57 protein-coding genes (1 of these 57 cut by a window edge) are annotated in these 56,284 nt (G+C 63.1%); 29 read left to right on the top strand and 28 right to left on the bottom strand.

Translation table 11 applies throughout. From position 1 onward, the window contains the following. From HNP00_RS09460 to HNP00_RS09435, 6 genes are all read left to right on the top strand, one after another. Window positions 1-282, top strand: partial view of an RcpC/CpaB family pilus assembly protein gene (locus tag HNP00_RS09460; protein ID WP_184738327.1) — the 3' end only. It extends 492 nt beyond the left edge of the window; 282 of the gene's 774 nt are visible here — the last part of the coding sequence; the start codon falls outside the window, past its left edge; its stop codon occupies window positions 280-282. Continuing rightward, window positions 279-1,472, top strand: coding sequence for an AAA family ATPase (locus tag HNP00_RS09455; RefSeq protein WP_184738325.1), 1,194 nt, complete (start codon window positions 279-281; stop codon window positions 1,470-1,472). Before HNP00_RS09460 ends, HNP00_RS09455 begins: the two co-directional genes overlap by 4 nt. After that, window positions 1,472-3,010: a CpaF family protein gene (locus HNP00_RS09450; protein ID WP_184738323.1), complete on the top strand. Its 1,539-nt coding sequence runs from the start codon at window positions 1,472-1,474 to the stop codon at window positions 3,008-3,010. Before HNP00_RS09455 ends, HNP00_RS09450 begins: the two co-directional genes overlap by 1 nt. 2 nt (window positions 3,011-3,012) lie before the next feature. Further along, complete coding sequence (locus tag HNP00_RS09445; RefSeq protein WP_184738321.1) at window positions 3,013-3,942, top strand: type II secretion system F family protein; 930 nt, start codon at window positions 3,013-3,015, stop codon at window positions 3,940-3,942. An 8-nt stretch (window positions 3,943-3,950) separates the two neighbouring features. Next, the gene (locus HNP00_RS09440; protein WP_184738319.1) at window positions 3,951-4,835 is read left to right on the top strand and encodes a type II secretion system F family protein; all 885 of its coding nucleotides are present in this window, start codon (window positions 3,951-3,953) and stop codon (window positions 4,833-4,835) included. A 126-nt stretch (window positions 4,836-4,961) separates the two neighbouring features. Beyond that, window positions 4,962-5,417, top strand: coding sequence for an Hpt domain-containing protein (locus tag HNP00_RS09435; RefSeq protein ID WP_184738317.1), 456 nt, complete (start codon window positions 4,962-4,964; stop codon window positions 5,415-5,417). A 10-nt stretch (window positions 5,418-5,427) separates the two neighbouring features. On the opposite strand, the gene HNP00_RS09430 is transcribed toward HNP00_RS09435, so the two are convergent. Both HNP00_RS09430 and HNP00_RS23630 read right to left on the bottom strand, forming a co-directional pair. Continuing rightward, window positions 5,428-6,231 carry a response regulator transcription factor gene (locus HNP00_RS09430; protein ID WP_184738315.1) on the bottom strand — a complete coding sequence of 268 codons (804 nt, stop codon included), beginning with the start codon at window positions 6,229-6,231 and terminating at the stop codon, window positions 5,428-5,430. A gap of 400 nt (window positions 6,232-6,631) precedes the next feature. Next, window positions 6,632-7,000, bottom strand: a complete 369-nt coding sequence (locus HNP00_RS23630; RefSeq protein ID WP_311770542.1) for a hypothetical protein — start codon at window positions 6,998-7,000, stop codon at window positions 6,632-6,634. Here HNP00_RS23630 and HNP00_RS09425 point away from each other — a divergent pair. Both HNP00_RS09425 and HNP00_RS09420 read left to right on the top strand, forming a co-directional pair. Continuing rightward, complete coding sequence (locus tag HNP00_RS09425) at window positions 6,987-8,186, top strand: HAMP domain-containing sensor histidine kinase (protein WP_311770541.1); 1,200 nt, start codon at window positions 6,987-6,989, stop codon at window positions 8,184-8,186. The genes HNP00_RS23630 and HNP00_RS09425 overlap by 14 nt on opposite strands. Window positions 8,187-8,408: 222 nt before the next feature. Further along, window positions 8,409-8,795, top strand: coding sequence for a hypothetical protein (locus tag HNP00_RS09420; RefSeq protein ID WP_184738842.1), 387 nt, complete (start codon window positions 8,409-8,411; stop codon window positions 8,793-8,795). Window positions 8,796-9,263: 468 nt separating this feature from the next. On the opposite strand, the gene HNP00_RS09415 is transcribed toward HNP00_RS09420, so the two are convergent. Next, entirely contained in the window at window positions 9,264-10,217 is a 954-nt protein-coding gene (locus HNP00_RS09415) for a LysM domain-containing protein (protein WP_184738313.1), read from the bottom strand. A 513-nt stretch (window positions 10,218-10,730) separates the two neighbouring features. Here HNP00_RS09415 and HNP00_RS09410 point away from each other — a divergent pair. Together HNP00_RS09410 and HNP00_RS09405 are read left to right on the top strand one after the other, a co-directional pair. Further along, window positions 10,731-11,387 carry an NAD(P)H-binding protein gene (locus HNP00_RS09410; protein ID WP_184738311.1) on the top strand — a complete coding sequence of 219 codons (657 nt, stop codon included), beginning with the start codon at window positions 10,731-10,733 and terminating at the stop codon, window positions 11,385-11,387. Between the two features lie 176 nt (window positions 11,388-11,563). Next, a complete protein-coding gene (locus HNP00_RS09405; protein WP_184738309.1) occupies window positions 11,564-13,135 on the top strand; it encodes a Na+/H+ antiporter in 1,572 nt (523 codons plus the stop codon). Between the two features lie 42 nt (window positions 13,136-13,177). Here the strand turns inward: HNP00_RS09405 and HNP00_RS09400 are convergent, their stop codons facing one another. Beyond that, window positions 13,178-14,371 carry an ROK family transcriptional regulator gene (locus tag HNP00_RS09400; RefSeq protein ID WP_184738307.1) on the bottom strand — a complete coding sequence of 398 codons (1,194 nt, stop codon included), beginning with the start codon at window positions 14,369-14,371 and terminating at the stop codon, window positions 13,178-13,180. 109 nt (window positions 14,372-14,480) lie between these two features. Here HNP00_RS09400 and HNP00_RS09395 point away from each other — a divergent pair, with 109 nt between their 5' ends. Together HNP00_RS09395 and HNP00_RS09390 are read left to right on the top strand one after the other, a co-directional pair. Next, complete coding sequence (locus tag HNP00_RS09395; protein WP_184738305.1) at window positions 14,481-16,184, top strand: glycoside hydrolase family 13 protein; 1,704 nt, start codon at window positions 14,481-14,483, stop codon at window positions 16,182-16,184. Between the two features lie 35 nt (window positions 16,185-16,219). Further along, entirely contained in the window at window positions 16,220-17,185 is a 966-nt protein-coding gene (locus HNP00_RS09390) for an aldo/keto reductase family oxidoreductase (RefSeq protein WP_260404880.1), read from the top strand. Between the two features lie 86 nt (window positions 17,186-17,271). On the opposite strand, the gene HNP00_RS09385 is transcribed toward HNP00_RS09390, so the two are convergent. Genes HNP00_RS09385 through HNP00_RS09370 form a run of 4 tightly spaced genes read right to left on the bottom strand, consistent with a single transcriptional unit; the run spans window position 17,272 to window position 21,127 of the window. After that, window positions 17,272-18,192, bottom strand: a complete 921-nt coding sequence (locus HNP00_RS09385) for a TauD/TfdA family dioxygenase (protein WP_184738303.1) — start codon at window positions 18,190-18,192, stop codon at window positions 17,272-17,274. Window positions 18,193-18,237: 45 nt separating this feature from the next. Beyond that, window positions 18,238-19,146, bottom strand: coding sequence for an ABC transporter permease (locus HNP00_RS09380; protein ID WP_184738301.1), 909 nt, complete (start codon window positions 19,144-19,146; stop codon window positions 18,238-18,240). Further along, window positions 19,146-20,078, bottom strand: coding sequence for an ABC transporter ATP-binding protein (locus HNP00_RS09375; RefSeq protein ID WP_184738298.1), 933 nt, complete (start codon window positions 20,076-20,078; stop codon window positions 19,146-19,148). The genes HNP00_RS09380 and HNP00_RS09375 overlap by 1 nt, the downstream gene beginning before the upstream one ends. 2 nt (window positions 20,079-20,080) lie before the next feature. After that, window positions 20,081-21,127 (bottom strand): ABC transporter substrate-binding protein, encoded by a 1,047-nt coding sequence (locus HNP00_RS09370; protein ID WP_184738296.1) that lies wholly within the window; start codon window positions 21,125-21,127, stop codon window positions 20,081-20,083. A gap of 423 nt (window positions 21,128-21,550) precedes the next feature. Here HNP00_RS09370 and HNP00_RS09365 point away from each other — a divergent pair, with 423 nt between their 5' ends. The 7 genes from HNP00_RS09365 (at window position 21,551) to HNP00_RS09335 (ending at window position 27,759) form a co-directional block, all read left to right on the top strand. Beyond that, complete coding sequence (locus HNP00_RS09365) at window positions 21,551-22,414, top strand: CoA ester lyase (protein WP_184738294.1); 864 nt, start codon at window positions 21,551-21,553, stop codon at window positions 22,412-22,414. Window positions 22,415-22,608: 194 nt separating this feature from the next. Further along, on the top strand, window positions 22,609-22,857 hold the full coding sequence (locus HNP00_RS09360) for a DUF3188 domain-containing protein (protein ID WP_184738292.1): 249 nt from the start codon (window positions 22,609-22,611) through the stop codon (window positions 22,855-22,857). A gap of 17 nt (window positions 22,858-22,874) precedes the next feature. Then, a complete protein-coding gene (locus HNP00_RS09355; RefSeq protein ID WP_184738290.1) occupies window positions 22,875-24,374 on the top strand; it encodes an FAD-dependent monooxygenase in 1,500 nt (499 codons plus the stop codon). Window positions 24,375-24,429: 55 nt separating this feature from the next. After that, window positions 24,430-24,891, top strand: a complete 462-nt coding sequence (locus tag HNP00_RS09350) for a MaoC family dehydratase N-terminal domain-containing protein (RefSeq protein WP_184738287.1) — start codon at window positions 24,430-24,432, stop codon at window positions 24,889-24,891. Window positions 24,892-24,893: 2 nt separating this feature from the next. Continuing rightward, window positions 24,894-25,331, top strand: a complete 438-nt coding sequence (locus tag HNP00_RS09345) for a MaoC family dehydratase (RefSeq protein WP_184738285.1) — start codon at window positions 24,894-24,896, stop codon at window positions 25,329-25,331. Further along, window positions 25,328-26,638 carry an MFS transporter gene (locus tag HNP00_RS09340; RefSeq protein ID WP_260404879.1) on the top strand — a complete coding sequence of 437 codons (1,311 nt, stop codon included), beginning with the start codon at window positions 25,328-25,330 and terminating at the stop codon, window positions 26,636-26,638. Before HNP00_RS09345 ends, HNP00_RS09340 begins: the two co-directional genes overlap by 4 nt. A gap of 53 nt (window positions 26,639-26,691) precedes the next feature. Continuing rightward, on the top strand, window positions 26,692-27,759 hold the full coding sequence (locus tag HNP00_RS09335; protein ID WP_184738283.1) for a UDP-N-acetylmuramate dehydrogenase: 1,068 nt from the start codon (window positions 26,692-26,694) through the stop codon (window positions 27,757-27,759). Between the two features lie 39 nt (window positions 27,760-27,798). Here the strand turns inward: HNP00_RS09335 and HNP00_RS09330 are convergent, their stop codons facing one another. From HNP00_RS09330 to HNP00_RS09320, 3 genes are all read right to left on the bottom strand, one after another. Continuing rightward, the gene (locus tag HNP00_RS09330) at window positions 27,799-28,107 is read right to left on the bottom strand and encodes a hypothetical protein (RefSeq protein WP_221451366.1); all 309 of its coding nucleotides are present in this window, start codon (window positions 28,105-28,107) and stop codon (window positions 27,799-27,801) included. A 119-nt stretch (window positions 28,108-28,226) separates the two neighbouring features. Beyond that, window positions 28,227-28,613 carry an amidase domain-containing protein gene (locus HNP00_RS23780; protein ID WP_395893810.1) on the bottom strand — a complete coding sequence of 129 codons (387 nt, stop codon included), beginning with the start codon at window positions 28,611-28,613 and terminating at the stop codon, window positions 28,227-28,229. Between the two features lie 981 nt (window positions 28,614-29,594). Then, window positions 29,595-30,065: a hypothetical protein gene (locus HNP00_RS09320; RefSeq protein ID WP_184738277.1), complete on the bottom strand. Its 471-nt coding sequence runs from the start codon at window positions 30,063-30,065 to the stop codon at window positions 29,595-29,597. A gap of 108 nt (window positions 30,066-30,173) precedes the next feature. Between HNP00_RS09320 and HNP00_RS09315 the strand changes: the two genes are divergently transcribed. Continuing rightward, entirely contained in the window at window positions 30,174-31,292 is a 1,119-nt protein-coding gene (locus tag HNP00_RS09315; protein WP_184738275.1) for a winged helix DNA-binding domain-containing protein, read from the top strand. A gap of 41 nt (window positions 31,293-31,333) precedes the next feature. On the opposite strand, the gene HNP00_RS09310 is transcribed toward HNP00_RS09315, so the two are convergent. From HNP00_RS09310 to HNP00_RS09260, 11 genes are all read right to left on the bottom strand, one after another. Continuing rightward, window positions 31,334-31,729, bottom strand: coding sequence for a hypothetical protein (locus HNP00_RS09310; protein ID WP_184738273.1), 396 nt, complete (start codon window positions 31,727-31,729; stop codon window positions 31,334-31,336). Then, the gene (locus HNP00_RS09305) at window positions 31,726-32,358 is read right to left on the bottom strand and encodes a hypothetical protein (RefSeq protein ID WP_184738271.1); all 633 of its coding nucleotides are present in this window, start codon (window positions 32,356-32,358) and stop codon (window positions 31,726-31,728) included. The genes HNP00_RS09310 and HNP00_RS09305 overlap by 4 nt, the downstream gene beginning before the upstream one ends. 46 nt (window positions 32,359-32,404) lie before the next feature. Continuing rightward, window positions 32,405-33,412, bottom strand: coding sequence for a WXG100 family type VII secretion target (locus tag HNP00_RS09300; protein ID WP_184738269.1), 1,008 nt, complete (start codon window positions 33,410-33,412; stop codon window positions 32,405-32,407). A gap of 189 nt (window positions 33,413-33,601) precedes the next feature. After that, the gene (asd, locus tag HNP00_RS09295; protein WP_184738267.1) at window positions 33,602-34,744 is read right to left on the bottom strand and encodes an aspartate-semialdehyde dehydrogenase; all 1,143 of its coding nucleotides are present in this window, start codon (window positions 34,742-34,744) and stop codon (window positions 33,602-33,604) included. A 99-nt stretch (window positions 34,745-34,843) separates the two neighbouring features. Then, a complete protein-coding gene (locus HNP00_RS09290) occupies window positions 34,844-35,065 on the bottom strand; it encodes an NF038396 family protein (RefSeq protein ID WP_184738265.1) in 222 nt (73 codons plus the stop codon). A gap of 2 nt (window positions 35,066-35,067) precedes the next feature. Further along, window positions 35,068-35,655, bottom strand: coding sequence for a dihydrofolate reductase (locus HNP00_RS09285; protein WP_184738263.1), 588 nt, complete (start codon window positions 35,653-35,655; stop codon window positions 35,068-35,070). Next, a complete protein-coding gene (locus HNP00_RS09280; protein WP_184738260.1) occupies window positions 35,652-36,455 on the bottom strand; it encodes a thymidylate synthase in 804 nt (267 codons plus the stop codon). The genes HNP00_RS09285 and HNP00_RS09280 overlap by 4 nt, the downstream gene beginning before the upstream one ends. A 20-nt stretch (window positions 36,456-36,475) precedes the next feature. Beyond that, window positions 36,476-37,444: an NUDIX hydrolase gene (locus HNP00_RS09275; protein WP_184738257.1), complete on the bottom strand. Its 969-nt coding sequence runs from the start codon at window positions 37,442-37,444 to the stop codon at window positions 36,476-36,478. 11 nt (window positions 37,445-37,455) lie between these two features. After that, a complete protein-coding gene (locus tag HNP00_RS09270; RefSeq protein ID WP_184738255.1) occupies window positions 37,456-39,705 on the bottom strand; it encodes an RNA degradosome polyphosphate kinase in 2,250 nt (749 codons plus the stop codon). Between the two features lie 104 nt (window positions 39,706-39,809). After that, the gene (gene mshD, locus HNP00_RS09265; protein WP_184738253.1) at window positions 39,810-40,781 is read right to left on the bottom strand and encodes a mycothiol synthase; all 972 of its coding nucleotides are present in this window, start codon (window positions 40,779-40,781) and stop codon (window positions 39,810-39,812) included. 248 nt (window positions 40,782-41,029) lie between these two features. Continuing rightward, on the bottom strand, window positions 41,030-41,728 hold the full coding sequence (locus HNP00_RS09260; protein ID WP_184738250.1) for a response regulator transcription factor: 699 nt from the start codon (window positions 41,726-41,728) through the stop codon (window positions 41,030-41,032). Between the two features lie 318 nt (window positions 41,729-42,046). Between HNP00_RS09260 and HNP00_RS09255 the strand changes: the two genes are divergently transcribed. The 7 genes from HNP00_RS09255 (at window position 42,047) to HNP00_RS09225 (ending at window position 48,186) form a co-directional block, all read left to right on the top strand. Beyond that, window positions 42,047-42,781: a permease gene (locus HNP00_RS09255; protein WP_184738248.1), complete on the top strand. Its 735-nt coding sequence runs from the start codon at window positions 42,047-42,049 to the stop codon at window positions 42,779-42,781. A 184-nt stretch (window positions 42,782-42,965) separates the two neighbouring features. Next, on the top strand, window positions 42,966-43,565 hold the full coding sequence (locus HNP00_RS09250; RefSeq protein ID WP_184738246.1) for an FABP family protein: 600 nt from the start codon (window positions 42,966-42,968) through the stop codon (window positions 43,563-43,565). 87 nt (window positions 43,566-43,652) lie between these two features. After that, a complete protein-coding gene (locus HNP00_RS09245; RefSeq protein WP_184738244.1) occupies window positions 43,653-44,375 on the top strand; it encodes a flavodoxin family protein in 723 nt (240 codons plus the stop codon). Window positions 44,376-44,397: 22 nt separating this feature from the next. Then, a complete protein-coding gene (locus tag HNP00_RS09240) occupies window positions 44,398-45,483 on the top strand; it encodes a folate-binding protein YgfZ (RefSeq protein ID WP_184738242.1) in 1,086 nt (361 codons plus the stop codon). Then, window positions 45,480-45,893, top strand: coding sequence for an ankyrin repeat domain-containing protein (locus HNP00_RS09235; RefSeq protein ID WP_184738241.1), 414 nt, complete (start codon window positions 45,480-45,482; stop codon window positions 45,891-45,893). Before HNP00_RS09240 ends, HNP00_RS09235 begins: the two co-directional genes overlap by 4 nt. A 136-nt stretch (window positions 45,894-46,029) precedes the next feature. Continuing rightward, window positions 46,030-46,590, top strand: a complete 561-nt coding sequence (locus tag HNP00_RS09230; RefSeq protein WP_184738238.1) for a PadR family transcriptional regulator — start codon at window positions 46,030-46,032, stop codon at window positions 46,588-46,590. Between the two features lie 54 nt (window positions 46,591-46,644). Then, complete coding sequence (locus HNP00_RS09225) at window positions 46,645-48,186, top strand: DHA2 family efflux MFS transporter permease subunit (RefSeq protein WP_184738236.1); 1,542 nt, start codon at window positions 46,645-46,647, stop codon at window positions 48,184-48,186. Window positions 48,187-48,262: 76 nt separating this feature from the next. On the opposite strand, the gene HNP00_RS09220 is transcribed toward HNP00_RS09225, so the two are convergent. The 6 genes from HNP00_RS09220 to HNP00_RS09195 form a co-directional block, all read right to left on the bottom strand. Then, entirely contained in the window at window positions 48,263-48,994 is a 732-nt protein-coding gene (locus HNP00_RS09220; RefSeq protein ID WP_184738234.1) for a GNAT family N-acetyltransferase, read from the bottom strand. A gap of 94 nt (window positions 48,995-49,088) precedes the next feature. After that, on the bottom strand, window positions 49,089-50,114 hold the full coding sequence (locus HNP00_RS09215; protein WP_184738232.1) for an ATP-dependent 6-phosphofructokinase: 1,026 nt from the start codon (window positions 50,112-50,114) through the stop codon (window positions 49,089-49,091). A gap of 262 nt (window positions 50,115-50,376) precedes the next feature. After that, window positions 50,377-51,315, bottom strand: a complete 939-nt coding sequence (locus HNP00_RS09210) for a hypothetical protein (RefSeq protein ID WP_184738230.1) — start codon at window positions 51,313-51,315, stop codon at window positions 50,377-50,379. A gap of 310 nt (window positions 51,316-51,625) precedes the next feature. Beyond that, complete coding sequence (locus HNP00_RS09205; protein ID WP_184738228.1) at window positions 51,626-51,880, bottom strand: PspC domain-containing protein; 255 nt, start codon at window positions 51,878-51,880, stop codon at window positions 51,626-51,628. Window positions 51,881-51,926: 46 nt separating this feature from the next. After that, window positions 51,927-52,232: a hypothetical protein gene (locus HNP00_RS09200; RefSeq protein WP_260404878.1), complete on the bottom strand. Its 306-nt coding sequence runs from the start codon at window positions 52,230-52,232 to the stop codon at window positions 51,927-51,929. A 1-nt stretch (window position 52,233) separates the two neighbouring features. Next, window positions 52,234-53,775, bottom strand: a complete 1,542-nt coding sequence (locus tag HNP00_RS09195) for a PspC domain-containing protein (protein ID WP_184738226.1) — start codon at window positions 53,773-53,775, stop codon at window positions 52,234-52,236. 125 nt (window positions 53,776-53,900) lie between these two features. On the opposite strand from HNP00_RS09195, the gene HNP00_RS09190 reads away from it, so the two are divergent. Beyond that, entirely contained in the window at window positions 53,901-55,325 is a 1,425-nt protein-coding gene (locus tag HNP00_RS09190; protein WP_184738224.1) for an ATP-binding protein, read from the top strand. Then, window positions 55,322-55,993: a response regulator transcription factor gene (locus HNP00_RS09185; RefSeq protein WP_184738222.1), complete on the top strand. Its 672-nt coding sequence runs from the start codon at window positions 55,322-55,324 to the stop codon at window positions 55,991-55,993. The genes HNP00_RS09190 and HNP00_RS09185 overlap by 4 nt, the downstream gene beginning before the upstream one ends. Window positions 55,994-56,284: the final 291 nt, after the last annotated feature.

Raw genomic sequence — 56,284 nt, 5'->3', positions numbered from 1 at the left:
GAATTGACCATTCACAAGGTCCTATTGACTGCGGTCCAGCGCGCTCCGCAAGCCGGGGCGAGCCAGCAGCCGACGCCGAGTCCCAGTTCCGGTGCCGCCGCCAATCCGGCAGACACCAGCCTTCCCACCGGCTCCCTCCTGTTGACGGTCGCCGTAAATGACGTCGACGCCGCCAAGATTGTCTTCGCGGCTGAGTTCGAGAAGATCTGGCTCAGCAAAGAGCCGATGGATGCCAAGGACAGCGGGCCCACGATCATCCAGCCGGGAGGGGTGTACCGATGAGCCGCTTTGTCCTGATCACTCCCAGCACGGAATTTGACCAGCGCTTGCGTCAGGCCGTTGCCGGTGGCCTGCCCGGAAGCGTTCAGACCTTCTTCACGAATGTGTTGCCGGCCGATCCCGCTGAATTGTTCGGCGCCCTCAACCAGGAACAGCTCGAGGTGCTGATCCTGGGACCGGACATAGCCGAGGAGGATGCGCTGCGCCTCGCCACGGTCTTCGACGTGCAGTTGCCGGAGCTGAGCGTGATCCTGGTCAGCGAATCAAACCACGAATTCGTCCTCCAGGCGATGCGGTCCGGCATTCGCGACATCATGAGTCCGTCCGCGGACTTGGCCCAGATAAGGGTCACGCTTGAACGGGCGTGCCAGTCGTTCGCCACCCGCCAGCGCACCATGGAACCCAAGCAGCAGGGCTCCCCGAAGGGCCTGGTGATCGGGGTCTTCTCTCCCAAGGGAGGCGTGGGGAAGACGACCATCGCCACGAACATCGCAGTGGGGCTGGGCAAGATCGCGCCGATGAGCGTGGTGATCGTGGATCTCGACTTGCAATTTGGTGACGTCGCTTCGGGGCTCTACCTCAATCCGGAACACACTGTCACCGACGCTGTCACCCCATCGGCCAGCCAGGATTCCCTCGTTCTCAAGGCCTTCCTCACCGTTCACCCGGCGAGCATCTATGCCTTGTGCGCGCCGAAAAACCCTGTCGAAGCCGACGAGATCCTGCCGGAACAGGTGGGGCGGCTGCTGGAACAACTCGCCGAACAGTTCCAGTACGTGGTGGTGGACACAGCCCCTGGACTACCCGAAATCGGCCTCGCTGCGCTTGAACAATGCACGGATGCAGTGTGGGTGACCGGCATGGACGTTCCAAGCGTCCGGGGACTCCGCTCCGGCCTGGACATTCTCCGGAGGCTGAACCTCCTTCCGGAAACCCGCCACGTGGTGCTCAACCTGGCGGATTCCAAGTCCGGCTTGTCAGTCCAGGACGTCGAATCGACCGTCGGCGCCCCCGTTGATGTCAGCATCCCTCGGTCAAAGGCCGTAGCGTTCTCCACCAACCGTGGCATTCCCGTGCTCCAGGAATCGGTGAAGGATCCGGCCGTCAAAGGACTCAAACAACTTGTCGAACGCTTCAATCCCGTGTGGCGCGCCACGGCACAGCGGAAACTGCACAGAAGGGTAGTGGTCTAATGAAGCTGTCTGAACGCTTACATGCTGCGGAGGACAACGTCGAAGCATCCCCCGGTGCAGGTGTAAATGGCCCTACGCCGGCAGCCCCAGATCCGGGCATTTACTCCCCACTGAAACCGGCGTTTGCGGACTCCACTCAGCAGCTCAGGCCAAATTCCGCCACGAAGCCCGGCGGTGCCGCGAAGCCGCACATCTCAGCCAAACTGTCCGACCAGCCGGACTCGTCCAAACCGAGAGTCCAACAACCCGTCGACGCGTTCGCTGCCCTCAAGCGGCGCGCCGCAACCGCTTTGTTCGAGCGGCTGGGAGCCAGGTTCAACGACTCGAGCGTGAGCGAACAGGAGTTGCGTACAACTGCGCGGGAGGAACTCATTCGGATCATTGACGCGGAGCAGGTCCCGCTGTCCGCGGACGAACGCAGCCGGCTCGTGGCGGACGTGGCGGACGATGTCCTCGGCTATGGGCCGCTGCAACGCTTGCTGGATGACCCCGAGGTGACGGAAATCATGGTCAACAGGATGGACCAGATCTATGTCGAACGAAAAGGCAAGCTGACCCTCACAGATTCCGGATTCAGTTCGGAGGAACATCTCAGAAGGGTCATTGAACGGATCGTTTCGAGGGTGGGACGCCGTATCGACGAATCATCCCCGCTCGTTGACGCGCGGCTTGAGGACGGCTCCCGCGTCAACGCCGTGATTCCTCCGCTTGCCGTCGGCGGTTCGTCGCTGACAATTCGGAAATTCGGCAAAGTACCGTTGACCATCAGGAATCTCATCGATTTCGGCACACTTACGGCGGAGATGGCCGAACTCCTCAACGCGTGCGTCAAGGCGAAACTGAACATCATTGTGTCCGGAGGCACCGGAACCGGTAAGACGACCCTCTTGAACGTCTTGTCCTCCTTCATCCCGGAGGATAACCGCATCGTCACTATCGAGGACGCTGTGGAACTGCAGATCCAGCAGCAACATGTGGTCAGGCTTGAGAGCAGGCCACCGAACACCGAGGGCAAGGGTGAAGTAACCATCCGGGAGTTGCTCCGAAACTCCCTTCGTATGCGTCCGGACAGGATCGTCGTCGGCGAGGTCCGCGGCGGGGAATCGCTCGACATGCTGCAGGCCATGAACACCGGCCACGACGGCTCCCTCTCGACCGTTCACTCGAATTCCCCCCGGGACGCGGTGGCGCGCCTTGAGACCCTGGTTCTCATGGCTGGCATGGACCTGCCATTGCGCGCGATCCGCGAGCAGATAGCGTCCGCGGTGAATCTCATCATCCAGATCTCCCGCCTGCGCGACGGTACGCGTCGCATCACCCACGTGACGGAAGTCCAAGGCATGGAAGGCGACATCGTCACCTTGCAGGATGCCTTTGTCTTCGACTATTCAGCTGGCGTAGACGCCCACGGGGTGTTCCTCGGCAAGCCCGTGCCGACCGGAATCCGCCCACGGTTCATCGACCGCTTCGAAGACCTGGGCATTCGGGTTTCACCCGGAGTTTTCGCCGCTCCGCTGACTTCGGCACCAAGGACGTGAGCATGCTCCTCACCGGAATGGCCTTGATGCTTTCAGCCATCCTGATCTTCGGGGTAGCCGTGATCCTGCCCAAAACCCCCGAGGTTCCGATGGATCGGAGACGGCCCTACCAAGTGGGCCCGGGCTCGCAGCTCACCCGTTTCGCAGGCTCGGCGGCCGATGTGCTCCATCGCGTCCTGGCGCGTCGCAACATTCGGATGTTCAACCGGGAAGAACTCGAAAACGCCGGCCTGCGAATGAGTCAAGCGGATTTCGTCATCCTCATGATTGCCGGTGCGCTCGTGGGTGCGCTGATCGGTCTTGTTGTTGGCGGGCCTTGGGTGGCTGTTTTGTTCTTTCTCCCTGCACCCTTGGTTGGACGGCTGGTCATCAGGTTCTTGGCGGGCAAAAGGCGAGCAAAATTCGATGACCAGCTCGGCGATACCCTCCAGCTGCTTGCCGGCGGATTGAGGGCCGGCCACAGTATCCTCCGTGCGATCGACGCCGCGGCCAATGAGTCAACCAGTCCTACGGCCGAGGAAATGCGCCGGATCATCACGGAGACCAGCCTCGGCAGAGATCTCGAAGCCTCGCTCAACGACACTGCAACGCGGATGCGGAGCGAGGACTTTGTATGGATAGCCCAAGCAATCCAAATCAACCGCGAGGTGGGAGGAAACCTGGCGGAGGTCCTGGACCAGGTCAACGAAACCATCCGAGAGCGCAGCGAGATCAAAGGGCACATCAAGTCCTTGGCCGCGGAGGGAAAGTTCTCGGGATACATCCTCATGGCGCTTCCCTTCGGCATCGTCACCATGCTCATGGTGGTCAACCCGGGCTACATGGAGCCGATGTTCACGCATCCGCTTGGATGGGGAATGATCGCGGCGTCGGCCATCCTCATGACTATCGGCGGGCTCTGGATGCGCAAGATTATCGACTTGAAGTTTTGAGGTGAACCGTGGATCCCCTTGTCTTGCTGTCGCTCCTCCTGGTGCCGCTACCGCTTTCCTACCTCGGATGGTCGTTCCTCTCCGTGGATCGCACAGCACAACGTGTGGTCCGGGAACTCCTGGCACGGGGCCTCGACGTCGCCGAAGTCGAGGAACAGGGCCGAACCGGCGTGCTGGAGCGCCTTGGCTACCGGCTCACCCCCGGAAGCTATGTCCAGAAGCTGGACAGGCTTCTTTCCTTGGCCGGCCGGCCGCCTTCGCTGCCTTTGGGACGCGTCCTCGCAGCAAAACCAGCGCTGGGTTTGTTTGGTGCCCTCTTTGGCTTGTTCATCAGCATCAACAGTTCGAGCGGGATCATCAAGCTCGTGGGGATATTTGTCGTGTTGCTTGGCTACTTTATCCCGGATCTGATGCTTTACAGCAAAGGACAGGAGCGTCAAAAGGCCATGCAATTGGAACTCGCAAATACCATGGACCAAATGCTGATTTCGGTCGAAGCCGGCCTCGGGTTTGAAGGAGCGATGGCCCGGGCCGGGGAAAATGGGAAGGGACCGTTGGCCGAGGAGCTGGTGCGCACGCTCCAGGACATGCAGGTTGGGCGGAGCCGCCGCGAGTCCTATCTGGCACTGGCCGAACGTACTAACGTTCCTGAACTCCGAAGCTTTGTGCAGGCCGTCATTCAGGCGGACACTTACGGTATTGCCATCAGCCGGGTCTTGAGGGTCCAAGCCAAAGTCATGAGGGTGAAGCGCCGCCAGCGTGCTGAAGAGAAGGCGATGAAGCTTCCAGTGATGGTCCTGTTCCCCCTTCTGCTCTTCATCTTCCCCGTGCTGTTCATCGCCATCCTGGGACCGGCTGTCATCAACGCCATAACTGCATTCAGTGGCGGCTGAGCCCCATAATTCGTTTGCGGTATTAAGAACTCCAGCCAAAAATCGCTAAATCAAGAAAGGCCTAAGATTTCCTTAAGATAAGCATAAGTTCGGATTTTTCCGGAAATCAGAAAGTAGCATTGGGTTATGTTCAGTTCAGGTTCCAGTGAGGTCAACGAGGAATCCGACCCCAGCCATGTGGGTTCGGCCGACGATTTCATCGGGCTGCCGACGGACCCGCTTGCTGAGCATCCGATACTGGACCTCGCAGAATTCCAGCTCCTGGAAGATCAGATGGACAATCCGCTGATTGCGCGGACCTTTGCGGGCGACTTCGCAAAACTGTGGGGGAGCCGGTACGAAATCCTCGCGGCCGCCGTCGAACGCGGTGACGCAGCCGCGGCACTGGACGCAATCCTCAGCCTGAGGACTTCTTCCACCATGGTGGGCGGAGTTCGCCTTTCGCTGCTTGCGTCACGCTTGGAGGAACACATACGAAATGGCGATTTGCGTGACGCCCATCCGCTGCTCAAAGCCATAGATGAATGCGGGCACGCTACGGTCCGCGAGCTAAAGGACAGCTACGTGCTCCGGAACGATTGACGTCAACAATCTAGTCCGGTCTTTTTGGGGCGAGCCGATAACCGACGCCCCGGACCGTCTGCAGAAAGCGCGGGGATTGTGGATCTTCACGGAGCTTTCGGCGAAGGTTGCCGATGTGGGTCTCAACAGCCCGTTCGTCGGCTTCGCTGATATACGCATTGTTGTCGTAGTAATCGCCACGTGCTGCTCGAACGAGGTCAGACCGCGTCCGCACCTCGCCTTTGGCGCGAAGCAAATCGAAGAGCAGATCGAATTCGCTTCGCGTCAAGGTCAAGGTGGAACCTTGAAGCGCAACCGTGCGTGATTTGTAGTTCAAGGCCAAGCCATTGTGCCTGATGACCGCTTGGTCGGGCCTGTCCGGGCGGGCCGAGTCGTCTTCGATCGAAGCACCGCTGGGAGGAGGACCGGTGCGATCCTCCTCCGGCAAAATAAGCTTGTCCGCCGTGCGTGGCCTGCGCATCATGGCAGTGACCCTGGCCCTCAATTCGCGGGGCAAGAACGGTTTCTTGATGTAGTCGTCCGCCCCCGTCAGGAAAGCCGTCAACGTGTCCGGTTCGTCGCGTCGGGCCGTCAGCATCACTACATATGCGTCGCTGAATTCCCGAATTCGCCGCAGGACCTCGTGGCCATCCATATCCGGAAGGCCAACATCCAGAGTCACCACCGCCGCGTGTTGATGCCGTACGACTTCCACGCCTTCGCGTCCGGTGGCGGCAGAATGCACCACAAATCCGGCTTCTTTGAGGATGGCGTCAACCAAATTTCGCACATCTTCGTCATCCTCAATGACTACGGCTACCCCAGGCTCGCTCATGACACCCTCGAGTCGGTGAACACCGCCGCACAGCCCAGCGCAATGCGGGAAGTTTCACCCAAATACCCACGATACAAGCATCGAAGGCATCTGGCATCTAATATGTGGATTATGTGCGGCTCCGAACTTTCAAGTCGATCGTGCGGGGCCGTGGTATTTGGCGATCTTTGGGGGCATCGTTGACTCCGTACGGTTGTTACAGGAATCGTTCGGAGCAGTAATTGGTTCGCGAATCTCCAACGAAGGGTCTCGACTTGAGTGAGCAGCCTTTTTTTCGCACGGCCGCCCGTTTCTTCAGAAAACTCCAACCCAGGGCTCGGTTGGCCGTCTGTGAATTGCCACTGACGCTCATCATCGCGGGCCTGGTGATCGCGGCACCTACTCTTTGGCCAGGCTTAATTCAGAATTGGTTGTTCGTGACCGGCGTCCTCCTCCACGGGATCCTGTTCCTGAGTTGCCTGTTGATCCCCTGGGAGCGCTTGGCGCCGAGCGCAGGCGTGGCAATCCCCATTTTGGATCTAGTTGCCCTTTGCTTCACGCGAAACGGCGCCTTCACTGCGGTACCAGGCCTCATCACGTTGGCTATCTTTCCTGTGATCTGGTTATCGGCCTCGGGCGTCCTTTCCAGGACAAGCCTGATCCTCAGCTTTGTTGGCCCATTCTTCATTGCGCTTCCGCCAGTTATTTCGCACTTGCCCCGTCCCACTGGGTCGGACATTTCCTCGGTGGTGCTTTTGCCCCTCATGATGTTCGCGATGGCAGTCTCCATTCGCTTGGCGGGGTCCAATGCCCGTCTCCAGCAGCGGCGGGTGAAACATCGGGATCAGGCCCTGCGGCAGTTGCTTGCCGCCAGCCGGGAGCGGGAGACACTGCTCAAGACAATCCTTGACACGATCGACGTCGGAATTGTCGCCGTCGATTCGAAGGGTGAGACCCTTCTGATCAACAACCAACAAAGGGCATTCCTTCGGATGGCAATGCCAGAGGAAGGCCCGTCGGGGCGCGGAGAACAGGACCTATTGGTTTTCGGCCAGGACCGGCGGACCCCGCTTCCACCTGAAAAGGGCCCCATTCGAAGGGCGGTTCACGGTGAAACATTTTCCGACTATCTCGTCTGGTTCGGCGCCGGCAGCGAACAGCGGGCCATCTCTACCGCCGCACGTGGCATGAAGAATGACCTAGACGACGAGTTCGGCGGGGCGGTCATCGTTTTCAGGGACGTGACCGACGTCGTCGGTGCCCTTGCGGCCAAGGACGAACTGGTGGCCAACGTTTCGCACGAATTCGGTTCGCCGCTCACATCGATTCTGGGCAATCTGGACCTCGTGCTCCGCGGCGATCAGAAGCTCCAGCCGGAAACAAAGAGGGGATTAGAAGTCGCGGCACGCAATGCCGAGCGGCTCCGTGCCTTGGTTGATGACCTGCTTTTGTCAGCCGTTGCGGTGGAGAGCGTGCATTTGCGGCGCACGGATCTGGCGGGGCTGATAGAAAATAGCCTGGTTTCTGCCCAAGCGCAGGCCGATGCCGCCAGCGTTGGCCTCGTCGCCGACGTGCCAGCGCCCCTTTGGGCAGACGCTGATCCATTGAGGCTGGGACAGGCCCTGGATAATTTGGTGTCCAACGCCATCAAATATTCACCCGACGGCGGGCAAGTAAGCGTCAGGGCGGCCCGGAACAATGGCTGGGTCCAGCTTGAGGTGCAGGACACGGGCATGGGAATGACCGTGGACGAGACCACCAGGATTTTTACCCGGTTCTTCCGGACAAATGCCGCCCGTCAGGCAGGGATTCCAGGCGTCGGCCTTGGGCTGTCCATCACCAAGTCCATTGTGGAACGCCACGGGGGCAGCATCACCTGCGAGAGCAGGCCCGGAAGGGGGAGCACGTTTGCTTTGGCGCTGCCCATTGAGCAGCCGCAACGGGAGAATTCCCCTACGTCGAGAACTGGCCCATGAGGTCTGGCACCGAGTAACGCGTGATCCTACGAGTAATCCGGGTAACCAGAATAGAGTACCCACTACTCGTGACTGACCCCAGGGCTAGCCGATTGAATGGGACGCAGTTGGTCTCAAGCGCAGTTCCTGGTCTCTGGGGGTTATCCGTATGTGTGTTTCCTGCAATTTTGTTGTGCCCATTCTGCGTCTCATGCTGAATGAGGTTGTCCGTTGAGCGCGGGAATGGAGTCCGCGGCCATGTTCGCGGGGTCCTTGCCCGGGCTGGTCCTCTTGTCCCTCGGCCAGACAATGGTGGTGGTGTGCCTGTGTTTTGACATGGTCCGCGCCATGTCGGTGCCCCGGTCGCACCGCCGTTATATGGCCAGCACCGTTTTCAGGACCCTGGCTGTGCCGTCAATCCTCGTCATGGGGGTCAGCGTCTTGGTTGACGCTATTTTCTGGTCCTGGACGGACTTGGTCATGGGCGTCTTCGTGATGGTGATGATCATTTTCCGGTGGCACAACGACAAGGACGAGGACAACTGGTGGAAAGGCAAGGGCAAGAAGCTGGCTCGCTGGGCGCGGAAACAACTGGCGCCCCGGCCTGTCTTGGCCCCGGCGATGGGCTGAGCCCCCTCGAACGTAAGAATGCCGGTCATATCCGGAGAAGCAGATCAGAGGCCTTGAACCCCTGGTCTGCTTCCGTGTGGGTACCGATTCTAAATATCGTGCAGCACTCCCGGCTTCCGTTGGTCCGATCAGATGCTCCGGATACGGGCGCCGGATTCTGCTCAATCATTCGATGTGGCAATTTCCCGAGCGTTGAATTCACGGGGCAAGCCACCCTCGGCCGAGGGAATGATCCAGCAGAATCCAACGCCGGCTTGGGTCCGGCCTGAACAGGCGCCTGATCCGAACCAAGCGCCCGTCCTGACCTCCTTCGGGAGGAACTCGGCCCAACACGCCGGCGACGCGCCGCTGACCAGGGCGATCCGGACTCAAAGAGGGTCAGGACGGGGCCCGCCGACAGCCCCACCGCGGGGCCCGCCGACAGCCCCACCGCGGGGCCTGCCGACAGCCCCACCGTGGGGCCTGCCACTAGTTGAGTGCGATCACCAGCATCTGGTTGGTGCCCGGGATGCACGTCTGCAGTACCGCCCGCGGAAAGCCGCCGAATACGGCAGCGACGTTGTTGGTGGTCCCACCTTGGGGCACCTGTCCGCGTCCCGTCACCGTGTACGTGCCGTAACCGGGGATGCTCACCGTCTCGCCGACGCCAATACCCGAGAAGCGTGCCCACCCTCCGCAGAAATCATGCTCGGTGATAAACAACGAGTATGCGTCGGTCGGAGTGAAGTGGATGGGGCCAATGCAACTGTCCACTGCGGCTTGCCCGCCTGAACCTGCGACGTAGATGGTCCGGACCGCAGGTGCGGGCGCAGGGGCTGGAGCGGGCACGGCTGCGGGGGCCGGAGCAGGAGCGGGTGCGGTGACGGCAACCGGCGGTCCTGTGAGCTTCAACACCTCGCCCGGCACGATGATGGAATAGGCGCTGAGTCCATCGGCCGCCAGCATCGCGTTGACGTCGACTCCGAACCTGGCGGCTATCGAGCCTACAGTGTCGCCGCTGGCGACTGTGTACGAGTTTGTGTCAGGCGCAGGCGCAGGCGCAGGAGCAGGCGCAGGCGCAGGCGCAGGAGGGGCTGCCACTGCGGCCGGCACCGGAGCTGCCGGCGCCGCGGCCGTCGCCCGTGCCAGAGGTGGCGTGGTGGCCGGGGCAGGACTCGCGGCCGGCGTCGGATTGGCTGCGGCCGGTGAAGGGGCTGCAATCACTGCTCCCGAGCCGATGCTCGGGGCGACTATGGCGCTCGTGCCTGCTGGTGTCAGTACCTGTGCGTAGTTTTGCGTCATCACGGCCGCCAGGACGACCGCCGCCACAATTGCCCAGGTAGCTATTGATGCCTTGTACCTGGTGATGGTTTTCACCACCCGGGATATCAAGGCGAAGATCCTGTCCCCGCCGATCCTGTGTCCGTACTCCTGTTGATACATCTCGAATCCCCGTAAATTATCGTTTCTGGGGGCCAGCCGGTTGGTTGGCCTGGGAAGTGATACGCGGGCGCAGGGGATGGCGCTTGTTGAGACCCTTTTGCTTAAATGCGCAGCACGGAGGAAGCCTCAATCCGCCCATTCGGATAAATCCATCAATGAGATTTATGAAAGAGGTATTCCTTTTCCTGCTGCAGGTGATTTGAGTGTAGAAATGGTAATTTCACTCCGCACGAGTGGGTGCCACTTGCTTTTGTTTCCCGCACCCAGCGGAACGCTCGTATCGGGGTCTCCACCTAGTGAGTGCCAGTGCATGGTGGCTGAGCTCCCACTCGCTTGGCAGGCCTGAGTGGTCGCGGAACGGAGGGGTGCCTAGATCCCGAGTAGGCGTAATTATTCCTAGGGAATTTCTTCGGAAATCCAACGCGTCATGCAAATTAGGGATCCGATAATCGTGCCGGGGGAGTTTATCCATCATCGTGGGGGAGGGCTTGACCGCTGCGACAGAATAGGTCCATGAGTCGAATCGCAATCATCGGTGGCCACGGCAAGGTGGCCTTGCAGCTGTCCCGCATCCTGAGCAACGAGGGTCACGCGGTCACGTCGTTCATCCGCAATCCGGAACACGCGCAGGAAGTCACGGCGACTGGTGCCGCTCCGGTAATCCTCGACGTCGAGAATTCGACGACGGCGGAGATCGCCTCTGCGCTTGACGGCCACGACGCGGTGGTGTGGTCCGCCGGGGCTGGCGGAGGCAATCCGCAACGCACCTATGCGGTGGACAGGGATGCCGCCATCCGCTCGATGGATGCCGCGACACAGACGGGCGTGGCGCGGTATGTCATGGTGTCTTACTTCGGGGCCGGACCCAGCCACGGCGTTCCCGAGGACAATAGCTTCTACGCCTACGCGGAAGCCAAGGCGGCAGCGGACGAATACCTCCGTGCAAGCGATCTCGACTGGACGATTCTCGGCCCTGGCGGGCTAACCAACATTCCAGGGTCGGCGCTCATTGAGGTTGATCCCGTGGACCCGGGTGCCGGGACAATGACTTCCCGGGCCAACGTTGCCTTGGTGGCTGCCGCGGTCCTGGAACTGCCCGAAACGGTTCGACGCACCATCGAGTTCCGGGATGGCGCCGTGCCTGTAGTGGACGCCCTCACGGCGCCCTGACCGCGCCCGGCGTAACGGCGCCCTGACCGCGCCCGGCGTAACGGCGCCTGACCGCGCCCGCCATGACCACACCCGGCCCCGCCCGGCCGGCGGCCAGGCCGGGATATGTTGGTAGGGCTAGTCCCTCGGCAGGTGCCCGGGACGCTGCCGCTACGACGTCTGGGGAAATCGGGAACATGGACCAGTTGGCACTCATTGTTGGATTGCTGCTTGCAACCGTCGTAGCCGTGGGCCTGGGGGACCGCCTGCGGCTACCGTACCCGGTGCTGATGCTGTTGCTGGCGGCGGCGATGACCTTCATTCCGGGCTTCCCGGATTTTGAGCTTTCACCCGAGTTGATCCTGCCGATCTTCCTCCCGCCTTTGCTGTTCGCGACTGCCCAGAAGAGTTCCTGGGCAGTGTTCCGGGTCCGCTGGCGGACCTTGCTGCTCATGGCCGTGGCGCTGGTGGTGGTGTCGACAGCGGTGGTTGCCGGAGCCGCGTGGCTCATGATTCCGGGTATCGGCATTCCTGCGGCGATCGCGTTGGGGGCCATGGTGGCTCCGCCGGACCCGGTGGCCGTTGAATCCGTCGCCGGCCGCGTCCACATGCCGCGCAGGCTCATTACCGTCCTGCAGAGCGAGGGCTTGTTCAACGACGCAGCCGCTATCGTGATCTTCCAGACGGCAGTGGCGGCGACCGTTTCCGGCACAAAGATGGGGGCCGACGTCGTCCTCCTGTTCGTCATCGGCGCGGCGCTGGCCGTCATTGTCGGCATCGCCATGGGCTGGTTGACCAGGCTGATCACCAAGCTCGTGACCTCCATGGTGGCGCGGAGCGCCGTGACGCTGGTGATTCCGTTTGCCGCCTACATCCTGGCCGAAGAGCTGCACGCCTCAGGGGTGATCGCCGTCGTCGTCACCGCGCTTGAGACGCAGCGGCACGCGCGGTCCCAAGACGCCGCCGAGAGGGTCACGCGCACCGCCTTCTGGGATGTGGTGGAACTCCTGGCCACGGGCCTGGCGTTCGGGCTGGTGGGGCTGGAGATCCGCCATGTGATCCGGGACGAAGGCTCGGCCATTTTCGGCATGATCGGCCCGGCGGCAGTGGTGTGCGTGCTGGTGTTTGTTGTCCGCTTCTTGTGGCTCGGGCTCTTGGCGATCTCGGCCCGCAAACGGAAGAACCTGCTGCAGCCGACGTCACCCAAGGAAGTTTTGATCCTCACGTGGTGCGGCATGCGCGGACTGGCCACCCTCGCCCTCGCGCTCGCGCTGCCGCTCACCATTGCGGACGGCAGTGACTTCCCGGCCCGGCACGAGATCCTGGTGATCGCGTGCGCGGTGCTGCTGGCAACCTTGGTGCTGCCGGGGCTGACGCTTCCGTGGCTCATGCGTGTGCTCAAGGCGTCCGAGGACGGTTCGCACGAGAAGGATGCCGCGCGCCTCTTGGCCAAGCGCGCCCAGACTGCGGCGATCTCTGCGCTCAAAGAACACGACCTGATGAAGGAGCTACCGGCAGACAAGGTGGCCCTCGTCAAGGAAAAGATGACCCGCCTGCATGCCGAGCTACTGGACGGGACACTGAAAAATGAGTCCGACGCCGAAAAGCGCCAACGCGGCAGGGAACTGGCCATCGCGGTGCAGACCATCGCCTTGGACGCCGCACGCCAGGAAGTGGTCGCTGCGCGGAGCGAGCCTGGCACAGATCCGGAAGTAGCCGACCGCGTGCTGCGCCAGCTGGATCTCCGCACCATGGCGATGCCGGACTAGCGGCCCGCGCCGACGGGAAACGGCCGGCACCGCAAGACGCGACTAGGCGCGCCGCAACACCAGATCCAAGGAGTTTTTCTCTACGTGGTCCAGTGCGTGGCGCACGGCGCCGATGCCCACAATCGCGTCGCCCAAGGGTGAGGCCGCGAGCCGCGGGGGAGTGGCCGTGTACGTGGCCAGCTTCCGGGCAGTCGGCTCGAGAAGGACCGACGCCGAATCTGCCACGGCGCCGCCGATCACCACGAGCTCCGGGTTGAGCATGATGGCCAGCGTGGAGACCACTCGGGCCAGCCGGTCCGAGAGCCGGTCCAGGATGTCCAGCGCCACCTTGTCGCCTTGGGCGGCGGCGGCGAAGACGTGTTGTGCAGTGACTTCGCGGGCGGCCGCGGTGCGCAGCGTGGTTTTGGACTTTCCCGCCAAGGCTTCCGCCGCCCACAACCTGGCCAGGGCGGCGAGGCCTTCGGGAGAGCCTACTCCCTCCACCATGTCCAGGTAGGCCATCTCGCCAGCGCCGCCGCGGCTGCCATGAAGCAGGCGGCCGGATTCCACCAGGCCCGCGCCGAAACGCTCGCCGGCCAAGAGTACGGCGAGGTCCTGGACGCCGCTGCCGGCGCCGCGCCAACATTCGCCTAGTGCGGCAAGGTTGGCGTCATTCTCCAGCAGTACCGCCCATCCGTGCAGATCGTGCAGGGCCTTCTTCAGGCCGACGTCGAACAGGCTCCAGAACGGCTGGCTGACAAGGATGTTTCCGTCCCGGTCCACCGGTGCGGCAAGCCCGGCCGTCACCGCGAGGACTTTCTCCGGCGCCACTCCGGCAGCCTCGAGGGCGATTAGCGCGGTTTGGCTGATGACACGGATCCGTTCCCCGGCTTCAATCTCCCTGGCGCGAAATGGCTTGCTGGCCCGTCCCGTGGTCTTGCCGCGTAGATCAGCCACCACCACGGTGGTTTTGAGGACGCCGACGTCGATTCCCAGGACGCACCCGGCGCTTTCGTCGAGCTCGAAGCGCCGTGCGGGCCGGCCTTTCTGGTAGGTATCGGAATCTTTTTCCAGCTCGCGGATCCAGCCCCGGGCCATGAGGTCTTCGCACACGGAAATGGTGGTGGCGCGGGTCAGTCCGGTGGCGTCTATCAGCTCAGAAACCGTCACGGCGTTGGAGGAACGGATGGCTCCGAGCACGGTGGCCGCGTTGAACCGCCGGAGCATCTGCGGAGTGGCAGTCGCGATTTCAGGCATGGCTGTTGACCTCCTGTAGGTATGCGTCACATAATACTTGAGGTACTAAATTTAGATTCTAAATAAAAGTCCCATCCATCGAAGCGTCGACACAGAACAGGAATCTCTTTTGTCCTCCACCGCCACCTTGGCAACTCTCCCCGACTCAGGGCGCTCCGAGCGCATGGCCGATCCCAACTGGTGGCGCCAGGCTGCTGTCTACCAGATCTACCCCCGTAGCTTTTCCGATGCGAACGGCGATGGCCTGGGCGATATCAAGGGCATTACCGCCAAGGTTCGGTATCTGAAAGCGCTGGGGATCGACGCCGTCTGGTTGAGCCCGTTCTATCCTTCGGCTCTTGCTGACGGCGGCTACGACGTCGATGACTACCGCAACGTGGACCCGAAGCTGGGCACCCTAGCGGATTTCGATGAGATGGCAGCTGCCCTGCACGCTGCAGGCATCAAATTGATCGCGGACATCGTTCCGAACCACTCCTCGGACCGGCACGAATGGTTCAAGGAAGCGCTGGCTTCCCCGAAGGGCTCGGCAGCCCGTGAACGCTACATCTTCCGCGATGGCTTGGGCGAGAAGGGCGAACTGCCTCCGGCCGACTGGGACTCGGTCTTCGGCGGCCCGGCGTGGGAGCGCATCACCGAGCCGGACGGCACTCCCGGACAGTGGTACATGCACATCTTCACCAAGGAGCAGCCGGACTTCAACTGGGACAACCGGGAGGTTCGTGAAGATTTCCTGAAGACCCTGCGCTTTTGGTCCGACCGTGGCGTGGACGGCTTCCGCATCGACGTCGCCCATGCACTGACGAAGGACCTGCCGGAGGTTCTGCCCTCCAAGACCGAGCTGCCGAAGGAAGGCGAAAACGCCTTGGGCGCCCATCCGTTCTGGGACCGGGACGAGGTGCACGAGATCTACGCCGAGTGGCGCAAGGTCTTCAACGAGTACAACCCGCCCCGGACAGCCGTCGCCGAAGCGTGGGTGCACGCGGACCGCCGCGCCCGCTACGCGAGCCCTGAAGGACTGGGCCAGGCCTTCAACTTCGACCTTCTCCAGGCCGACTTCGATGCCGAACAGTTCCGTACGATCATCACCAAGAACCTCGCCGAGGCCGCAGCATCGGGTGCCTCGTCCACGTGGGTCTTCTCCAACCACGACGTCGTCCGGCACGCCACCCGTTACGGCCTGCCCGCGGGTGGTGGCCGTGACGGCTTGGGCCAGGACGGCAAACAATGGCTGCTCGACGGCGGTTCGGCCGCCGACGTCGACGCCGAGCTCGGTTTGCGCCGTGCCCGCGCCGCGTCGCTGCTGATGTTCGCCCTGCCGGGTTCCGCGTACCTGTACCAGGGCGAAGAACTTGGACTGCAGGAAGTCGGCGACATCGTTGACGGCGAGCGCCAGGACCCGGCGTTCTTCCGCAACCCGGGTGTCGACGTCGGCCGTGACGGCTGCCGTGTCCCGCTGCCGTGGACCAGTGAAGGTTCGTCGTTCGGTTTCGGCGATGGACATGCCCACTTGCCGCAGCCTGAATGGTTCGCCGGCTACGCCGTGGCGGAACAGCAAAACGTTCCGGGTTCCACGCTAGAGCTGTACCGCAAGGCCCTTGAACTGCGTTCGGAACTTCGGGCGGCCGAAGACCTTGAGTGGATCCCCTCCAGCAACGAGTCGGTGCTGCACTTCGTGCGGCCCAACGGCTGGCAATCGGTGACGAACTTCGGCGCCGAGCCCGTGGCACTTCCGGAAGGCACCGTCGTCGTGAGCAGCGCACCGCTCGACGGCGGCAAGCTCCCGGCAAACACGACCGTCTGGATCGTGTAACTCTGGCCCTCGTTGCACGTGAAAGAGTTGGAAAAATGACTGCAAAGAGCAAAGTCGCGTCCGGCCGGCTCATCTATGGCTGCATGGGCCTTGGAGGTCCATGGGAAGGCAGCGATTACGGGAGTGGCGAGATTGAGCAAGCCGCGGCCGCGATCGAAGCCGCCATGGGCATCGGCATTACCTTGTTCGACCACGCCGACATCTACCGCGGCGGCAAGTCGGAAGCCGTGTTCGGCGAAGTGCTGTCCCGGACGCCAGGGCTGCGGGAGAAGATCCAACTCCAGACCAAGTGCGGAATCACGCTCGGTCAACCTGGAATCGAAGGACATTACGATCTCAGCAAGGACGCCATCCTGGAACGCGTCAACGGAAGCCTGCAGCGGCTCAGGACCGATTACGTCGACGTGCTGTTGCTCCACCGCCCGGACCCGCTGATGGAACCCGCAGAGGTGGCGTCCGCCGTCGGGCAGCTCGTGGCGGAAGGCAAAGTGGGGCAACTGGGCGTGTCCAACATGTCCGGTGCGCAGATTGCCTTCCTGCAGGACGAATTGGAGGTGCCGATCGTGGCCAACCAGCTGGAGATGAGCCTGCACCGGCGGGCTTGGCTCGAGAGCGCTGTCCTGGTCAACCACGACGACGCCCTCGGCTATAGCTTCCCGCACGGCACCCTGGAGCACTGCGTCAGGCAAGGGATCGAGCTGCAGGCCTACGGTTCCCTCGCCCAGGGTCGGTACACGGGCTCGACGCCGGATTCCCCGACTGTCGCCGACACCGCAACTGCCGCTCTGGTCGCCCAGCTCGCGGAAGCAAAGGGTGTCACCCCCGAAGCTGTGCTATTGGGGTGGCTCATGAAGCATCCGGCGCGTATTTCCCCTGTGCTGGGCAGTTCCAACCCTGCGCGGATCGCTGCCTGCGCGGATGCTGCAGCCGTTGCCGAAGCCATGACGCGGACCGAGTGGTACGGCCTGTGGGTGGCTGCGCGGGGCAGCAAGCTCCCCTAAAGCGCGTTAAACCCAACTGACTCGCAGTAGGTGTCGTTTTGAGCCCTGTAAACGACAACAACTGCGAGTCAGTTGGGCTAAGGCGGCTACAGCGGCGCGACAACCGAATAGGCGGACGAGTCACCCTGGATCGACTGGCTCGGCTTGCCGTCCACGCCCAGCGGAATGTCGCCGGCGATGGTCACGCGGTTCAGCTTGCGCGGCTGGCCGTCGTAGTTGTCAGGGGCGTAATGCTGGGTGATGCGGTTGTCGAACAGCACCAACTGGTTCGGTTCCCAATTCACCCGCACCACGTTTTCCGGACGGGTGACGTAGGCCTGCAGCAAGCGGATGATGTCCTTCGACTCCGTGTTGGACAGCCCCACGATCCGCAGTCGCTGCGCGAAGCCCCCAATGAACAATCCGCGCTCGCCGGTCAAGGGATGGACACGCACCACCGGGTGGGCGGTTTCGAACTTGATGCGCGTGAATTCCTTGCGGCGCTCATCGGCATTCTCATGTTCCAGGTTCTTCGGCACCGAGTAGTCGTAGTCGTTGGTGTGGATGGCCCACAGGGTGTCCGCGAAGTTCCGCAGCTCCTCGGGCAGGTCCCGGTACGCGCCGGCTGAGGAAGCAATCAGGGTTTCCCCGCCGTATCCCGGCAGATCGATGCTGCGCAACGTGGACGCCTGCGGCGGGTTGACCACGAACGTGACGTCGGTGTGCCAATTGTTTGCCGAGCCGTTCTCACTGTCCACGGGCAGCACGTTGGCTTCGCCTTCCACAGAAGCCACGGTCGGGTGCGCCTTGGTGAGCGGGCCGAAATGGCTGGCGAACTTCACCTGGGCCTCGTCGCTGAGAATATTGGCCTCGCGGAACACGAGCGCCTTGTGCTCGTTGAGGGCAGCCCGGATTTGAGCCACAGTTTCGGCGGAGAGATCGCCGCTCAGGTCAAAGCCTCGGATTTCGGCGCCGATACGCGAGCCGAGCTTGGCGAATTCGAGCTTGGTTTCGGTAATGACAGACATTATGTTCCTTTACTTGTTTGATGGGTTATGAGGTTGGATTGACGGTCAGGAACCGGACCCGACGGCGGTCCGCCAACGCGAGAAGTGCCGTTCCAAGGCGACGAGGAGGAAATTCACAGCCAAGCCCAGGAGGGACACCGTGAGGATGCCGGCGTACATGTCCGGAATGAGGAAACTGCTCTGCGCGTTCACGATGAGGTAGCCGAGCCCGGCCTTCGCCCCCACCATTTCCGCGGCGATCAACACCAAAATGGAGGCAGTGCCGGCCATGCGGATTCCCGTGAAAATGGTGGGCACCGCGGAAGGCAAGATCACTTTGCGGAACAGGGCGAGGCTCGAGAGGCCGAGTGATTTCGCGGCCCGGATGAGCAGCGGATCCACGGTCTTGACGCCCGCGATCGTGTTCAGCAGGACGGGAAAGAACGCCGCGTAGGCCACGATGCTGATCTTGGACTCCTCGCCGATCCCGAGCAGCAGTGTGAAGACAGGCAGCAGTGCAAGCGCGGCAGTGTTACGGAACAGTTCCAGGAGCGGGTTCAACACCGAATTGAGCCGTCCGTACCAGGCGATCAGCAGACCGAGGGAAACGCCAGCCACGAGGGCCGCGCCGAATCCCGACACCGAACGGGTGAGGCTCGCGGCCAAATGCCCTTGGATGGTGCCGGATTCGAACAGCTTGCCCCACGCGGCCAGGACCTCGTGCAAGGGCGGCAGGAATACCCGGGTTGACGGGCTGGCCAGATATGTCGGCCCGAGTTCCCAGAGAGCCAGGAACGCGATGATCCCTGCGGACTTCCACAGGCCGGAACCGGCGCGGGCGGCGGCCGTCCGCACAAAGGCGAGTATCGCCGTCGTGCTCCGACGCCCCGCCTCAACAGGACCGGAGCGCCCGACGTCGGGCGCTTGCTTTGGGGCGGCGCTCGCCGCGGGCTGTTGGGTGAGTGTTGCGGTCATCAGGCTGCGCTCCTTTCGGGAGTTGTTCCAGGGACTTCATCCGGGGCGGTGCCGTCCGGCAGGATCTTGCGGTGCCCGGCGTCCTGGGCCAGGCGGACTTCGTCGTGCAGCAAGGTCCAGACCTTGTGCCGTTGTTCGACGAAGGCGGGATGCGAGCGGATGTCGTCCTCGCCGTCGCGGTCCGGGATGTCGACCTCCACGATTTCCTTGAGCCGTCCGGGCCGCGCGCTGAGGACTGCGACGCGCTGGCCCAGGTACACGGCCTCGTCGATGCCATGGGTGATGAACACGATCGTCTTGCCCGTGGCCTGCCAGATCCGCAGGAGCTCGTCCTGGAGTTGTTCACGGGTCTGGGCATCCAACGCGGCGAAGGGTTCGTCCATGAGGAGCACATCGGGCTCATAAGCGAGGCTCCGGGCGATGGCCACGCGCTGTTTCATGCCGCCCGAGAGCTCATGCGGAAAACGGTCCTCAAAGCCGGCCAAACCAACCAGCTTGAGGTATTCGCTGGCCTTGGCGGCACGTTCGCGGCGGTTGGGCTTGCGCCCGTCGATGCCCCTGCCTTCGAGCCCGATCGACACATTGGCCGACGCCGTGCGCCAGGGAAAGAGCGCGTACTGCTGGAAAACAACGGCACGGTCCTTCCCGGGTCCCTTCACAGGCCGGCCGTCCACCAATACCTCGCCGGAGGTGGGCGTGGACAGGCCAGCCAGGAGGTCCAACAAGGTGGTCTTGCCGGAACCGCTGGGCCCCACCAACGTGAGGAATTCGCCGTCGCGCACGTCGAGGCTCAAGGAGTCAAGGGCGGTCAGGGTGCTGGGCTCTTTCGTGCCGGTCTTGCCAGTCGCGCCGGTCGGGGAGGCCTTGGAGCCCTTGCCGGCGCGGACAGTGAACTTCTTGGTGACGTTGCGGAGGCTGATTTTGACGGTCATGGCTATCCGTTCTTCGCTGTGCTCGCGGCGGGGCTTGCCGCGAGATCGTTGAACTTGTTGGTGTAGTACTTCGAGGGCGTGAGATCGGTCTTCACAATCCCCGAACTCTTCAGCCACGAAGACCAGCGCGTGAAGTCCTCGTCCTTGATGACGCCGTTGTCCGGTACGCCTGGGCTCTTCCAGTACTGCAGGTTCGCGGTACTCTCATTGCGTCCGCGGGCGTCGATGATCTTCTTGAAGCGCGCGATTACTTCGTCGCGCGGCGTCTCGGTCTCCCACTTGATGGCCTTGGCCACGCCTGTGGCGAAGGTCCGCGCTGTATTGGGGTTCTTTTCGATGAAGTCGTTGCGGAGGACGATCTGCCCGCCGGCGAAGGTGCCGAAGAGTTCGTAGTCGTTGAAGAGCGAGCGCAGGCCACCCGCGGCGACGGCGTGGTCCTGCAGGACGCCTCCCAAGGTTCCGACATCCACCTGACCCCGGCGGACGGCTTCCTCCGTGTCGTTGGGCGCCAGCGGGACAAGCTGGACTTGCTTGATTTCGTCCTGGCTGAGGCCGTTCTTGCTGAGATAGCTGCTGATGACGGCTTCGGCATGGGCGCCCAGCGTGTTGACCGCGATCTTCTTGCCGATGAGGTCCCTGGCGGATTTGATGGAACTGTCCGCCTTGACGTAGAAGCCGTTAAAGGTCTTCGCGTCCTCGCCGTAGTAGTTCACGACGGCGGTCACCGGAGCCCCTGCCTCAACCAGCTTCACCACAGCCCCTGCGAACGCACCGCCAAAGTCGGTCTGGTTGGTGGCCGCCGACTGGATGTCCTGCGGGCCACTGGTCGTGTTGCCTACCCAGTTGAGCCTGATGTCACCCAGATAGCCCAGGTCCGCCGCCAACTCGGGGAGGCCGACGTTGTTCGCCGAACCCTGGTAACGGAGATCCTTGACCTCGGGCTGGCCGGCTTGTTGGTCTCCCGCCTGGGCGTTGCCGCCGCAACCGGTCACCGTCAGCGCAAGTACGACGGCGGCCGCGACGCTTAGCAGGGGCTGTTGCAGTTTCATGGGAGCTACTTTCCGGGGAATGAGTGTCGTTGGTCCGGTCGTGATCTGGAGTAGACCGAAGTGCCGGTGGGAACGATGTAAGCGCATGTCCACTGCTCAGGGGAAGCCTGGCAGTAACGCCAGGAAACGCCAGGAAACGCCGGGAAACCGGGGGAAATCCGGCGAAATGCCCGCGCAACTCCGGGCAATGCAAGGACACAATTCGCCCTGCGTCGCTGCGTTGAGCTGCGTTGAGCTGCGGGCTCCCCAAAGTGCGCCAAACCCAACTGACTCGCAGTTGTTGTCGTTTTCGCGGCGCATAACGACAACAACTGCGAGCTAGTTGGGGTGGGACGGCCTGTCACAATCGTTTTGTTCGTATTGATGCTCACACCTGCGCCCTATTCTTAGCGTTCCTGGCGGCTGGCCGGATACGGTAGATACATGACGTCTAGCACCGCCGCCGAATCCATTCGGTCCACCCGCAACATTCCCGCAGACATTGCCCGCTCCTGGCTCCTCGTGAATGCCATGAAGACGGAGCTTTTCGACCAGTCGGCCTCATCGCGCGCGGACGCCATCATCCTTGACATCGAAGACGCGGTGGACCCGTCCCAGAAGGACATTGCCCGCGACAACGTCATCAACTGGCTGACCGCTGGCGGCCAGGCCTGGGTTCGCATCAACGACGCCACGAGCCCGTTCTGGGCCGATGACCTCGCCGGTCTCCGCGGCACGCCCGGTCTCTTGGGCGTCATGCTGGCCAAGACCGAGTCCGCGGACCAGGTCACCGAGTCCTTCCACCGCATGGATGGCAAGACTCCTGTTGTGGCCCTCGTGGAGTCGGCCCTCGGCATCGAGGAAGCCAACCACATTGCCCGCGCCCAGGGTGCCTTCCGCCTGGCCTTCGGTTCGGGCGACTTCCGCCGGGACACCGGCATGGCCGCCACGCCCGAGGCGATGGCCTACCCCCGGGCCAAGCTGGTTGTCGCCAGCCGCGTGGGCAACCTCCCGGGTCCCATCGACGGCCCTACCGTCGGTACCAACCACCCGATCCTGCGCGAGCAGACCGGGATCACGGTGACCATGGGCATGACCGGCAAGCTCTGCCTGGCCATCGACCAGACCACGGTCATCAACGAGGTCATCAGCCCCACGCCGTCGGATGTCGCCTGGGCCACCGACTTCATGAACGACTTCGAAGCCAACGGCAGGGTCATCCGCGACGGCTCCGACCTTCCGCGACTGGGCCGCGCCGAGAAGATCATGAAGCTCGCCGTGGCTTTCGGGGTCCAGCCCTCCCTGTAAAGAGCATCCACCGACGCTCGCTCACTTATTTCCGGCTTTTTCACGACGCTCGCTCACTTATGACGGCAATTCCCGAAACGCCCGCGCAGATGATGTGAGCTAGCGTTCGCCTATAGCCGTTGATATGTGAGCGTGCGTTCGCCCATAACCGTTGATATGTGAGCGAGGGTCGGCACGTGGCCTAAACTTGGGTCGTGCTGAACGAATTCTGGGCAACTGCTTCCACCACCTACAAGACGCTGGTTTTCAGCGCGATGGGGCTTATCGCCGTCGGGATCATCCTCACGATTGTCGGCAACACCTCACATAATCAAGGCCTTGCGCTAGCCTCGCTGGCTGTGATCGGGCTCGGCCTGGTCCTGCATGTCGTGGGCATGGTGGTCCGCGGGCAGCAGATCCGCAAGGGCTTGAAGCAGCAGATCCGCAAGGGCTTGAAGAAGTAACCGACCGGAGTGTAGCTATGACCGAGCATGCCGTGTTGATCGTCGGAGCAGGTCCAGTAGGGCTGATGTTGGCGGGCGAGCTGGCGTTGGCGGGCGTCGACGTCGCGATTGTCGAGCGGCGCGCAAACCAGGATCTCGCGGGATCACGTGCAGGCGGTTTGCACTCGCGCACCATCGAGGTCCTCGATCAGCGCGGAATCGCTGACCGGTTCCTGTCGCAAGGGCAGAAAGCACAGGTCGCGGGGTTCGCTGGCGTGCGTCTGGACATCAGCGACTTTCCCATGCGGCACAACTACGGCCTCGGGCTGTGGCAAAACCATATCGAGCGCATCCTGGCCGGCTGGGTCGCTGAGCTGGCGGTACCGATCTATTACGGACGCGAGGTGACCGGTTTCGCTCAGGACGAGACCGGCGTCGATGTCGAGCTGTCCGCCGGCCAGCGGTTACGGGTGGAGTATCTCGTCGGTTGCGATGGAGGCCGGAGTGTCATCCGGAAGGCGGCCGGTATCGAGTTCCCCGGCTGGGATCCGACCACCAGCAGCCTGATCGCCCAGGTCGAGATGGCCGAGGAACCCGAATTGGGGATCCACCACAATGCCTTTGGCATCCATTCCTTCGGCAAGTTGGATTACGAGATCCGCGACGGCCAGGTGGTCTACAAGGATGGTGGCCCGGTAGGGGTCATGGTGACCGAAGAGCACGTCGGGCACGCGGGCGAACCGACCCTGCGCGACCTCAGAGAAGCGCTCATTGCCGTGTGCGGGACCGATTACGGGGTCCACAGCCCGATCTGGATTTCCAGGTTCACCGACATGTCGCGGCAAGCTGCGGCCTACCGCGACAGGAGGATCCTCCTGGCCGGCGACGCCGCCCACGTGCACGCCCCGGACGGAGGGCAGGGCCTCAATATCGGTGTACAGGATGCGGTGAACCTGGGATGGAAGCTTGCCCAAGTGGTCAACAGGACATCACCGGAAAGCCTTCTTGATACGTACCACGCCGAGCGCCACCCGGTGGCTGCCCGCGTGCTGCGCAATACGATGGCGCTGACCGCGCTTCGCCGCCCGGACGAACGCACGAAGGCCGTGGGCGAGGTTATTGCCGAGCTCCTCGGCATGGAGGAGCCCTGTAAGCGCTTCGCCGCGATGCAGTCCGGTCTGGACGTCCATTACGACGTCGGCGAGGGCCACTCGCTATTGGGACGTCGCATGCCCGATCTCGAGCTGGTCACAGCTAGCGGCCCGTTGCGCGTCTTCAGCCTGCTGCACGACGCCCGGCCGGTGCTCCTCAACCTCGGCGAGCCCGGCGGCCTCGACATCGCCCCATGGGCAGATCGGGTTCAATTGATCGACGCCGAATACCGTGGTGTGTGGGAGCTTCCGGCAATCGGGGAGGTCGCTGCTCCCGTCGCGGTGCTGATTCGACCCGACGGATACGTGGCCTGGACGGGAGATCAAACCCAGGTGGGCCTCGCTGACGCGCTCACCACGTGGTTCGGACCGCCTACCGCGGAGTAGCCGCCCGGCTTCGACGCTAATCCGGAGACGCCGCCAGGGCCGATAGGGTTGGACTATGACTATTAACCCGGATTTGCAGGGCCGCAGCTACCCTGCCGCAGAGGTGTACGACGTCGGCCGCGAAAAGATCCGGGAGTTCGCCCGGGCCGTGAAGGCCACCCATCCCGCCCACTTCGACGTCGAAGCCGCCAAAGCCCTTGGCCACGACGACCTCGTCGCCCCGCCGACCTTCGCCATCATCGTCGCCCAGCGGGCCGATGCCCAGCTGATCGAGGACCCGGATTCCGGGATTGACTTCAGCCGGGTGGTGCACGCCGACCAGCGCTTCACGCACCACCGCGCGATCGTTGCCGGGGATCAGTTGCGGGCCGAACTGCACGTCGACGGCGTCCGCGCCATGGGAGGCGGGGCCATGATCACCACCCGTTCGGAAATCTTCGCAGTCCGCGAGGATAACCAGCGCGAAAGGGTCGCCACCACCACATCGTCCATCCTGGTCCGCGGAGAGGGACAGTAGCCATGACCTTGAAACTTGAAGAACTCACCGTCGGGCAGGAAATCGGCACCCGCAGCATCGAGGTCACCCGCCAGGACCTCGTCAAGTACGCGGGCGCGTCCGGCGACTTCAACCCGATCCACTGGAACGAAGCCTTCGCCACCGGCGTCGAGCTGCCGGGCGTCATAGCGCACGGCATGTTCACCATGGGTTCGGCCGTGCAATTGGTGAGCGACTGGGCAGGCGACCCTGCCGCCGTCGTCGACTACCAGACGCGTTTCACCAAACCGGTGCTCGTCGCCGACACCACGGGTACCAGCGAGCCCGGTGCCGTGATCGAGGTTGCCGGAGTGGTGGGAGCGCTCGACGCCGAAGCCCGCACCGCGCGCATCGACCTGACCGTCACCTTTGCCGGGCAGAAGGTCCTCATGAAGTCCCAGGCCGTTGTGAAGCTCGCTTGAGCAGGCTGCAACAATCAGCACCTCGCGCCACCGCGGCGGATTTGTCGCGGTGGCGCAATGCTGTGGTGGTCGCGTACGGCGCGAGCGGCCTGGCCTTCTCGTCCTGGGTGTCCAGATTGCCCGCCATTCGCGACGGATTGCACCTGACGCCTGGCACTGTAGGCCTCTTGTTGATGTGCATGACGGTGGCATCGTTCCTCTCTGTGTCCGCTTCCGGGGTGATCGTGATCCGGCTTGGATCACGCCTGACCACACGAATCGGCGGTGCCATGGTGGGCCTCGGCCTGGCGGTCGCTGGTTTTGGCACGTCGGTGCTGGCCAACGCTGTGGTGGTGGCGGCCGGGCTCATGGTGATCGGCCTCGGCACAGCCAGCTGGAATACGGCGTCGAATGTCGAGGGAGCATCGCTGGAACGCGCCCTTGAACGGCACATCATGCCCCGCCTCCACGGATCCTTCAGCCTTGGCACCGTTGCGGGCGCAGGACTTGGTGCTTGGGCCGCTGCAGCGGGACTGCCGGTCTTTTGGCATCTGGCTGCGGCCGGCCTGGTGGTCGCCGTCTCAGTGGTGACAGCCGCTGCCTGGTTCCGTGCGGACTCGACGCCGGTAGCACCAGCCAAGGCCTTCAAGCCCGAAAAGCTGGACACCTTCGAAGATCCTTCAACCGGTCCCTTGCCCATCATCCAGCCCGGCCAGCAGAAACCGGCCGAACCACTGGACAGTAAACGCATGGTGGCCCGGGCCTGGCGTGAACGCAGGACCCTCCTGCTCGGCCTGCTCGTCCTGGGGCTCGCCTTGGCTGAGGGCGCGGCGGGGGACTGGGTGGCCTTGGCGTTGGCAGATGGCCACGGCCAATCCGATGCTGCCGGAGCCGTGGGCTATGGAATCTTCGTGACATTCATGACGGTGGGACGCTTTGCCGGGACGGTGGTCCTGGACCGCTTTGGCCGCGTTCCGGTGATGCGTTGGTGTTCGGCGACTGCCGTGGTCGGCCTGGCGCTGTTTGTCTTCTCGCCGGTGCCGTGGCTGGCCTTCGTGGCCCTGGCCATCTGGGGGCTCGGTGCTTCCTTGGGTTTCCCGGTGGGCATGTCCGCTGCCGCGGACGATCCAGCCCACGCAGCGGCCCGGGTTTCGGTGGTGTCCACGATCGGCTATGGGGCTTTCCTTTGCGGTCCGCCGCTGTTGGGCCTGCTGGCGGAGCACTTCGGCATCCTGCATTCCTTGCTCGCAGTCCTGGTCCTGCTCGTCGCGAGCTTCTTCCTGGCGCCCGTCTCGCGGAAGCGCGCCCCTGAGCCAGTGCGTTCTTGAGCCAGCGCGTTCTTGAGTCGGCTCGCGCTGGCAATCCCCGCTAGGCTTGATTGGTGACCCAGACGATGCTTTCCGAACTGACCACGGCCGCTGTGGGTGGCCCTGCCGGCACCTTTGTGGAGGCCCGCACCGAGGCCGAAATCATCGACGCCGTCCGTTCGGCGGATGCTGCCGGCGAGAAGCTGCTCATCATCGGTGGCGGATCCAATCTGTTGATCTCCGACGCCGGATACCCAGGCACCGTGCTCAAGATCGCTTCGCAAGGATTCACCGTCAACTCGGAAGATAGTTGTGGCGGAGTCTCGGTGGTGGTCCAAGCAGGGCACAATTGGGATGCTCTCGTGGAGCATTCCGTGCTGCACGCGTGGTCCGGGCTGGAGGCCCTCTCCGGCATCCCCGGAGCGACGGGCGGCGCCCCGGTACAGAACGTGGGCGCCTACGGTGCCGACGTCTCCCAGACCATCGCAGCTGTCCGCACGTGGGACCGTGAACGCAACGCTGTGCAAACCTTCACCAACTCGGAGCTCAAGTTCGGCTACCGGGACTCCATCCTCAAGCAGACCACTATCCAGGGTTCGCCCCGTTACGTGGTGCTGACGGTTGAGTTCCAGTTGGCGCTCGGACGCATGAGCGCACCCATCCGTTACGCAGAGCTAGCCCGGTCCCTGGGCGTCGAGGCCGGGAAGCGCGCGTATTCCAACGATGTCCGGCGGGAAGTCTTGCGGCTGCGTGCCTCCAAGGGCATGGTCCTGGACGCTTCGGACAGGGACACGTATTCCACGGGTTCCTTCTTCACCAACCCGATTGTTCCGGCCGCCGCGGCTGCATCCCTGCCGGAGGGCGCACCGCAGTACCCGGCGGGAAGCGATGGCCTCGTGAAGCTTTCGGCGGCCTGGCTGATCGATCAGGCCGGATTCGCAAAGGGGTTCGGACTCGATCCCGCGAGTGTGTCAGGTGGCCGTGCCTCCCTCTCCACCAAACACACCCTGGCCATCACCAACAGGGGAGAGGCTCGCGCGGAGGACATGGTGGCAATCGCGCGCGAGGTGCGCCGTGGCGTCGTCGAGCGTTTTGGCATCGAGCTGCATCCGGAACCGCTGCTGATCGGTTTGGCGTTGTAGCTTCGGTTGGAGCCAGGTCAGTAGCTCCTTCCGCTGGGCCTATTTGTTTTTCGGGACATCGGCGGGTGGGCTTCCTGGATAGTGCCCCAGAGGCCCGATCTCCCAGCGGTCTTCTACCCAGCTCAGCCAGATGGTGATAGTAATTGCTGCGCCATCGGCCGACTTTGCCTGGACGGTGGCGTCATAATTCGTTGTGCCGCCAGGGGCCCTATACGAGACCCGGTAGTCGGTGTCATTGACCCCACCCCATTTCCTGATCCAGTCATCGGCGTCCTTCTCGACTTCAGCGAATTCCGCCGGGGCCATGGTTTTAAGGCCGGCGGCGTCTTTGGCATGGAGATAGGACATCACTCTCTGGACGGTCTTGTCCCGCAGTTCCGGTTGTGGGCTAGGCAGCCCACTGTATGGATCGCACGCCGACAGCGTGAGCAGTATCAGGGCTGCGCAGATAACTTGGAGTAACCGTTTCACGTAGTCCCCGATCTAGGTGCGGAGGGCAAAGTAGGTGGCGTTTCGCTTGTCGATCTGCATGATGTCAGCTGGACCCATACTCGCCAAGTAGGAAAGTTCGTAGGTCCTTCCGGAATTGATGGCGAAACGGAAGAAGTTTTGCGCTCCGCTCCACGTGTGAGAGTCGGGATTGCTGTGGTACCACTTATTGGGATCGGTTCGCTCCCAGAAGAAGCCGACCCTACTTGTTGCCAGCCGCCGGCGGCCAAAGCTTGGGAGACGAAGTTGGTGCAGTCCCCGAGGCCCCCGTCGTAGTTGTGATATTGCCAGTTGTGCCCGTTAAACCACGTCGCGGCATAGACGATCATGTTGTAGTAGTTGTAACTCGTCCCGGCCGTCAGCATTATCGGCGTTGCCGTCGGTGCGGCTCCCTGGCCTTTTGGCTCGCCGTTGGGTCCGAGGTTCTTCAGATCCTGAAGTTCCTTGGGAAGCCGGGCCGGATTGCCTTTCGCATCCCGGTAGATTTTGGCGCCGTGAGCTGGTTCCTTCTGTGAGCGCACTGACGGAACAGTCTGGTCAGCGGGGGCGATGACGGTTGTCGGAGACATGGGACTTGGCTTGGTCGGTCGGGTGCCCGTGATCTTCCATGTGGCCCCTGTTTTCACAAGTTCGAACTTCTGTTCGTAGACGTAGATCTGGTCAGGACTCTGTGTCCCGTCCTGAGGCGCATACGACAATGGGTCGCCTCAGAGACAATGGCTGACGCTCTTTCATCCGCCACGCTGAGTTCTTTGACCGTGACCTCGGACCGGCTGCCGGTAAAGACGACCCCGTAGGTTGCCAGCTCGTCCCGGCGCTTGTGTAGTTTCGTGTATTCCTGCTCGGTTGAGGCAACAACGTCGGGCGCGACGTCTTGGCCAACTTCATAGGCCCTGGCCGACTGGTCCCCAGCGACCACCTGATGGTTCCTGCGATCGATGGTCCGCCAGATGACTCGCTGGATCGACGCAGATGATTCCGTATCCGGCTTTGCAACGGGTTTCGCCTCGACGGCCGGAGGTGCCGGCTGCGCGGGACCCGCCTTGTCTTTTGCCAGAGCAACCTGTGGCTGAAGGCCAACAAGGCAATTCCGATTGCAACTGTTGCTGCACTGATTCTTGTTCGCGTTGCCATCAAGTCCACCTTTTTCAAACGCCCGGGACGACGTGCGATCAGTTTGTAAGCGGAATCGGCGAATGAGTGGCAAAAGTCATAAATGAGGTGGGCCGCGGGCGAAAATTGAGTGTTGGCACGGGTGCTTCACGTCCATCTGCTAGGAAGAGGGCGCGCCTTGTTCTACCGAACGTTCGAAACGTGCCCCTAGGAACGTGCCTGCAGGAAGCGCTTCAGCGCTTTCCCGTCGGAAGGACCTTGTTGAGCAGCAGGAACGTCAGCCCACAGCTGGATGCCCCCAGCAGGAAGATCTGGCTGAACGCTATGCTTTGCGGCGACGGGCCGCTGGGCGAAATCCAGCCCGCGGCAGCGAAGCCAACTGCGCCGAGCAGCATGACGACCGCGGCAAAAAGGAAGCTGCGCACCTGATCGGCGGCGCCTGTCTGGAACCCCGGTTCGGGATCGTCAGCCTGCCGGACGGACGGTGGCTGGCACGCGGCGGCAAGGCCGAGGAAGAGGGCTGCGGCGCCCGTCGCAGCCAGTCCCACCTCCTGGACCGCCTGCATCGATGGTGACAATCGCACTCCCGCACCAACGGCTATCGCCAGTCCGCAGACGAGCCCGACGGCGGCAGCGCACCAACCTGCGGCCGCTAACCGCCGGCTGAGCGGCCGCAGCAGCGGACCCAAATCACCGAACAGCATTCCTTCAGCGTAGGAGGGCCTGCTGGAAGACCCCTGTGAGCGGGATGGGAGTTGCTCGTGCTGCTATTGAGGACAGAAGCTGTCCGCTGAGCGGCCTATGATGGGGCCATGGCAGCTTCGGCGAAGATCCGCGTCACTCCCAAGATCATCGGTAGGTTGCGCTTGGCCAGCCAGGGTTTGCTCCGTGGATTCAGCAGCGTGGAGGAATGCGTGGCCCGGATGGGCGCCATACAGGCACAAGACCTTGCGTCGGCGTTCTGGGCGGTAGGGGAGCGTGTCCCCGGCGCCGGTCTCTCGCGTGTGCTGGAATCGTTGGAGAACGGCACCGTGGTCCGTTCCTGGCCCATGCGGGGAACGCTGCATCTGGTTCCACCGCAAGATTTGCGGTGGATATTGGCCATCACCACAGAGCGAACCATACGTTCTGCTGCTGCACGGCACCGGGAGCTGGGCATCGCGGAGGCCGACATCGCCGTTTGCAGGGATCTGGCTCTTGAACGCGTGGCCGGCAGCCCCGGTGCGACCCGCGAGGAGCTTTTCAAGATCTTCGAATCCGCAGGCCAAACCACCGCGGCCCAGCGCGGCATCCATTTGCTCTGGATTCTGTGCCAGAACGCCTGGCTTGTCCAAGGCCCTCCGGCGGGCACCGCAGGCAAAGCGCTCGGACAGCAACTGTTCGTGGCTTTCGATGAGTGGATTCCGGAATCCAACGAGCTAGGTCGTGAAGAGGGGATCGCCGAATTCCTGCTCACGTACCTCCAGAGCCACGGGCCAGCGACGCTCAACGACTTCGCCTGGTGGAGCCAAATCCCCAAAACGGACGTCCGGGCGGCCCACGAGGCCATCCGGGGGCAACTTGTTGAGCTCGTCTTCCAGGGAACGTCCTATTGGCTCGGCCCCGAAATGGCCGCATTGCTCGACGACGGCGTTCCCGGCTCGCGGACGGTCCTCGCCTTGCCGGGGTTCGATGAATTCCTGCTCGGGTATACGGACCGCAGCCTTGTCCTGCCCGCGGAGCATTCCCAGAAGGTGGTCCCCGGCGGCAATGGGGTCTTCAAACGGATGATCGTCAGCGCGGGAGAGGTGGTGGGCACCTGGGCAAGGAGCGGCACGGGCCGGAGTGCCGCCGTCGTGCCTGAGCCCTTCGATCCACAGGGACTGCCGCCGGCGGCAGCGCGCTCCTTCGATGTGCAGGCGGCAAAGTACCTGAAGTTCATGGCTTCGTAGGAGAAACCCCGCACTCGGATGGCCAAAACGCGCGATGCAGGCTAAGCCACCCGTGGCGGTTCCGGTGGATTCGGGCCGTTGAGGGACTTGCCCCGGGATTTCCTGAGTCGCGAAGCCCGCGATTCCTTGATGGCGTAGCCCCAAGCCACTGCCGCCACGCTCACCCCGATGAAGGTGGAGATGACGAACCGGGGACCGAACGCATTGTTCGGGTTGTCTCCCGGCGCGACGATGGACAGAACCAGGAGCACCAGCAGGAAGACGGCGATTATCGTCAGGATGATCGCGATGGCAAGCAAACCGCCAGCAGAGTTGACTGGCTTGACGATCGCGCCGTGGTCGCCCTTGTAGACGCCGTATTCTTCCCGGGTCAGGCCGCGGGACTGCGCGTCCGCCTGGGCGCGCTTTTCCCACGGGCCGCTGCGTCGCCCGGTCATGACCACGTCCGGGTGGCGCGGATCTGGTCCAGGAACGAAGCCCTGTCCAGTCCGGCCGTTTCCACCGCGTCGCTGTCCGGGACGGGCACTACTCCTGTGGTCCATCCGTCACGGTCCCGGCGGATCAGGAGGTGCTTTTCCTGGTCCAGGTTGAAGGTCCGCAGGAGCGCAGTGCCCTCCGGATGCTGGCGCACATGTTCCTCCAGGACGTCCAGTATGGCCTCGGATCCATCAAGGTCGGGGTTCTGGGCGAAAGCAAACCAGGACATCAGCATGCGCGGTTGCAAGAGCATGGAAACTTCATCGGATTCCACGTGCACAACGGTGTCGTTGCTCTCCGCCGTGAGGAGCTCAATTTGGCTCCACACCCTGGCATTTGCCAGGGCGTAGGCTACGGGCGCCGCGGGTATCTCGAACCGGGTACCGTCGGAGTAGCTAGCGTATCCGTGTGCCAGCAAGGACGAGGCCCCGGCCAGGCAGAGGGCTTCGTTGGCCGTGTCCTCCTGCATCCGTAGCACTTGGGCCGAGCGCGCACTAGCGGCGGTATCGAAAGATCGGAGAATGTAAGCCAGTTCGCTGTAGCCGAAGCCTGCGGAAGTGGAAGCGGGGGCTTCAATATTGGTGGTCAAGATGGTGCTCCTAGCGTGGGTCTATTGTGCGTTTCATCTGCGACGTTTATCCAAATCCAAAAAACTTGGCAGCACCCTTTCCTACGTCGGCAATACCGTCGCCGATTGCCTTGCCGGCGTCGGCAACTGCATCCACGGTGTTGGAGACGGCCCCATTGACGAAGTTCTTGACGACTGGGATGTCGTAAACGGCCCATGCCGCACTGGCCACCATGCACACCGTGCCCGCCGGAGGGGGCAGGAACGAACCCACCGCCAGCGCCGTCTTGGCGCCTGAAACGGCCGCATCACCATAGTTGCCCTTGGCAACGTTACTTACGGTGTCGTACGCATTCAAGCCCACGCCTGCCCAGCCGATGGCTCGGCCCAAACCGCCCTTGCCCAGTGATTCCAGCACGTCGCTTTTGCCTTGGAACAGCCACTTGTTCTCGGCAAAGATACTCGGAAGTTTGTTCAGTGACGGAACGTACTTCTGAAGGTTCTTCGCTCCGAGGATGTCCGTGGCCGAATCCAAGAGGTTGAAGGCGGCGCTCTGGGCGGGAAGCTTGCCCCATAGCTTGCTCCAGCCTGCGAAGTCCGCCAGTCCCGGCATGCCCTTCTGCCAGACCTGATAGATGCCGAGGCTGTTCTTGACGAGGTCAAAGGGCGCTTTGATACTGCTTCGAGCACCCCAGATGTCCCGGAATGTCGAACCCTTGGCGAGCCAGTCAGGCCCCCAGGGGTTTTTGTCGCCGTGCAGACCCGGTCCAGTCCCCTGGATCGACATGGGTCCGCCGCCGGAACCGTTGCTGGCCCTTTCCTGCTGGGATGCGTTTTCGAGGAGCTTCTTCGATTCCTGCTTGAGGCTGGTTGCGGTTTGCATCAGCAGAACGCGGTGGCTGGTGTTCCATTCCGAGGTGAAGCGCGCTGCGTCCTCGCCCTTCCACGCAGTGGTGTTGTTGATCTGCCCGGACAAATGGGTGGATTGATTCAGGAGGGCCTCGGAGGCGCTCCCGAACTGTTGGGCCAGCTGGCGTAATTGGGCGACGTCGGCGCCCCAGAGGTTTCCTGCCACAGATATTCCCAGCGATAGAAGTGGTCATCGGTTCTGTGACGACCCTAGACGGCCAGCCCGGTATCCGCGATGGGGACTTGTGCCCACCGGCAGAAGCGCCAACAGGGCGCCAAAGCAAAAGCCAGGCCTCCAGCGGGAAATGCGATTCCGTCGAAAGCCTGGCTTCTGGAGGGTATTGGCCTCGCCTGATTAGAGGGTGCCGGTAGCGATCTTCAGCATGCGGCGCAGCGGCTCGGCTGCGCCCCAGAGGAGTTGGTCGCCCACAGTGAATGCACTGATGTATTCCGGGCCCATCTCGAGCTTGCGGATACGGCCCACGGGGATCTCCAGGGTGCCGGAGGCAGCTACGGGGGTGAGATCCGACATGGAGGCTTCCTTGGTGTTGGGCACAACCTTTGCCCACTCGTTGTCAGCGTCCAGGAGCTTCTCGATTTCGGTAACTGACAAGTCCTCGCGCAGCTTGAGCGTCAGTGCCTGGGAGTGGGAGCGCATGGCGCCGATGCGTACGCACAGGCCATCCATGACCACGTGGTCCTTGCCCGGCTTTCCGTCGCCCGTGCCGAGGATCTTGTTGGTCTCCACCCCGGCCTTCCACTCTTCCTTGGACTGTCCGTTGCCGAGGTCCGCGTCGATCCACGGGATCAGGGAACCGGCCAGCGGCACGCCGAACTGGGTGGCGTCGACGCCGGAGCGCTGGGTTGCCAGCACCTTCCGGTCGATTTCGAGAATCGCCGAAGCGGGATCGTCCAGTTCGCTGCTGACCTCGTTGTTGAGGGTGCCGAACTGGTTGAGCAGTTCTCGCATGTGGCGGGCACCGCCGCCGGAAGCCGCCTGGTAGGTCATGGAGGTACCCCACTCGACCAGGTTGTTCTTGAACAGGCCGCCAAGACCCATGAGCATGCAGGACACCGTGCAGTTGCCGCCGATGTAGTCCTTCACGCCGCCGGACAGGCCTGCGTCGATGACATCGCGGTTGATGGGATCCAGCACGATGATGGAGTCGTCGTTCATGCGCAGTGTGGATGCGGCGTCGATCCAGAGCCCGTCCCAGCCGCGGCTGCGGAGCTCGCCGTGGACCTGTTTGGTGTAGTCGCCGCCCTGGGCGGTGACAATAATCGGCAGCTTGGCAAGCGTCTCAATATCGAAGGCGTTCTCGAGCTTGCCTGCGCCATCAGCGAATGACGGCGCGGCACCTCCAGCGTTCGAGGTGGAGAAAAATACCGGGTTGATGTTGGCGAAGTCGCCCTCTTCCTGCATGCGGTGCATCAGGACGGAGCCGACCATGCCACGCCAACCGACCAGTCCAACGGACGGATTAGCTGCTGTAGTCATTGGACTAGTCTAGACTTTCGCGGCTTCCGGCCGCTGTCGGTTACGTCACGAGGAAATCCGCGACGGGGGCGGCCCGGTACCCGGCCCAAGCGCGACGCCCTACTTGCCGGCGTCGGGCTCCTGAAGGAGGGCTGCCTTGCGTGCGCGCAAGGCGTAGAAGGCGCCGAAGGCGAATACCTGGGTCACAACTACCAGGACGATGATCCCCAGGATCTTGTTGCCACCCAGGATCATGGTGAGGCCGATGATCGCGGACAGCAGCGCGAACAGCGGCAACAACATGTAGCCGAGCACGAACAGGGTCTCAGGTTTCTTCAGCATTCTCAGTCTTCCGTCCGGCGCCATGTGGCGATCCGGTAGTTGGTCCCCGTCTTGGAGGTCAGCCAGCCTTCCGCGGGCTGCGTCGCCTCAAGATTCCAAGCCTCGCCGAACTCCGGCGCGAAAGTGTCGCCGTCAATGTCGGTATCGATGACGGTGACGACGGCGACATTCGCGATGTCCATGGACTGCCGATAGATTTCGCCGCCACCAATGATCCACACATTCTGGCCGCCCGGAGCGAATTGGGACTCGAGGAGGGCGGCGTCAAGGGAGGAAACGACGACGGCGCCGCTCGCTTCGGGCGAGTCCGCCCAGCCCTGTTGACGGGTCACCACGATATTGGTTCGGCCCGGCAGAGGACGGTACTTCGCGGGAAATGACTCCCAGGTTTTGCGGCCCATGATGACCGGGTGCCCTGTTGTCAGCGTGCTGAAGTGCTTCAAGTCTTCGGGGATGTGCCAAGGCATGGTCCCGGCCTTGCCGATCACTCCGCTGCCGGTCTGGGCCCACACCAGACCGATGCCAGTGAGTGCTTCCTCGGTCTCTCCGGAAGAAGGCGACTCCGAAGGGTGAGTTTCGTGGGTATTCATACCGCCACGGGCGCCTTAATGGAGGGGTGGTGGCGGTAACCGACTACCTCGAAGTCCTCGAAGGTGTAGTCGAAGATCGAGTCCGGCTTGCGGTTGAAGCGCAGCCGCGGGTACTCGTAGGGCTCCCGGGAGAGCTGCTCCGTAACCTGCTCCACATGGTTGTCGTAGACATGGACGTCCCCGCCGGTCCAGACGAAGTCGCCGGGCTCAAGATCGAGCTGCTGGGCCACCATGCAGGTCAGCAGGGCGTAGGAAGCGATGTTGAACGGGACGCCCAGGAACATGTCGGCCGAGCGCTGGTACAACTGGCAGGACAACTTGCCGTCGGCAACGTAGAACTGGAAGAACGCGTGGCACGGCGGCAAGGCCATGTCCTTGATCTCGGACACGTTCCAGGCCGAGACGATGTGGCGGCGGGAATCCGGGTTGGCTGCCAGGTTCTTCATGAGCTCGGCGATCTGGTCAATGTGTCCGCCATCGGGGGTTGGCCAGCTGCGCCACTGCACGCCGTAGACCGGGCCGAGTTCGCCGTCGGTATCTGCCCATTCATCCCAAATGGTGACACCCTGCTCCTGGAGCCACTTCACATTGGATTCGCCGCGGAGGAACCACAGAAGCTCCAGCGCGAGCGATCTGAAGTGCACTCGCTTGGTGGTCATGAGCGGGAAACCCCGGCTCAGATCAAAGCGCAGCTGGCGGCCGAAAACGCTCCGCGTGCCGGTGCCCGTGCGGTCCGACTTGTGCGTGCCGTTGGCCATGACATCACGCAGGAGGTCTTCATATGGGGTTGGGATGCTCACCCACCCAGCTTACTGGAGTATCAGTCGTCGAACGGCTTGATCTGTTCCACGGCCACCACGCTCTGGCCGTTTCCCCTGGCCACGTGGCACACGATCATCTCGCCCGGGGTCAGGTACGGATCCTGGGTAGGCAGGACCTCGCGAAGCTCCGGGCCCATGTGCTCGCCGAGTTTCTTCAAGATGGTGGGGAGGGCCGGCCTGTGGGTGCATAGTGCGACCCCCCGCTGCTTGTCGAACAAACCGTCGACGACGGCGGACGTCTTCTTCGGGCTCCGCTGGTGATGGTGCTCCGTTAGGGCCTCAACAAGTTTCACCTTGGCCCCGGCTGCCTTGGCATACGGTGCGATGGTGGATACGCACCGTGCCCAGGGACTGCTCACGATCCGGAGGGGCTTCCACACGCCCAGAAGCCCCTCTACCGCCCGCGCCTGCCGCAGGCCTGTAGCTGCCAGGGGCCTGCTGCCTTCGGCCTTGGTCCAGGAAGACCGTGGCTTGGCCTTGGCATGCCGCACAAGAATCAGCGGCCATGTCTCCAGCTCGCCGTTCAGGTGGGCCTTCGCCAGCGCCTGGAGGGGGCTCACGTCGGTGGGGTTGCTCAGGAAGCGGGCAGCCTTGTCCGGCGCGGCCCACATGTACGCGTCCACTTCCTCGCCATCCGGCTTGATGACGGAGCCGTTCACTTGCGTGGCCCAGTAGTGCACCACTTTCAGTCCCGCTGCCACGTGGTAATGCGTGGGTGGCAAAGGGATCCCAAGGGCAGCCTCAAGGCCGATTTCTTCCCGGATCTCGCGGACGGCGCACTCCGGAATGGTTTCTCCGGCGTCGAGCTTGCCCTTGGGCCAGGACCAATCGTCATACTTGGGCCGATGGATCAGCAGCACCTCAAGGGCGCCCTTGGTGACGCGCCAGGGAATAGCGCCGGCGGCCGTGACGGCGATCGGTTCGCCCGGATGGTCCGTTTGGTCTGCAACAGGTGTATCGCTCTTCAACTTTTCGCTACCTACCGCCGGGCAACTGCACGTTGGCGGGACCGGGAGGCCAGCAGCCAGGACTGTATGTCCAACAGCGGCGTGCCGTCTTCGGCCTGGTGGAACCTGGTCCAATGACCTTCGTTGTCGAGATGCCAGCTGGCGGTGCCCGGGTCCAGGTAACGGCGCAGCAGGTCCATGACTTCTGCTGTGTCTTCGCGGCTGGAGAGCTGGACCAAGGCTTCTACGCGGCGGTCGAGGTTGCGGTGCATCATGTCCGCGGAGCCGATGTAGACCACGGGATCGTTGGCATTGGCAAAGGCAAACACGCGCGAGTGCTCCAGGAAGCGGCCCAGGACGGAGCGAACAGTAATGTTCTCGCTCAGTCCAGGTACGCCCGGACGCAGTGAGCAAATGCCACGGACAATGACATCAACTTTTACCCCGGCCTGCGACGCCCGGTAGAGGGCGTCGATAGTGGCCTCGTCCACCATCGAGTTGACCTTGATCTGGACCTTGGCGGCAATTCCTGCGCGGGCGTTGCGGATCTCGGTCTCGATCCTGTCGATCAGACCGGACCGGACCGAGCGAGGTGCCACGAGAAGTCGCTTGAACGTGGACTTGGGAGCGTATCCGGAGAGCTGGTTGAAGAGCTTGGACAGGTCCTCGCCCACCTGCTCGTTCGAGGTCAACAGGCCCAGGTCCTCGTAGTAGCGGGCCGTGCGCGGGTGGTAGTTGCCCGTTCCGATATGGCAGTAGCGGCGCAGGCCATCCACTTCCTGGCGGACCACGAGGGACAACTTGCAGTGCGTCTTGAGTCCCACGATGCCATACACAACATGCACGCCGGCTTGCTCCAACTTGCGGGCCCACGAGATGTTGGCCTGCTCGTCGAAGCGGGCCTTGATCTCCACGAGTGCCAGGACTTGCTTGCCGGCCTCAGCGGCGTCGATCAGGGCGTCGACGATGGGGGAGTCGCCGGAGGTGCGGTACAGGGTCTGCTTGATGGCCTGGACCTTGGGGTCGGCGGCTGCCTGCTCCAGGAAGGCCTGCACCGACGTCGAAAACGAGTCGTATGGGTGGTGCAGCAGGATGTCGCGGCGGCGCATGGCGGCGAAGACGTTGGCAGCCTTGGAGGTCTCGGATTCGTTCAGGTACCGCGAGGTGTGGGGCACGTGCTTCGGGTAATGAAGGTCGGCGCGGTCGATTCCACCAATGACCGACAGGCCACGCAGGTCCAGGGGCGCGGGAACAGAGTAGACCTCGGATTCCTCGACGCCGAGTTCCCGCACCAGGAGTGCACGGATGTTCGGGTTGATGTCCGTGGTGACCTCGAGCCGAACGGGAGGGCCGAAGCGGCGGCGCAGCAGTTCCTTCTCAAGCGCCTGCAGGAGGTTCTCGGCGTCGTCCTCTTCAACCTCGACGTCCTCGTTGCGAGTGACGCGGAAACTGTGGTGCTCCATGACTTCCATGCCGGGGAACAGCTTGTCCAGATGAACCGCAATAACCTCTTCGAGGGCGATGAAGCGTGCCACCCGGCCCGGGACGGCGCCGGCGCGGGGGCCATCAATCGAGACAAGGCGGGGCAGCTGGTCCGGAACTTTGACGCGGGCGAACAGCTCCTTGTCACTGACAGGGTTGCGGACAATCACTGCCAGGTTCAGGGAAAGGCCGGAAATGTAGGGAAACGGGTGGGCGGGATCGACGGCGAGGGGGGTCAGGATCGGGAAGACCTTCTCGCCGAACATCACGCTCAGGCGGTGCTGCGCCTCGTCGTCGAGCTCGTCCCAGCGCATCAGGTGGATGTGCTCATAGGCCAAAGCGGGGCGGATTTGCTCGGCAAACACCCGGGCGTGCCGTTCCTGCAGCTTGTGGGCGGCCTCGCCGATCTGCTCCAGCACTTCGATGGGGCTCAGGCCTGCGGGGGAGGGCACCGCGAGCCCGGTGGCGATGCGTCGCTTCAGGCCGGCAACGCGCACCATGAAGAATTCATCGAGGTTTGAGGCAAAGATCGAGAGGAAATTGACGCGCTCCAGCAAGAAGAGGTCCGGGTCCTCGGCAAGTTCGAGAACGCGCGAGTTGAACGCAAGCCAGCTCAGTTCGCGGTCCAGGAAGCGGTCAGGCGTGATGTCGCCTTCCGGTTCCAGGGAGGGCGCAAATTCAGGAATGTCGATGCGATCCTGGGTAGCCCGCGCGGCTGGGACTTCCGAAGAACCGAAGCGCGGAGGCAAGGTTGCGCCCTTGACCTCGGTTTTGGTGGTTCCGACCGGGTCCGGATTCATCGGGCTCTCCTTCGTTCAGCGCGGGGGTTTGCTTCAACCCTACAAGGATTCCACGTGCCGGAATCCTAGATGTCCTAACCTTTCAGATGCTCCTTGGTCCCGGGTTACTTGCCGGTTAACGGCGCGTACATGACGTCGACGTCCCAACGCACGAAGCCCAGCTTCTGGTAGAGGGCAACCGCGGCGGTGTTGTCCGCGTCGACGTACAACATCACGGAATGCAGTTCGTGGCTCTGGAGATACCTGATTCCGGCGACAGTGAGCGCCTTGCCAAGCCCCAGGCCTTGGGCTGCGGGCGTCACACCCACGACGTAGACCTCTCCGATCGCCGGATGGGGACCTTGCCGGGGGTGCACCTTGGTCCAGTGAAAGCCGAGCAATTCACCGTCGGTGTTCACGGCCAGCAAGAAACCTGCGGGGTCAAACCAGTCCTCGGCCATCCGCGCGTCCAAGTCGGCCCTGGTCAAGGACCCCTGCTCGGGATGATGGGCAAAAGCCGCCCTGTTGGCAGCCAGCCAGGCGGACTCATCCTGCCCCGGCACAAAGGCGCGCAGCGAGATTCCCTCGGGCAGGTCGGCGTCGGGCAGTTCCGTTGTGGAGGACATCAGCCGCATCTTCCATAGTTCGCGCACCGGACCGTAGCCGTAGTGGGCCGCCAGGTCCGCGGCGGCCTCGTGGTTCCCATGGGACCAGGCGTTCAGCCCCGCAAGCCCGCGGCCGTCGCGGAGCGAGTCCAACAGCCTGCCGGCGACTCCTTGGTTGCGGTAGCTGGGGTGGACGGCCATTTCCAGGACCCCGGTCCCGTCGTCCGCTTCAACGACGACGGCGATTCCCGCCAGGTCCTGTCCGCTTGCGGGATCGGACTGCTCGTCCGGAGCGTACAAGGCCAGCGTGAGCACTGAATGATCGCCGGCGTCGGCTCCGCGCAGCATCACCAAAGTCTGTTCGGACAAGGGGGGATTGCCGTCCGACTCCTCTGCGGCTGCGGCGAGAGTCTTGATGTCTCTCAACAGCTCGCGGTCCGAGGCGCCTTTGACGACGAGGACAGGCCAGTTCTCCGGGTGCGCAAGGCTCATGCTGCAAGGCTATACGTCCGCGGCCCGTTTGGCGGGATGGATTTTGCGGGCACTCCCTTGGCCGTGTAAGGTCTATAACTCGTCCGGCTTTGCGAAGCGGGAAACGAGGGGGATCCACCAGTGGGGTGGCCGCGATACGTTCGACCCGTATGTCCTCCACTCAAGCTGACAACCGGCGCAAGCCGGGATCAGTCGGAAAGGAAAGGCCCGGACTCGCCGAGTCCGGGCCTTTCCTTTGCTTCGGGAGCTCAGGCCTCCGAGAGTTCATCTTCCGGCAAGCGGACCAACGTCAGCCGGTAGCCGACGTTCCGGACTGTGCTGATGAGGTTCTCGTGGTCCACGCCCAGCTTGGCACGCAGGCGCCGGACGTGAACGTCCACAGTGCGCGTGCCGCCGTAGTAGTCGTAGCCCCACACCTCGGTGAGAAGCTGCTGGCGCGTGAACACCCTGCCCGGATGCTGGGCCAGATACTTCAGGAGTTCGAACTCCTTGAAGGTCAGGTTGAGCGGCTGCCCGTTCACGCGGGCCGTATAGCTTGCCTCGTCGATCACGACGCCGGCCGCCCGGATTTCGGTATTGGCCTCCTCTTCGCCGGGGATGGCACGGGCCACGGCCAGGCGGATCCGGGCTTCGACTTCAGCCGGCCCTGCCGAGTCGAGGACGATGTCATCCACGGACCAAGCGGAAGAGACGGCAGCCATGCCGCCTTCCGTGAGGATCAGGATGAGGGGGGCGCTCAGGCCCGTGGCCTTGAGCAACTGGGTCAGGGAGCGGGCCCCCACCAGGTCCTTGCGGGCATCAAGGAAAACGACGTCGGTGGGATCGGTTTCGAGCAATGCCGTCGGCTCTGCCGGAAGGATGTGGACCCGGTGGTTCAAGAGTTCCAAGGCAGGCAGGATGTCTACCGACGACCCGGTGCTGTTCGTCAGGAGCAGGATGTGCGACATAGTTCCTCCAATGGGCGGTCCGCGCATCATCGGGCGTCTGAACCGGGTTTCCACCGGCCGGTAGCTGCTCAAGGGGCGAGGTTCCGTTGTAACGGAAGCGTTGCAACAAGAAGCGCTGTTGACAACCGAGTATACCCAAAGGCCCCTGCAACGTCAGGGATTCGTGACACCATCAACCCCTGTTTGCGACATATTTCGGCCGTATAGGGCAGGATTGGCAAGAGGTTAGTCGCAACTCAGAACGAAACGGGGCCCCCGCAGGGACGCCGTGGGGTCGAGGGTGCGGCGGGTTAGGGACACAGTGAGGTCAGGGGCACAGTGAAGTCTTGGAGCATCGGGGTGGTCGGCCTCGTCGCGCTCGCGGTTATCGTGGCCAGCTCCTACGGCCCCCCGGAGGGGCTGGTGGGCGTCGGAATCCTGGCAGCGGCCGCCGTCGGCGTCGGATGGCCCCATTTTCTGGCGGTTCCCGCCAAAAAGACCCTCGCGGCGGTGATTGGGCTGAGCGGTGCGGCTTCGGCCTTGGCCGCTGCTTTAATTCCAGCCCCCGGATTTCTCGACGCAACGCCCGCCTTTATTGCCGCCGGCGTGATCGCGGTGTTCGTCGTGCAGCTGATCCGCGGAACGGGCCAAGCCCAGCGGCTTGAATCCACTCTCGGTAGCTGCGCGGGCGTGTTGCTGAGCTGCCTCGGAGCAGGGTGGATCGCGGGTTCAAGGTTCAATGGCATCAAGGAAATGGTGCTTGTTGCCGGTCTCAGTGCTGCCGTTGCCCTTCTTGCCGGGTTGTTGCGCTGGCCGGACCGGGTGGTGGCGCCTTTGGGCATCGTGGCTGCCGGGTTGGTGGCCCCGTTGGCCGGCCTGGTGTTCTCGAATATTTCGATCGTGCCCGCGATCGTCGTGGGCGTCGCCATCGGCTCGGTCTTGGTCAGTTTCCGCCGCATGGTCACGCTTCGGCTAGGCCGATTGAACTTTCCGGCCGTTCTGGGCATGGGTGTCGCGCCCGTTTGGGCGGTTGGTGCCTTGTGCTACTTCATCGACAAACTACTCATCTACTAACAGTTAGGATGGCATCATGTCCGTACTTGCATTTGAAATCTTCTTCCTTGTCCTCCTCGGCTTGGCCAGCCTCTCGATGGCGTGGTTTGCCGGTTTTGTCGTTTACCGTCTCTTCAAGGGCCAGAAGTAGAGCTCCCATCGCTTTTGATCAACCTGTACCTTCTGGACCACTGAGGTAATTGCTGTGCCCATCGAAATTCCTTCAGATCTGACACCCGAACTGGTACCCCTTTCCTGGCTCATTGGTGAGTGGGAAGGCCGGGGACGGCTTGGAAGCGGTGACGAGGACTCGGATCACTTCATCCAGCACGTCTCCTTCACGCACCATGGTCTGCCGTACCTGGAGTACCGCGCCGAAAGCTGGCTCAGCGATGAGGACGGCACCAAGCTGCGGCCCCTGACGGTGGAGACCGGCTTCTGGGCGCTGGAGCGGAAAATGATTGACGCCGATGGCGGTCCGGGACTGATCCCGGCCGATATTGTCCCGGCGTTGAAGACTGCCGACGACGTCGAGGCTCACCGAAACACGGACGGCGGCTTCGACATCTCGGTGTCGATCGCCCACCCCGGCGGCATCAGCGAGTTGTACTACGGCCAGATCAAGGGACCGCAAATCCACATGAGCACCGACATGGTGATGCGCGGCGGCCACTCCAAGGAATACACTGCGGCCACACGCATCTTCGGCCTCGTGGACGGCAATCTATTGTGGCGCTGGGATGTGTCCACTCCGGGTAAGTCGCTCGAGGCCCATGCTTCGGCTTTCCTGAACAAGCTCTCCTAGGAGGGCCCGTTCACTAGCTTCAAGGTCTCACTGAAGAGGTCTCACTGAACGTCCCGTTTCGCAGTCCGAACCAAAGGGGAGCAGCAAGTGAACGAAGCAGCAAAACCTGCCCGGTATGACGATCTCAAGACCGTCTTTTTCAACGGGACGCTGAAGCCATCCCCGCAAGTGAGCAACACCGACGGACTGATTGCCATCAGCCGGCGCATCATGGAGAAGCAGGGCGTCAGTACGCGCGTGATCCGCACGGTGGACCACGACATCGCCCCCGGAGTGTATCCGGACATGCGCGAACACGGCTGGGCCACGGATGAATGGCCCGAACTGTACCCGGCGGTGCTGGAAGCCGACATCGTGGTGGTGGCCGGTCCCATCTGGCTGGGCGACAACTCCTCCCAGACCAAGAAGCTCATCGAGCGTCTCTACGCCCATTCGGGCCAGCTCAACAGCAAGGGCCAATGGGCGTACTATCCGAAGGTTGGGGGCTGCCTCATCACGGGCAACGAGGACGGCATCAAGCACTGCGCTATGAACGTCTTGTACAGCCTCCAGCACGTAGGATTCACCATTCCGCCACAGGCTGATGCCGGCTGGATTGGCGCAGTCGGTCCTGGTCCCAGCTATCTCGACGAAGGATCCGGTGGCCCTGAGAGCGACTTCACCAACCGGAACACCACCTTCATGACCTGGAACCTGCTCCACTACGCCCGGATGCTCAAGGATGCAGGCGGCATTCCCGCTTACGGCAACCTCCCGGATGAATGGAAAGCCGGCACGCGCTTCGATTTTGAAAACCCGGAATACCGCTGAGCCCCAAGGACTTCTACTACATATGACTTACAAGAGCCCCCTATTGTCGCGCCCCGGAGCTGTAGAAGGCGGCGGCGAGGACTCCGGCGTCGCGGCCCACTACGGCGAACCCTTGCGTGAGCAGCGCGCACTCGCCGCCGGCACCGCCGTCGTCGACCTTTCCTATCGGGGCGTGGTCACGGTGACCGGACCGGACCGTCTCAGCTGGCTCAACACCCTGTCTTCCCAGCAACTGACCAACCTTCAGCCGGGCGTCTCGAGCGAACTCTTGCTCCTCACCATCCAGGGCCGCATCGAGTTTGACGCTCGCGTAGTGGACGACGGCGGGACCACCTGGCTGCTGGTCGAAGCCGCCGAGGCTGCCCCGCTGGCGGAGTGGCTCAACAAAATGCGGTTCATGTTGCGCGTCGAAGTAGCTGACGTATCGGCCGATTGGGCCGTCGTCGGCTCCACCAAGCCCGTTGACGCCTGGTCCGGGCGGCTCGTCTGGGAGGACCCGTGGCCGCACATCGGAGTCGGCGGCTACTCTTACAGCGTGGTGGAGGAAAGTTCCCACCCCGGCCTTGAGCGCCCGTGGTTCGAGTACCTCATTCCGGCGGCCGAGCTTGAAACTGCGGTTGAGGGTATGGCCCTCGCCGGTTCGTTGGCCGCGGAGGCGCTCCGCATCGCCGCCTGGCGTCCCCGGCTCGGCGCGGAGACGGACGAGAAGACCATTCCGCATGAGCTCGATCTCCTGCGGACCTCGGTCCACCTGTCCAAGGGCTGCTACAAGGGCCAGGAGACCATCGCCCGCGTCCACAACCTGGGGCACCCGCCCCGGCGGCTCGTCTTCCTGCAACTGGACGGCTCGCAGCACACCCTCCCGGCGGCAGGTAGCGTCGTATTTGCCGGGGTACGCAAGGTGGGTACGCTGACATCTGTGGCTCAGCACTTCGAAATGGGCGCAGTAGGACTGGCGCTCATCAAGCGATCTGTGGATCCGCAGGAAGTGCTAACCGTCCTGGATGGTGAGGAACCCTATCCGGCCGCCCAGGAAGTAATTGTTGCGCCCGACGCCGGACAGGTGGTGGGGCGCCAGACCGGATTCCTGAAGGGACCCCACCGATGAGCGAAACGACGGGCGCTGAAGCCCAAGCTGCGGGCGCTGATGACGAGGCCATTGCCTTGGCTCACACCCTGTTCGATGCCGCCCGGGAGGGCAACTCGGAGCTCCTGCGCAGCTACCTCAATGCCGGCGCGCCCGCCGGAATGCGCAATGCCGCGGGTGATTCACTCCTGATGCTGGCCGCGTACCACGGCCACGCTGAAACCGTTCAGTTACTGCTCTACCACGGCGCCGAGGCGAACGCCGCCAACGACCGTGGCCAGACGCCGCTGGCAGGCGCAGTCTTTAAGGGCTACACGGAGGTGGCCCGGGTACTGATTGACGCCGGGGCAGATCCCGACGCCGGAGCGCCCACAGCGCGCGAGGCCGCCAGCATGTTTGCCCGCACGGAGATACTCGCACTGCTCGGATAAGCCAGGAATGCTCGGATAGCTGCTCGGGACGCCGGGCCTTGTCCGTGTTTGGCGGCTGTCTGGTGCGGGCATGTTGCGGTCAATTATTCCATGTGGAATAGTTGCTGTGGAATAGTTCGCACGGAGGATGAATAAAATGGCACGAGCCGCACTGACTCCGCTTGGCGTCGCTGCACTTGCCCTCCTTGTCGAGGCGCCCATGCACCCTTACGAGATGTACCAGCTCCTGATGGCCCGGCACGAGGACCGCTTGGTCAAGGTGCGGCCGGGGACGCTCTACCACGCGGTGGGTCGCCTCGAATTGGGCGGTCTGGTCGAGGCCACAGGGATTGACCGCGCCGGCAACCGGCCCGAGCGCACAACCTACCGAATCACCGGAACCGGCAGGGAGGCGTTGACGGAGCGCCTCCAGAACATGCTGGCGGAACCCGTGAACGAATACCCGAGCTTCCCCCACGCGATTGCCGAGGCACACAACCTGCCAGCCGACGTCGTGCTGGAACTCCTGGACGACAGGCTGGCGAGCCTGGAAGACCAACTCGGCTTCCTGCTTCGCGGTGAAGAATCCGTCACAGCCAGGGGCATCGAGCCCAAATTCTGGATCGATATCAAGTACCAGCAGTCCATGCTGCGGACGGAAATCGACTGGATCCGCAGCTTCCAAAATGATCTCCGCAGTGGGCAGTTGCCATGGTGACCGCCCGTCCAACGCACCATCTTGCAAGAAATTCAGCACAGTCAAAGGAATCCCATGGAAAACGTAACTAAACCGTGGCCCGCACTGTGGTCCCTCGTGGTCGGGTTCTTCATGATCCTGATCGACACCACCATCGTTTCCGTGGCGAACCCGCGGATCATGGAAGGCCTTCATACCGACATCAACGCCGTGATCTGGGTGACGAGCGCCTACCTCCTCGCGTACGCAGTGCCGTTGCTGATCACCGGAAGGCTCGGTGACCGCTTCGGGCCGAAGAACCTCTACCTGATCGGCCTCGTGGTCTTCACCCTTGCGTCCCTGTGGTGCGGACTTTCGGGCGACATCGGAACACTGATCGTCGCCCGCGTTGTGCAGGGCGTCGGCGCGGCCATGATGACACCCCAAACCATGGCCGTCATCACCCGTATCTTCCCGCCGGATCGCCGCGGCGCAGCCATGGGCCTCTGGGGAGCCACAGCAGGTATGGCCATCCTCGTAGGCCCGATCCTCGGCGGCGTGCTGGTTGACGGCCTCGGTTGGCAGTGGATCTTCTTCGTCAACGTTCCCATCGGCATTGTCGCTTTCGTCCTCGTGACGCGCCTGGTCCCGAAGCTGACCACTCACAGCCACAAGTTCGACGTCGTGGGTGTGCTGCTGTCCGCCGCCGGCATGTTCCTGCTGGTGTTTGGCATTCAAGAAGGCCAGAGCTACAAGTGGGGGACCGTCACCGGAGCCATTACCGTGTGGGGCCTGATCATCACGGGCCTTCTTGTCTTGGCCGTATTTGTCTTGTGGCAGTGGCTGCTGGAGCGCCGTGGAGGCGAGCCCTTGCTGCCGCTGGGACTGTTCAAGGACCGCAACTTCTCGCTGGGCAACACCACCATCATGGCTGTGGGCTTCACCATCACGGCCTTCCCGCTGCCCACCATCTTTTACTACCAAGTTGTCCGTGGGTTGACTCCCACGCAGTCCGCGCTGCTCATGATCCCCATGGCTGTGATCTCCGGTGCGCTGGCGCCTTTCGTTGGCAAGCTGATCGACCGCATCAACCCGCGATGGTTCGCCGCCTTCGGGCTCCTCTGCCTGTCCGGCGCACTGTTCTGGACCGGGACCCTACTGAAGCCGGACACTCCCATCTGGATGTTCCTGCTCCCTAGTGCCCTCCAGGGCGTGGCCAACGGGTTCATTTGGGGTCCGGTCTCCAACGCCACCACCCGCAACCTCCCGCCGCGCTCGGCCGGCGCCGGTTCCGGTGTCTTCAACACGACGCGCCAGATCGGTGCGGTGCTGGGATCGGCCGCGATTGCTGCCCTCATCCAATCACGGCTCGCGGCCGAGCTGCCTGCGGCTCCTCCAGGTGCCGCCCCCGCTGGCGAAGGCGGATTCACCGGCAAGTTGCCTGAATTCCTGCATGACGGCTTCTCGACGGCGATGAGCCAGTCCGTCCTGCTCCCCGCCTTTGCGATTCTGCTGGGCGCTGTGGCGGCGTTGTTCTTCGCCAAACCGAAAGCAGTCCAAGGCTGGGGTTCCCCGGCGCCTGCAACCGAGGCCAAGCCCGAGACGGTTTCGCAAGACGGCGGCCAGGCGAGGCGTTAGCCAGCGCGAACTGGCAGACGATGCCCTCAGAATGCGATTTTGAGGGCATCGTCTGCCAACTCGCGCCAAGAGAGAGCTAGCGAAGCAGCACCGACGTCTGGATTCCGCCGTCGACGAATCCCAGCTTTCGCGCCAAGGCCAGCGACCCGCGGTTGTCCAGCGCCGTTCTCCATTGCAGCGTCAGGCCGGAGGCAAGTGCCTCGTGTGCCGCGATCGAGGCAGCCAGGGTTCCGAGTCCCTGCCTGCGAAATTCCGGTGGCACCAGGACTCCCATATCTGCGAGGATCCCTTGCCACTCGGCATAGGCTCCGCAGGCCACCGGTTCACGGTCCGGTTCGTTGCCATCCATCACCGTGAAATGATGGTCCATCCTTGAGAGGTGGACTTCATTGACGTCGTCCGGAGGGCATCTTCCCTCCAATTCGATCGCCTCGGGGTGGCCGTGGGAGACGGTGACTTCCCCGCCAGGCTGGAAGAGGGGAAGATCGTCGGCGAAGAGGAGCGCGGATGTTCCGAGGCCGTGGCCCCCGTGCTCGCGGCTGAGCCGCAAGAGTGCGGAATGCTCGCTGAGCTCATCGTCTGAGAGTTCGACGGCGGCAGCCAACGCCCATGTCGGAGCCACCAGGGCGGAGCGGCCAAACAGCCTCACAAACGTGATCGACTCTGCGTCTTCGTCTTCCCGGACTAAGCGCTCACCGGGACGGGCAGCGGGCGACCCGGAAGCGAAACTGAAAGCTTCGTCGTCGAACCCCAAATGACGGGCCCAGGCCAGCAGCACAATTTCGGCCGATCCCGCATCAAGTTCCATGACATCGAGTCTATGCAGTCCTTGAAAAAGGAAGGAGCAAGCAGGCGAACTGGATCGCCTGCTTGCCCTTTCGGACTTGCCTGTGAAGACCGGTCTAACCGAACAAAACCGCCGCCTCGTCGTAGCGGTGCTGCGGGACGGTCTTGAGCTTACCCAAGGCGGCTTCGAAGCCCACGTGCTCGATGTCCGTGCCTTTGAGGGCCACCATGGTTCCCCAGCGGCCTTCCACGACGGAATCGGTTGCTGCCATGCCCAAGCGGGTAGCGAGCACGCGGTCAAACGCCGACGGGACTCCGCCGCGCTGGATGTGGCCGAGGATCGTGGCGCGGGTTTCTATCCCGGTACGGGCTTCGATTTCCGGAGCGAGCTGATCCGCGATGCCACCCAGGCGAGGCCGGCCAAAAGTGTCCAAACCGCGTTCGGAGTGCGGGGCCTCCATGTGGTCGGGAACAAAGCCTTCGGCGACCACAATCAAGGGCGCGCGGCCACGATCGTGGGCCTCCTGGACCCACTCGGTGATCTGCTCGATGCTGACCTTCTGCTCGGGGATCAAAATGGCGTGGGCACCGGCAGCCATGCCAGCGTGCAAGGCGATCCAGCCTACGTGGCGGCCCATGACCTCGGCGATCATGCAGCGGTGGTGCGATTCTCCGGTGGTGCGCAGGCGGTCGATGGCCTCGGTGGCGATCTGGACGGCGGTATCGAAACCGAAGGTGTAGTCAGTGGCGTCGAGGTCGTTGTCCACGGTCTTGGGAACGCCAACAATCTTTAACCCGGCGTCGGTGAGGCGCTTAGCGGCAGCCAGGGTGCCTTCGCCGCCGATGGCAATGATGGCGTCGATGCCGAGACGGTCCATGTGGGCCTTAATGACGTCAGGCCCACCGCCGTTCTCGAACGGGTTGGTGCGGGACGTACCGAGGATGGTTCCGCCCTGCTTGGCGATGCCGCGGACCATGGTCCGGGGAATGTCGATGACGTCGCCCTCCACGACGCCGCGCCAACCGTCCCGGAAACCTACGAATTCCTGGCCGTGAATCGCAATTCCCTTGAGGACGGCGCCACGGATAACCGCGTTGAGTCCGGGGCAGTCGCCACCGCTGGTAAGGATTCCAATTTTCATGAGGGCTCAAATCCTGGTTAGGAGGTATACGTGCAGAGCGCCACGCTGAGCTCACAACGATTGTAGGCGGCAATGTGGGGTAGGACACAAACCATGACCAAAGCGGGAGATGAGGAGCCTGAAACCATATGGAAATATCGGGGGAAGCAGGAGATATGAGCTCGAAGCATTCGTCGCGACTGGGAAGCTGACCGTCGCCGGAGACCAAGCCGCAGGATGGACGGAGTCTGGTTCAATGGTGAGGGCGCCCCGCCCTGCCAGATCAGCCGCAGGCGGGCATGGTGTCGATCCATTTGCTTGCGCTACCGATCAGCGAGTTCGCGTCCGCATCCTTGATGACGTTGCCCTGGAGACCAGACACCTGGTTGATGAACCTTTGGAGTTCCTGCTTGGCCTTCTGCCTGTCTTTTGTCGAGCTTCCGCTCGAATAGCCAACGACCTTCGAGAGGGTCGTTGTCAGAGAGTTTGAGATGCCGGGATTCAGGTGCAGGCTTCCGATCTTTTCACTGAGTCCCGCCATGATCTCGTCCGGGGAGTACGCGAGGAGTTGGGCGAAGGGAAAATCCGAAAACAGAAGCTTGTCACGACCGGAGGCTGGATCAGCCAGGAGAATGCTCGTCTGCTGGCCTTCGGCGTCTTGGGCGAACTGGACATTCGTTGGCAGGCTCGTATCGGTGAACATTGTGCGATCGGGGTCGATGAGCACGAACAGTACCAGATCGAGATCCAAGCCGAAGAGGGTTTTTCCAGTGGTAGCGGGACTTGCCGCCGTGACAGCGTAGGAGTCTTCAACGAAGGTCGTTCCGGCGTTGTTGAAGACAATAATTTCGGTGCCGGACCCGGAAACTACCACGCATTGTCCGCTGATCTCGATGACCGTCCGGTCGAGGGGTCCATACGAGGTGTACCGCTCCCCCGAGCCGGAGGCGCCTGAGCCCGGGGCCAGGGATGGGTCGAATTGGTATGTGATGCGCAACGGAGTATAGGGGCCGCCTCCGACCTCCGTGGTGTCCATGTACGTCGTGAATTGGAAGAAAATATGCGGCGAGGCGTCGGCCCGGGCGGGGGCACCGAATCCGGTCAGCGTGGTGAAGGCAAGCAGGCATGCGGTTGCGCCACTCAGGCGGCGTCGCCGGGCGAGTGCATTCCTGAAATGCCCAGACGATTCCCGTGATGCCCCGATAGTTGATCCTGCGAACAATTGCCACTCCGTTCTTCTGGATGCCTGGCGTTGACGGATTGAGCCCTTCGCGGACGGCAATCAGCGGCTTTGCGGCCCAGCGTAAGGCGATTCCTTCGACTAGGCGCGAGTAACGACTACCCGTATTCACATCGGAACTTGGCGTTAACAACTTGCCGCCAACCTCGCCGCGATCCTCGACAGCGGTTTGGACGACGGCAGCTGGCTCGGACCACGACGGGCTGGGATAAAAGACCTAGCGCCCCGCCACACGGGCGGAGCGCTGGTGTGAATTCGCCCAAGCCCAGTGAACCCGCTGGGCCAGGTCTCCTTATTTGCCTTGCGAGCGCTGGTTCAGGAAAGATTCCAGCGCAATGGTGCCGTTCTGGTTGGGAAGTAGCAGCCACGCCACCACGTAGATCACCACGGCAGGTCCAGGCAGAAGGCAGAAGAGCAGGTAGCCAACGCGGACGTAGGCAACGTCCACGTTCAGCTTGGCGGCAATGCCACCGCAAACCCCTCCGAGCCAACGCTGCGGACCGCGCTTGAGGCCTATGCCCCGGACGATGCTGAAGAACTTGTTCATGGCTAGAGCCTTCCCTGTTGTGGCTGCTTTGTCACGTGTCGGTTTCCTATTGGCCGTCAGAATCGGCGGCGCTGGACCCGGAGCCCGGGGCGGACCCGTTGCCTTTTCGTGAACGGGCCGACAGCAGGCCGCCGATCACGAGCGCCGCACCGGCCCCGATCATGAGCCCTATCAGTACGTAATTGCCATTGAGGGCCACTAGGCCGAGCTTGGAAATGACGATCAAGGCTGCGAGTGCCAGGACGATCAGCCCCCAGACCACGGTGCCGACCCTGGCCCGGGCAGCCTGCACCACGGGCTCAGATGCTGAGTGGCTCGTTCCAAACCTGGGAGCGGGTTCGTGCGTACTCATGTCAGTTTCCTTCCTGGACGGTGACATTGCTGAAGGTGCCGTCGAGCTTGATGATCAGCTTGGCGCCAGGCTTGTCGGTGTTGAAGCTGTTCTGATTGCCGTTGCTGCTATGGCTGATGGCGCTGGGGTCTTGCTTGAGGTTCGCGAAGGTCATGTTCGCTTGGACTACCACCGGGACGTTTGCCGGGATGAGGAGTTTGATGTTGCTCGCGGTCACGTCCATCGGAACTACGACGTCGGCGCTCAGCGGCGCGCTCACATTCAACTTCGTCAAATCAACGGTCCCGTTGGCTCCCGTAATGTCGAAGCCTTTGCGGGCATCGTCGATGCTTACGGGATTCCATTGGCCATTCTGGAGACGGAAGTGGTCCGCAGTGGGTGCGATATTGAAGATGCCCCCGATCACCAGCGTCGCGACGGCCAGGAATCCCAGCAGCCCCGAAGTTCGGCCACGAAGTCCGGCAACCAGGATGCCGAGGCCGAGGACTCCCGCGCCCGTGGCCCAGACCACCGCGTTGGCGGCGTCACCGAGATGGATGACGTTGCCGGCGTCGAGAAGCTTGAGCGTTCCGCCAGCAAGCAGGGCCGCCCCCGCGGAGACAGCTACGATAGCCGCGCCCGGTCCCTGCCGTTTGGGTCGCTGGGACCGGTCGTGTCCGCCACCCGGCGGGTAGGGCCCGGCTGGATTGAAGGGGCCCGAAGGCGCGGCGGGCCCGCCAGCCCCGTAGGCACCCGCGCCGTACTGGCCGCTGTTGGGCGGGCCGGAATAGCCCGCGCCCGACGGCGGGAGCGTGCCCGACGGCGATACAGCGCCGTAGCCGTGCATGCCGCCTTCATAGGAGGTACTCTGCGCTGCCCCGTAGACGCCGCCTGATGTGCCGGCGCCCGGGGTGCCCGGAGCAGGCGCAAAGTGTTGGGTTCCCATGGATCGTCCTCCGCTGCGGGACTTGCTGCGCTGGACCAGGAAATAGATCAAGTAGATGACGCCGCCAATCCAGAACAGCGTCCAGAAGAGCCCTGGAAGGCCGTTCCAGCCCCATCCCCAGAAACCGCGGCCGAGGCTTGGCAATCCGATGATGGTGGTGATGACGGCGCCGGTCATGCCTGCAGACCAGCGCCCGGCGCCGGCCTCTTGGGCGTGAATGCGGCCATCGGGTTCCGGCAGGAGCGCCCAGGCGATGCCGTAGAGCAGGATGCCGATGCCGGCGAAGACGGTGAGGATGATGAAGATGCCGCGGACGATCAAAGGATCGATGCCGAAGCGGTGCGCGATGCCACTGGCCACGCCGCCCATCCACCGGTCCCGGCCACGGCTGATGCCTTGGCTGCGGATCCAGTTGAAAAAGTTCTGTGGGGGCGCGGGGACGGCATAGTTCGGTGCGGTGCCGCCGGTGTTTGCGGTGCTACCGCTCTCGGTGCCGCCGGTGTTTTGCCGCGTGGGTTCTACCGGCGAGCCGATCCCGGCCGGCTCGCTGGATTCCTCGGGTTGCCCGGGATCCGCAGGGTGTCCGGAGTCCTCTGGATTCATGCTGTTCGAGTTCATACTTCGATCTTGCCGTCCGGCGACCTTCTCCCTCTATTGGGGGATACCCTGAACGTTCCCTGAGTGCCCCCCTGAGATGCCCTGCTTCCAGCGCCGAAGGCCTTGATCCGTGTTTGGATGGATTCATGACAATCGCCACGCAACGCCCGCCGCTGGTCCGCAGCAGCGATCGCATGATTGCGGGTGTCTGCAGCGGCTTGGCCGACCATTTGGGCTGGCCAGTGAAGTACGTCCGGCTCGGGATGGTCCTTGCCTCGTTCGCCAGCGGTGCAGGCTTGGCCTTCTACGCCTGGCTGTGGGTCATGGTGCCTACCGCCGATGAAAGCGCCCGCCGCAATAGCCGCCGCCCGGCGTCGCCCATTGCCCCCGCAGTGAGTTTGCCTCCCTTCACTGGCCCCACGTCGGCCACAGGGTCGCCCGCTCCTGGTTGGACGCCGGCTGCTTGGGCTCCGAGCGCCCATGGCGCATCTGAGGGAACAGCGCCCGACGGCGGAGCGCCGCCTCTGCCGCCTTCCGGCCCTCCTCCCGTATTCGCCTCCTGGTTCAGGGTGCGGCGCATCCAGTACGGGAAGGAGATCCTGCTGGGAGCCGGCCTCCTTCTCGTGGCCGCTATCCTGATCGCCCGGCAGTTCGGCGTCGACGTCCCTCTTGGCACGCTGATCCCGGCTGCAGCCATTCTTGGCGGCGCGGCGATCGCGTGGATGCAACTGGATGAGACGCGCAGGGCCGGGCTGGTTGACAAGACCAAGGCGGATCAGGCCGGCGGCTGGGTCCGCCTCGCCGCTGGATTGGCGTTGGTGGTTGCTGGAGTGCTGGTGATGGTGTCCGGTTCAGGCTCGTGGGAGCAGACATGGCTCGCGCTACTTGCCTCGATAGCGGTGTTGGGTGGTGTCGCCCTAGTGCTGCTGCCGTGGGGCCTGAAGTTCTGGAAAGACCTTGAAACCGAGCGTGCGGGGCGCGTTCGCGAGACTGAGCGGGCCGAGATCGCAGCCCATCTGCACGACTCGGTGCTGCAGACGCTTGCCTTGATCCAGCGTCGCGCCGGTTCCGAGCAAGACGTGATCCGCCTTGCACGTGCCCAGGAGCGTGAACTGCGCACGTGGCTATACCGGGACGCCGCCAAGGACTCGGGACTCCTGGCAGAGAGGATTGCGGCGGCCGCAGCCGAGGTGGAGGACGCGCACGGGCACGCCGTGGATGTCGTCAGCGTGGGAGACGCGGCCATGACGGACAGGCACGAGGCCCTCGTCCTCGCAGCTCGCGAGGCCATGCACAACGCTGCACGGCATGGCGGCGGAGCCGTGTCCGTCTACCTCGAGAGCTCGGATGCTGGCAGCGAGGTTTTCGTCAGAGACCGGGGACCGGGCTTTGACCCGGATGCTGTTCCGGAAGACCGGCTTGGTGTCAAAGAATCGATCATCGGCCGGATGAAGCGCCACGGCGGTACAGCAGTGATCAGCAGCGGCTCCGAGGGCACAGAGGTCCGCCTGAAGTTGCCCGTCGAGAACGCCGACAAAGCAGAGAATCGAAATGGAGAGGCCAAAGCATGAGCGGCACACCAGAGCAAACACCGCGGACGGTCCGGGTGGTGATCGTTGACGATCACGCCATATTCCGCTCCGGGCTCAAGGCCGATCTCGATTCCAGGATCGACGTCGTGGGCGAGGCCGGAACCGTGGAGCAGGCCATTGCCGTGATTGCCGAGGTCCGGCCGGAAGTGGTGCTGCTTGACGTCCATCTGCCCGGTGGCATTGGCGGCGGCGGGCGGGAGGTCATTACCGCATCGGTGCCCTTGCTCGGAAGCACCAGTTTCCTGGCCTTGAGCGTGTCCGATGCCGCCGAGGACGTCGTTGCCGTCATCCGGGCCGGGGCCCGCGGGTACGTCACCAAGACCATTTCCGGCCCCGAGATCTCCGATGCCGTGATCCGCGTGGCCGACGGTGACGCCGTTTTCTCGCCGCGGTTGGCCGGTTTTGTGCTGGACGCCTTCGGGACCTCCCCGGCGGAGATCGCCGACGACGAACTGGACCGCCTCTCCGCGAGGGAACTGGAAGTCATGCGCCTCATCGCCCGTGGCTACAGCTACAAGGAGGTGGCCAAGGAACTGTTCATTTCCATCAAGACCGTGGAAACCCATGTTTCCGCGGTGCTCCGCAAACTCCAGCTCTCCAGCCGTCACGAACTGACCAAATGGGCCGCTGAACGCCGCCTCCTCTAACGTTCCAAATATCCGAGCGAGCGTCGGGCGGAAGGCGGAGATATCTGAGCGAGCGTCGGACGTACGACGACGGCGGCACTTGAGCGGGTGCCCACCTTCGCACGCTCCTGCAGATATATGCCCCAAAACCCCAACGCTCGCTCACCTATGTGGCAATTTCCCCTGACGCTCGCTCACCTTTGGTGCCTTAAACCCAGGCGGATTCAAGTGGTCGTTGCAACACGTCCTTATGCTGCTGATTCTTCCAGAATTCCTTGGAGGGCTTGGGCGGGGGTTTTCCAGCCGAGGGTT

Origin of the sequence: Arthrobacter sp. AZCC_0090 (genome assembly GCF_014207375.1) — a bacterium.
Taxonomy (GTDB): domain Bacteria; phylum Actinomycetota; class Actinomycetes; order Actinomycetales; family Micrococcaceae; genus Arthrobacter.
The sequence above is the reverse complement of the archived record's forward strand: the minus strand, read 5'-3'. Positions and strand labels throughout refer to the sequence as shown.

Coding starts and splice junctions, on each gene's coding strand:
- HNP00_RS09455 (WP_184738325.1), top strand. CDS start 279: ATGAGCCGCTTTGTCCTGATCACTCCCAGCACGGAATTTGACCAGCGC.
- HNP00_RS09450 (WP_184738323.1), top strand. CDS start 1,472: ATGAAGCTGTCTGAACGCTTACATGCTGCGGAGGACAACGTCGAAGCA.
- HNP00_RS09445 (WP_184738321.1), top strand. CDS start 3,013: ATGCTCCTCACCGGAATGGCCTTGATGCTTTCAGCCATCCTGATCTTC.
- HNP00_RS09435 (WP_184738317.1), top strand. CDS start 4,962: ATGTTCAGTTCAGGTTCCAGTGAGGTCAACGAGGAATCCGACCCCAGC.
- HNP00_RS09430 (WP_184738315.1), bottom strand. CDS start 6,231: ATGAGCGAGCCTGGGGTAGCCGTAGTCATTGAGGATGACGAAGATGTG.
- HNP00_RS09425 (WP_311770541.1), top strand. CDS start 6,987: ATGGCAGTCTCCATTCGCTTGGCGGGGTCCAATGCCCGTCTCCAGCAG.
- HNP00_RS23630 (WP_311770542.1), bottom strand. CDS start 7,000: ATGGAGACTGCCATCGCGAACATCATGAGGGGCAAAAGCACCACCGAG.
- HNP00_RS09420 (WP_184738842.1), top strand. CDS start 8,409: ATGGAGTCCGCGGCCATGTTCGCGGGGTCCTTGCCCGGGCTGGTCCTC.
- HNP00_RS09415 (WP_184738313.1), bottom strand. CDS start 10,217: ATGTATCAACAGGAGTACGGACACAGGATCGGCGGGGACAGGATCTTC.
- HNP00_RS09410 (WP_184738311.1), top strand. CDS start 10,731: ATGAGTCGAATCGCAATCATCGGTGGCCACGGCAAGGTGGCCTTGCAG.
- HNP00_RS09405 (WP_184738309.1), top strand. CDS start 11,564: ATGGACCAGTTGGCACTCATTGTTGGATTGCTGCTTGCAACCGTCGTA.
- HNP00_RS09400 (WP_184738307.1), bottom strand. CDS start 14,371: ATGCCTGAAATCGCGACTGCCACTCCGCAGATGCTCCGGCGGTTCAAC.
- HNP00_RS09390 (WP_260404880.1), top strand. CDS start 16,220: ATGACTGCAAAGAGCAAAGTCGCGTCCGGCCGGCTCATCTATGGCTGC.
- HNP00_RS09385 (WP_184738303.1), bottom strand. CDS start 18,192: ATGTCTGTCATTACCGAAACCAAGCTCGAATTCGCCAAGCTCGGCTCG.
- HNP00_RS09380 (WP_184738301.1), bottom strand. CDS start 19,146: ATGACCGCAACACTCACCCAACAGCCCGCGGCGAGCGCCGCCCCAAAG.
- HNP00_RS09375 (WP_184738298.1), bottom strand. CDS start 20,078: ATGACCGTCAAAATCAGCCTCCGCAACGTCACCAAGAAGTTCACTGTC.
- HNP00_RS09370 (WP_184738296.1), bottom strand. CDS start 21,127: ATGAAACTGCAACAGCCCCTGCTAAGCGTCGCGGCCGCCGTCGTACTT.
- HNP00_RS09365 (WP_184738294.1), top strand. CDS start 21,551: ATGACGTCTAGCACCGCCGCCGAATCCATTCGGTCCACCCGCAACATT.
- HNP00_RS09355 (WP_184738290.1), top strand. CDS start 22,875: ATGACCGAGCATGCCGTGTTGATCGTCGGAGCAGGTCCAGTAGGGCTG.
- HNP00_RS09350 (WP_184738287.1), top strand. CDS start 24,430: ATGACTATTAACCCGGATTTGCAGGGCCGCAGCTACCCTGCCGCAGAG.
- HNP00_RS09345 (WP_184738285.1), top strand. CDS start 24,894: ATGACCTTGAAACTTGAAGAACTCACCGTCGGGCAGGAAATCGGCACC.
- HNP00_RS09330 (WP_221451366.1), bottom strand. CDS start 28,107: ATGTCCTATCTCCATGCCAAAGACGCCGCCGGCCTTAAAACCATGGCC.
- HNP00_RS23780 (WP_395893810.1), bottom strand. CDS start 28,613: ATGCTGACGGCCGGGACGAGTTACAACTACTACAACATGATCGTCTAT.
- HNP00_RS09320 (WP_184738277.1), bottom strand. CDS start 30,065: ATGCTGTTCGGTGATTTGGGTCCGCTGCTGCGGCCGCTCAGCCGGCGG.
- HNP00_RS09315 (WP_184738275.1), top strand. CDS start 30,174: ATGGCAGCTTCGGCGAAGATCCGCGTCACTCCCAAGATCATCGGTAGG.
- HNP00_RS09310 (WP_184738273.1), bottom strand. CDS start 31,729: ATGACCGGGCGACGCAGCGGCCCGTGGGAAAAGCGCGCCCAGGCGGAC.
- asd (WP_184738267.1), bottom strand. CDS start 34,744: ATGACTACAGCAGCTAATCCGTCCGTTGGACTGGTCGGTTGGCGTGGC.
- HNP00_RS09290 (WP_184738265.1), bottom strand. CDS start 35,065: ATGCTGAAGAAACCTGAGACCCTGTTCGTGCTCGGCTACATGTTGTTG.
- HNP00_RS09285 (WP_184738263.1), bottom strand. CDS start 35,655: ATGAATACCCACGAAACTCACCCTTCGGAGTCGCCTTCTTCCGGAGAG.
- HNP00_RS09270 (WP_184738255.1), bottom strand. CDS start 39,705: ATGAATCCGGACCCGGTCGGAACCACCAAAACCGAGGTCAAGGGCGCA.
- mshD (WP_184738253.1), bottom strand. CDS start 40,781: ATGAGCCTTGCGCACCCGGAGAACTGGCCTGTCCTCGTCGTCAAAGGC.
- HNP00_RS09260 (WP_184738250.1), bottom strand. CDS start 41,728: ATGTCGCACATCCTGCTCCTGACGAACAGCACCGGGTCGTCGGTAGAC.
- HNP00_RS09240 (WP_184738242.1), top strand. CDS start 44,398: ATGACTTACAAGAGCCCCCTATTGTCGCGCCCCGGAGCTGTAGAAGGC.
- HNP00_RS09235 (WP_184738241.1), top strand. CDS start 45,480: ATGAGCGAAACGACGGGCGCTGAAGCCCAAGCTGCGGGCGCTGATGAC.
- HNP00_RS09230 (WP_184738238.1), top strand. CDS start 46,030: ATGGCACGAGCCGCACTGACTCCGCTTGGCGTCGCTGCACTTGCCCTC.
- HNP00_RS09225 (WP_184738236.1), top strand. CDS start 46,645: ATGGAAAACGTAACTAAACCGTGGCCCGCACTGTGGTCCCTCGTGGTC.
- HNP00_RS09220 (WP_184738234.1), bottom strand. CDS start 48,994: ATGGAACTTGATGCGGGATCGGCCGAAATTGTGCTGCTGGCCTGGGCC.
- HNP00_RS09215 (WP_184738232.1), bottom strand. CDS start 50,114: ATGAAAATTGGAATCCTTACCAGCGGTGGCGACTGCCCCGGACTCAAC.
- HNP00_RS09205 (WP_184738228.1), bottom strand. CDS start 51,880: ATGAACAAGTTCTTCAGCATCGTCCGGGGCATAGGCCTCAAGCGCGGT.
- HNP00_RS09200 (WP_260404878.1), bottom strand. CDS start 52,232: ATGAGTACGCACGAACCCGCTCCCAGGTTTGGAACGAGCCACTCAGCA.
- HNP00_RS09195 (WP_184738226.1), bottom strand. CDS start 53,775: ATGAACTCGAACAGCATGAATCCAGAGGACTCCGGACACCCTGCGGAT.
- HNP00_RS09190 (WP_184738224.1), top strand. CDS start 53,901: ATGACAATCGCCACGCAACGCCCGCCGCTGGTCCGCAGCAGCGATCGC.
- HNP00_RS09185 (WP_184738222.1), top strand. CDS start 55,322: ATGAGCGGCACACCAGAGCAAACACCGCGGACGGTCCGGGTGGTGATC.